The organism is Heminiphilus faecis, from assembly GCF_008728965.1.
GTDB lineage: Bacteria > Bacteroidota > Bacteroidia > Bacteroidales > Muribaculaceae > Muribaculum > Muribaculum faecis.
This window is the reverse complement of sequence record NZ_VSMC01000001.1, coordinates 1-57671: the sequence shown is the minus strand read 5'-3', so window position 1 is coordinate 57671 and position 57671 is coordinate 1. Positions and strand designations below refer to the sequence as shown.

36 protein-coding genes and 1 pseudogene (1 of these 37 running past the window's edge) are annotated in these 57671 nt (G+C 49.5%); 23 read left to right on the top strand and 14 right to left on the bottom strand.

Annotated elements, in window-relative coordinates; translation table 11 throughout:
* Positions 1-2372, top strand: the 3' portion of a protein-coding gene (gene mutS / locus FW767_RS00185; protein WP_121698374.1) for a DNA mismatch repair protein MutS. 250 nt of this gene lie to the left of the window's left edge; only the last 2372 of its 2622 coding nucleotides appear in the window; its start codon lies beyond the left edge, outside the window; the stop codon is at positions 2370-2372.
* A gap of 56 nt (positions 2373-2428) precedes the next feature.
* Here mutS and FW767_RS00180 read toward each other — a convergent pair whose 3' ends face one another.
* A complete protein-coding gene (locus tag FW767_RS00180; RefSeq protein ID WP_121698373.1) occupies positions 2429-6550 on the bottom strand; it encodes a hybrid sensor histidine kinase/response regulator transcription factor in 4122 nt (1373 codons plus the stop codon).
* A gap of 276 nt (positions 6551-6826) precedes the next feature.
* Between FW767_RS00180 and FW767_RS00175 the strand changes: the two genes are divergently transcribed.
* From FW767_RS00175 to FW767_RS00130, 10 genes are all read left to right on the top strand, one after another.
* Positions 6827-8842, top strand: coding sequence for a beta-xylosidase family glycoside hydrolase (locus tag FW767_RS00175; RefSeq protein WP_235897902.1), 2016 nt, complete (start codon positions 6827-6829; stop codon positions 8840-8842).
* Between the two features lie 12 nt (positions 8843-8854).
* Positions 8855-11986, top strand: a complete 3132-nt coding sequence (locus FW767_RS00170) for a glycoside hydrolase family 2 TIM barrel-domain containing protein (protein WP_147438703.1) — start codon at positions 8855-8857, stop codon at positions 11984-11986.
* 13 nt (positions 11987-11999) lie between these two features.
* Positions 12000-14072, top strand: coding sequence for a beta-galactosidase (locus FW767_RS00165; RefSeq protein ID WP_121698370.1), 2073 nt, complete (start codon positions 12000-12002; stop codon positions 14070-14072).
* A 15-nt stretch (positions 14073-14087) separates the two neighbouring features.
* Entirely contained in the window at positions 14088-16850 is a 2763-nt protein-coding gene (locus FW767_RS00160; RefSeq protein ID WP_121698369.1) for a glycoside hydrolase family 2 protein, read from the top strand.
* A gap of 26 nt (positions 16851-16876) precedes the next feature.
* Positions 16877-18490 (top strand): alpha-L-fucosidase, encoded by a 1614-nt coding sequence (locus FW767_RS00155; protein WP_121698368.1) that lies wholly within the window; start codon positions 16877-16879, stop codon positions 18488-18490.
* A gap of 67 nt (positions 18491-18557) precedes the next feature.
* Positions 18558-20018 (top strand): sialate O-acetylesterase, encoded by a 1461-nt coding sequence (locus FW767_RS00150; RefSeq protein ID WP_235897897.1) that lies wholly within the window; start codon positions 18558-18560, stop codon positions 20016-20018.
* Positions 20019-20185: 167 nt separating this feature from the next.
* Positions 20186-23359, top strand: a complete 3174-nt coding sequence (locus FW767_RS00145; protein ID WP_121698366.1) for a SusC/RagA family TonB-linked outer membrane protein — start codon at positions 20186-20188, stop codon at positions 23357-23359.
* A gap of 31 nt (positions 23360-23390) precedes the next feature.
* Positions 23391-25049, top strand: coding sequence for a RagB/SusD family nutrient uptake outer membrane protein (locus FW767_RS00140; RefSeq protein ID WP_121698365.1), 1659 nt, complete (start codon positions 23391-23393; stop codon positions 25047-25049).
* An 11-nt stretch (positions 25050-25060) separates the two neighbouring features.
* Entirely contained in the window at positions 25061-26560 is a 1500-nt protein-coding gene (locus FW767_RS00135; protein ID WP_121698364.1) for a glycan-binding surface protein, read from the top strand.
* 5 nt (positions 26561-26565) lie between these two features.
* Complete coding sequence (locus FW767_RS00130) at positions 26566-28041, top strand: cellulase family glycosylhydrolase (protein WP_121698363.1); 1476 nt, start codon at positions 26566-26568, stop codon at positions 28039-28041.
* Between the two features lie 209 nt (positions 28042-28250).
* Here FW767_RS00130 and FW767_RS00125 read toward each other — a convergent pair.
* Positions 28251-29216 (bottom strand): annotated as a pseudogene (locus FW767_RS00125) (glycoside hydrolase family 43 protein); the annotation flags it as partial.
* A gap of 224 nt (positions 29217-29440) precedes the next feature.
* On the opposite strand from FW767_RS00125, the gene FW767_RS00120 reads away from it, so the two are divergent.
* The 3 genes from FW767_RS00120 to ribF all read left to right on the top strand — a co-directional run bounded on the left by FW767_RS00120 (position 29441) and on the right by ribF (position 35935).
* Positions 29441-31801 carry a beta-galactosidase gene (locus FW767_RS00120; RefSeq protein ID WP_121698361.1) on the top strand — a complete coding sequence of 787 codons (2361 nt, stop codon included), beginning with the start codon at positions 29441-29443 and terminating at the stop codon, positions 31799-31801.
* Positions 31802-31889: 88 nt separating this feature from the next.
* Positions 31890-34970, top strand: coding sequence for a glycoside hydrolase family 2 TIM barrel-domain containing protein (locus FW767_RS00115; RefSeq protein ID WP_121698360.1), 3081 nt, complete (start codon positions 31890-31892; stop codon positions 34968-34970).
* A 47-nt stretch (positions 34971-35017) separates the two neighbouring features.
* Positions 35018-35935 carry a riboflavin biosynthesis protein RibF gene (ribF, locus tag FW767_RS00110; RefSeq protein ID WP_121698359.1) on the top strand — a complete coding sequence of 306 codons (918 nt, stop codon included), beginning with the start codon at positions 35018-35020 and terminating at the stop codon, positions 35933-35935.
* Here the strand turns inward: ribF and crcB are convergent.
* Complete coding sequence (gene crcB / locus FW767_RS00105; protein ID WP_121698358.1) at positions 35932-36294, bottom strand: fluoride efflux transporter CrcB; 363 nt, start codon at positions 36292-36294, stop codon at positions 35932-35934. The genes ribF and crcB overlap by 4 nt on opposite strands.
* Positions 36295-36458: 164 nt before the next feature.
* On the opposite strand from crcB, the gene FW767_RS00100 reads away from it, so the two are divergent.
* The 3 genes from FW767_RS00100 to gadC all read left to right on the top strand — a co-directional run bounded on the left by FW767_RS00100 (position 36459) and on the right by gadC (position 40494).
* Complete coding sequence (locus FW767_RS00100; RefSeq protein WP_121698357.1) at positions 36459-37883, top strand: glutamate decarboxylase; 1425 nt, start codon at positions 36459-36461, stop codon at positions 37881-37883.
* Between the two features lie 75 nt (positions 37884-37958).
* Complete coding sequence (gene glsA / locus FW767_RS00095) at positions 37959-38924, top strand: glutaminase A (RefSeq protein WP_121698356.1); 966 nt, start codon at positions 37959-37961, stop codon at positions 38922-38924.
* 25 nt (positions 38925-38949) lie between these two features.
* A complete protein-coding gene (gadC, locus tag FW767_RS00090; RefSeq protein WP_121698355.1) occupies positions 38950-40494 on the top strand; it encodes a putative glutamine/gamma-aminobutyrate antiporter GadC in 1545 nt (514 codons plus the stop codon).
* Positions 40495-40559: 65 nt separating this feature from the next.
* Here the strand turns inward: gadC and FW767_RS00085 are convergent, their stop codons facing one another.
* Together FW767_RS00085 and FW767_RS00080 are read right to left on the bottom strand one after the other, a co-directional pair.
* The gene (locus FW767_RS00085) at positions 40560-41828 is read right to left on the bottom strand and encodes a tetratricopeptide repeat protein (RefSeq protein WP_121698354.1); all 1269 of its coding nucleotides are present in this window, start codon (positions 41826-41828) and stop codon (positions 40560-40562) included.
* Positions 41829-41850: 22 nt separating this feature from the next.
* On the bottom strand, positions 41851-42645 hold the full coding sequence (locus FW767_RS00080; protein ID WP_121698353.1) for a hypothetical protein: 795 nt from the start codon (positions 42643-42645) through the stop codon (positions 41851-41853).
* A gap of 155 nt (positions 42646-42800) precedes the next feature.
* Here FW767_RS00080 and FW767_RS00075 point away from each other — a divergent pair, with 155 nt between their 5' ends.
* Positions 42801-44912: a glycoside hydrolase family 97 protein gene (locus FW767_RS00075; RefSeq protein WP_121698352.1), complete on the top strand. Its 2112-nt coding sequence runs from the start codon at positions 42801-42803 to the stop codon at positions 44910-44912.
* A 186-nt stretch (positions 44913-45098) separates the two neighbouring features.
* Here FW767_RS00075 and bcp read toward each other — a convergent pair whose 3' ends face one another.
* The 3 genes from bcp to pyrH are packed head-to-tail and all read right to left on the bottom strand — an operon-like array spanning position 45099 to position 46857.
* Complete coding sequence (bcp, locus tag FW767_RS00070) at positions 45099-45554, bottom strand: thioredoxin-dependent thiol peroxidase (protein WP_121698351.1); 456 nt, start codon at positions 45552-45554, stop codon at positions 45099-45101.
* A gap of 10 nt (positions 45555-45564) precedes the next feature.
* Positions 45565-46125 (bottom strand): ribosome recycling factor, encoded by a 561-nt coding sequence (gene frr, locus FW767_RS00065; RefSeq protein WP_121698350.1) that lies wholly within the window; start codon positions 46123-46125, stop codon positions 45565-45567.
* Between the two features lie 21 nt (positions 46126-46146).
* Positions 46147-46857: a UMP kinase gene (gene pyrH, locus FW767_RS00060; protein WP_121698349.1), complete on the bottom strand. Its 711-nt coding sequence runs from the start codon at positions 46855-46857 to the stop codon at positions 46147-46149.
* 74 nt (positions 46858-46931) lie between these two features.
* On the opposite strand from pyrH, the gene FW767_RS00055 reads away from it, so the two are divergent.
* The gene (locus FW767_RS00055; RefSeq protein WP_147438702.1) at positions 46932-47699 is read left to right on the top strand and encodes a tetratricopeptide repeat protein; all 768 of its coding nucleotides are present in this window, start codon (positions 46932-46934) and stop codon (positions 47697-47699) included.
* Positions 47700-47728: 29 nt separating this feature from the next.
* On the opposite strand, the gene FW767_RS00050 is transcribed toward FW767_RS00055, so the two are convergent.
* Complete coding sequence (locus tag FW767_RS00050; protein WP_121698347.1) at positions 47729-49111, bottom strand: alkaline phosphatase; 1383 nt, start codon at positions 49109-49111, stop codon at positions 47729-47731.
* A gap of 20 nt (positions 49112-49131) precedes the next feature.
* Positions 49132-50649, bottom strand: coding sequence for a GH3 auxin-responsive promoter family protein (locus FW767_RS00045; RefSeq protein WP_121698346.1), 1518 nt, complete (start codon positions 50647-50649; stop codon positions 49132-49134).
* 92 nt (positions 50650-50741) lie between these two features.
* Between FW767_RS00045 and FW767_RS00040 the strand changes: the two genes are divergently transcribed.
* Positions 50742-51080 (top strand): hypothetical protein, encoded by a 339-nt coding sequence (locus FW767_RS00040; RefSeq protein ID WP_147438701.1) that lies wholly within the window; start codon positions 50742-50744, stop codon positions 51078-51080.
* On the opposite strand, the gene FW767_RS00035 is transcribed toward FW767_RS00040, so the two are convergent.
* From FW767_RS00035 to panB, 3 genes are all read right to left on the bottom strand, one after another.
* A complete protein-coding gene (locus FW767_RS00035) occupies positions 51077-52219 on the bottom strand; it encodes an N-acetyltransferase (RefSeq protein ID WP_121698344.1) in 1143 nt (380 codons plus the stop codon). The genes FW767_RS00040 and FW767_RS00035 overlap by 4 nt on opposite strands.
* 8 nt (positions 52220-52227) lie before the next feature.
* A complete protein-coding gene (locus FW767_RS00030) occupies positions 52228-53028 on the bottom strand; it encodes a protein kinase domain-containing protein (protein WP_121698343.1) in 801 nt (266 codons plus the stop codon).
* 269 nt (positions 53029-53297) lie between these two features.
* Positions 53298-54116, bottom strand: a complete 819-nt coding sequence (gene panB, locus FW767_RS00025) for a 3-methyl-2-oxobutanoate hydroxymethyltransferase (RefSeq protein WP_121698342.1) — start codon at positions 54114-54116, stop codon at positions 53298-53300.
* A 154-nt stretch (positions 54117-54270) separates the two neighbouring features.
* Here panB and FW767_RS00020 point away from each other — a divergent pair, with 154 nt between their 5' ends.
* From FW767_RS00020 to FW767_RS00010, 3 genes are read left to right on the top strand one after another with little or no spacing between them, the layout of a single operon-like run.
* Entirely contained in the window at positions 54271-54963 is a 693-nt protein-coding gene (locus FW767_RS00020; RefSeq protein WP_205523747.1) for an XRE family transcriptional regulator, read from the top strand.
* 18 nt (positions 54964-54981) lie between these two features.
* Entirely contained in the window at positions 54982-55776 is a 795-nt protein-coding gene (trmB, locus tag FW767_RS00015; RefSeq protein ID WP_121698340.1) for a tRNA (guanosine(46)-N7)-methyltransferase TrmB, read from the top strand.
* Positions 55763-56896, top strand: coding sequence for an Mrp/NBP35 family ATP-binding protein (locus tag FW767_RS00010; protein ID WP_369863177.1), 1134 nt, complete (start codon positions 55763-55765; stop codon positions 56894-56896). Before trmB ends, FW767_RS00010 begins: the two co-directional genes overlap by 14 nt.
* A gap of 72 nt (positions 56897-56968) precedes the next feature.
* On the opposite strand, the gene FW767_RS13260 is transcribed toward FW767_RS00010, so the two are convergent.
* Positions 56969-57466 carry a hypothetical protein gene (locus tag FW767_RS13260; RefSeq protein ID WP_235897893.1) on the bottom strand — a complete coding sequence of 166 codons (498 nt, stop codon included), beginning with the start codon at positions 57464-57466 and terminating at the stop codon, positions 56969-56971.
* Positions 57467-57671 lie beyond the last annotated feature (205 nt).

The following is a 57671-nucleotide window of genomic DNA, read 5'->3' as shown; positions in this document are numbered from 1 at the left end:
GAAAACGTGTGGCCATATGCGAGCAGCTTGAGGATCCGAAGCTGACCAAGAAGCTTGTCAAGCGTGGCATAACAGAACTTGTTACCCCCGGAGTGTCAATCAACGACACAGTGCTTAACCATAAAGAAAATAACTTTGTGGCGGCATTGCATGCTACCAAGGCGGGGGTCGTCGGGGTGGCATTCCTTGATATCTCCACAGGTGAGTTCCTGACGGCCGAGGGTACCGCCGATTATATAGATAAACTGCTTAATAATTTCGCCCCTAAGGAGGTGCTGATCGAGCGCGGGTCACGCAAGTGGCTCGATGCTACGTTCAATACCCGCTATCTTGCTTTTGAACTGGACGACTGGATATTTACCGAGGAGGCTGCACTCGACCGGCTGCTGAAGCACTTCGAGACGCGCAACCTCAAAGGATTCGGTGTCCACGCCATGCATGCCGCTATTGTTGCCTCCGGAGCCATACTCCATTATCTTGACATAACAAAACATACCGAAATAGGGCATATACTGAAGTTGCGCCGCATCGAAGAGAGTAGCTATGTAAGGCTTGACAAGTTCACTGTACGCAATCTGGAACTCGTCGATACAATGGCCGACGAGGGCAGAAGCCTGCTCGGAGTCATTGACCGTACGGTCAGTCCCATGGGCGCCCGATTGCTTCGCAGATGGCTTCTGTTTCCGCTCAAAGATGTCAAGGCCATAAACTCGCGTCTTGATATAGTTGAGTATTTCTTCCGTCATCCTGAAGAGCGCGACCAGATAAAGACTTTTCTTGAGCAGATAGGCGACATGGAGCGCATAATATCCAAAGTTGCCGTAGGACGAGTGACGCCACGTGAAGTAGTGCAGCTGCGCAATGCCCTTACCGCTATCAATCCAATAAAGACGCTATGCTGCAATTCTGACCTTGAGGCGCTGAAAACCATAGGCGAGCAGCTTAATCCGTGCACGCTTATACGCGACCGTATAGACCGCGAGATTGTCGATGACGCTCCCATAGCCATTAACCGCGGTACGGTTATAAAGCACGGGGTCGACGCCGAGCTTGACGAATTGCGCGACATAGCGTATCAGGGCAAAGATTATCTAATGAAGCTTCAGGCACGCGAAGTGGCCGCCACCGGCATCCCGAGCCTGAAGATAGGTTACAATAATGTGTTCGGCTACTATATCGAGGTTACCAACACTCACAAGTCAAAAGTGCCCGGAGAGTGGATACGCAAGCAGACTCTTGTCAATGCGGAGCGTTATATCACTCAGGAACTTAAAGACTATGAAGAGAAAATACTCGGAGCGCAGGAGAAGATAGCCATAATAGAAACCCGGCTGTATAATGACTTGGTGGCGCGGCTCGTAGAATTTATACCCGCCATTCAGCTTGATTCGTCGCTTGTGGCCCATATCGACGTATTGCTGTCGTTTACACGTGTGGCGATGGAGAACCATTACAACCGTCCGGTAGTCGATGACTCGCTTGTAATAGACATAAAGGAGGGGCGCCACCCTGTGATCGAGAAGCAGCTGCCGCCCGGTGAGCCGTACATAACCAACAGTGTGAACCTGAGCAATACGGGCACGCAGATCATGATGATCACCGGTCCGAACATGTCGGGTAAGTCAGCCCTGTTGCGTCAGACCGCCCTTAATGTTATACTTGCGCAGATAGGCAGCTTCGTGGCGGCCGAGAGCGCCCGCATAGGAGTTGTGGACAAGGTGTTTACACGTGTCGGGGCGAGCGACAATATATCGCTCGGCGAGTCCACGTTTATGGTCGAGATGAACGAGGCGGCCTCGATACTCAACAACATGAGCGAACGCAGTCTTATACTGTTTGACGAGCTTGGACGCGGTACTTCCACATACGACGGCATATCCATAGCTTGGGCCATAGTGGAGCATATCCATGAGCACGGCTCAATGCATCCCAAGACTCTCTTTGCCACCCATTACCATGAACTCAACGAGATGGCTGCGAGCTTCCCGAGGGTAGTGAACTATAATGTGTCGGTAAAGGAGATCAACGGCAAGGTCGTGTTTCTACGCAAGCTCGCCAAAGGGGGCAGCGAACACAGTTTCGGTATACATGTCGCTAAGCTCGCCGGCATGCCGCAGACTATAGTAAAGCGTGCCGACCAAGTGTTGAAGCATCTTGAGAGCAATAACCGTCAGGACTCGATAGGTAAGAATATGAGCAATATAGCCGAAGAGCGCGGAGGCGTGCAGTTGTCATTCTTTCAGCTTGACGACCCAGTACTCACGCAGATACGTGACGAAATACTGCATACCGACATCAACAATCTTACGCCTATGGCCGCTCTCAACAAACTCCATGACATAAAGTCGATAATCACCGGCAAAACCGACTGACATTTTTCTGTTTTTTTGCCTGATTCAGAACTTACAGACAGTAGCTTTTTTATCCGCTATATTTTGTTTTGCGGACCTAAGTACTTTTCGCTGTATTTTGCTTGGTACTCTGACGGGAGCATGCCGAACTCGGTCTTGAAGTACTTGCGGAAGAGATTGAGGTTGTTGAAGCCGGTCTGATAGGTGACCTCTGCGATACTCAACTGACTTTCGCGGAGCATTTGGGCCGCGCGTTTCAACCGCAGTATTCTTATAAACTCTATCGGAGTCTTGCCTGTTATTGACAGGAGCTTTTTGTAAAGGTGCACACGGCTCATGCCGAGCTCGCCGCTGAGTTCCTCTACCGACAGGTCGCTCCGGCTCAGATTGTTTTCCACATATTGTATGGCCTTGTTTATCAACTTCTCGTCAAGCGACGTTATGTTGATTTTGCTTGGTGATACATCCATGGGTTTGCTGTGGGAGTCGCGTCGGCGCTGCAGCAGATTTTTAATACGCAGTGTCAGAATATTAAGATTGAACGGCTTCGTTATATAGTCGTCGGCACCGACCTCAAGCCCTTTCTGTTCATGCTCTTTGGCTGCACGCGCCGTCAGCAGAATGACAAGTATGTGTGATGTGCGTATATCGTTTTTCACAAGACGGCAGAGTTCGTTGCCGTCCATTTCGGGCATCATCACATCGCTGACGATAATGTCGGGCTGTAGTTCGGGCAACATTTTCCATGCCTCGGCGCCGTCAGCCGCTTCATATATGTTATAATCATGCTTGAGACAGTCTTTCATGAACATGCGGAAATCATCGTTGTCATCGACAAGAAGGATTGACGGGCGCATGTTATCCCCCCCTAAATTACTGTCATTTAGTTCGTTGTCTTCTTGCCCGCAGTGTATCACAGGTATTTCTACTGTTTCTGTCTGTTCGGCTACGGAACAGTCGCTGTCTGTGGCGCTCACGCGTTCCACCGGTATTCTGACGACAAATACTGATCCTTTGCCTATGTTGTCATGAACTTCTATGGTGCCCTTGTGAAGGGTTACAAATTCTTTTACAAGATTAAGCCCCACGCCGCTGCCGCTTGCTATCCTGCTGTCTTTTCGCGGTACCTGATAGAAGCGTTCAAATATCATGGATTTGTGCTCGTCGCTTATGCCGCATCCGTTGTCGGCTACTTTTATCTCCAGCATCTCCTGTCCGTTTTCGGTTTTAGGCACGATGTCGAGCGATACATCCACGCGTCCTCCCTCGGGTGTGAACTTGAATGCGTTAGACAGCAGATTCATGACTATCTTGTTGATCTTGTCTTCGTCAAAGACCATGTAAAGTTTCTTGACAGGCGAGAAGAATGTAAGATTTATATTGCGTTGCTCGGAGTATCCGGCAAAGTTGTTGCACTGGGTGCGTATAGTCTCCACTATGTCGCCTCCCGCTGCCGAGAGTGTATGCCCGGTCATGTCGCTCTTGCGGAAGTCGAGCAACTGGTTTACCATGTCAAGCAGTCTCATGGCATTGTTGTGGGCTATGGTGAGCTTGTCGCGGAAGTCAGTGTCGTCTATACGTTCCATGACATATTCAAGCGGGGTGAGTATAAGGGTGAGCGGTGTGCGCAGGTCATGGCTTATGTTGGTGAAGAAGCGGAGCTTCATATTGTCGATTTCATGCTTTTGATTGGCCTCCTGCTGTATCTGCAAGAGTTTGTACTTCTGTGCCTCGCTGTGGCGCATGTAGGCTTTTACGAGCAGAATCACTCCTACGAGCATAAGAGCATATATTATGTAGGCTATCCAAGAGCGGTAAAACGGCGGAGCTATCACTATGCGCAGTTCGGCTGCGTTCTCTCCGACAAGTCCGTTGTCATTGACGGGCTTGACTTTCAGCGTATATGTTCCGGGACCGAGGTTGGTGTACGTGAGGTTGTTGTCGGTGGTGTATGTCCAGTCGGTGTCGAAGCCTTCAAGCATGTACATATAGCCGTTCTTTTCGAGTTTGCAATAGTCCATTGACGAAAAGGTGACGCTGAATATGTTTTGGCCGTAATCAAGTTTTATCTCATCGGTGTAATTCAATGCCCGGTCAAGTATGCGGTTGCCTTGATACAGAGAGTCTATTTTAACGCTTTTATTGAACAGTGAAAGGTTGGTGAAGCGTATTTCGGGCATAGGAGTGCTGTATGCGAGATTTATAGGGTCAAATATGCTGACGCCGCTGACTCCTCCCAATACTATTTTTCCGGATGCGGCCTTTATTATGGCTCTCGGATTGCATTGCTGGTTGTCTATTGCGCTGAGGTCGTCATATTTCTTGATTTCATAGTCATATCCGGTCTTGCGTCCGCTGACAATTACATGGTATATGCCGTCGGAAGTTGTGATCCACATGTTTTTGTCATTGTCCTCGACAGCTCCGCATATAATGGAATTGCGCAGATCGCCCTCAATGACGGTAACTTCGTCATGGCTTCGGTCATATATGTTCATGCCCTCTTGGGTCGATATCCACAGCAGGCCGCGGCTGTCCTCCGTGATATGTGTTATGAGCTGGTTGGAAAAGGATTTCTCGCCGCGCCGGTCGCCTATCTGTTTTTCGTATTTACCGGTGACAGGGTAGTATATAAGTATACCGTACGTGGTGGCCATATACAGATTTCCGTCTTTTGCCGCGCATATGGATGCTATCTGTTCATTGTTGAACTGTCCGCCGATGTCGTTGTAGTGTATTGACCGTTCCGACTCCGGATCTATACCCCACAGTCCGGCTCCCCACGTGCCTATCCATAAGTATCCCGACCGGTCCTGAGTCATGCACCATATGGATTTGTTGGCGTACGAATCTTTATTGTCATGATCGAGCCTGTGTGACGAGAATTTTCCGGAATCATACGACAGCAGTCCTCCCTGATAAGTTCCGAGCCATAGTTTGCCGTTGTCGCTTTGAGCTATGCTCAGTATGACGTCGTCGGGAAAAGAATTATAGGGTGCGGCCAAAGGTATAAATGTCTTCTCTTTGGAGGTCTTGTTTACTGTAATCAGGCCGTTTGTCACTCCGAGGTACAGATTGCCGTCTCGGTCTTCGGTTATCGAACTAATGTCGGGTATGAAGTTTTTATGGCTGTTGAACTCCGGAAAGTGATCGGTGTAGAACCTGAACATGTTCTCGTTGTAATATGACACGCCACGCTTGAACGTACCGGCCCATATGCCGCCGTCAGGATCGGCATACAGACATGTGAGATTATTCTGGCTTATGCTTCGTTCGTCGGTTGTACGGTGTTCGATATACCGTATTGTTTTCTGTTTTTTGTCTATTATGTTTATGCCGCCGTGGTCTATGCCTATCCATATGCGTCCGTACCGGTCATTTATTATCGATTTTATATGATTGCCAGTAAGTCTGTAGGTGGAGCTTTCATCGGTGTTGACAGCCTCCCATCTTTTTTCGTGGCTGTAATAAACCCATATGCCTTTATCGGAGTATATCCAGTAATCTCTGTCGCGGTCCGTGAAAATCTTGTATCGCTCATCGGTATCTGCCGGTATTTTAGTCAGATAGTCGTTTTCATAGTCGGCTTTAGCTACTGACAGTCTGTCGATATGGTCGAAAAAACCGTTGGAGTATATGCGCAGTACTCCGTGACGGTCATCGCTCATTGAGGTTAGGATGGCTCCGGACTTGGCTAACGCTGGGCTTGCCGGTGTCAGCGTGAGCTTTTTGTCGGCAAAACTGTATCGGTAAGTGCCTTTTGTGTCGTTGTGAAACCACAGGTCTTTTTTTTCGTCGACATATATCGTCGATATCATGTCGGTGATGCCATATTTATCTTCCAATACGGTCTTCGCATCGATAAATATTTCTTTTTGCGGGTCATAGCAGCTGTATATGTCGGTACGTAGTTTGATCCATAACATACCTGTGGCATCTTCCTGAACGTTTATTATGAATGAGTTGGGCAGGTTGCCGGGCACGGTGTCGCGGGCAAATACTTTAAATGTATATCCGTCGTATCTGTTAAGTCCGTGGGAGGTTGAAAACCACATGAAGCCCTGTGAGTCGCGGGTTATATGGTTGACTTGGTTGTCACTCATGCCGTCGGTCATCGTGATGTGCCTGAACATGATGTTTTCCTCGGCATACCCCGACAACGCGGCAAGGATTAGAAGTATAGAAATGTAATGTTTCATCTGATGACCGGTTTTCGTCGGCAAATATAATTATTTATCGGGGCGATACGAGCGGTGAGAATGTATAAATATATGTGAGTTTCAATCGGTTTAACAAAGGTGTATCTTATTAATAACATAAGTTGAGCGTGTATTTAACTTATGGAGCGTCGATGTATTATATACGATGCCGGTTTATTGCCCGATCTATTTTACCTTTGCAATTACCATAAAAGACACCTCTTAGGCTGGTCAACATCACATGGAATAAGTAACCCCAAAATACCGGATATCAAAATGAACCGAATCGTATCATCTCTGACTGCATTGTGCGTTATAGCCGGCAGCATGACGGTAAACACCGATGCATCTTCCAAAAACACCAAGAAGAGTCCTGACTGGGACTTTAACAATCCGCAGCTCGGCACCGAGTGGAGCTATAAGGCCGGTGACTCTGCGGAAAAGTACTCCCTGACCGAGCGTGGCGGTTTTCTGCGTATGAGAGGCGGCAGCCCCATATCGGAACAGAAAGGCGCTACGGCACTTGTGGGACGTCAGCAGGAACATGCCGATTTTCAGGCTTCAACACGCTTTGAAGTGGCAGAAGGAGCCACTGCCGGCATAACCGCTTATGTAGCTCCTGACGCACACTGCGATCTGTGTGTAGAAGATGGACAGATACATTTTCGCTATAATGCGGGCGGCAAACGGCATGACGAAGTGATTGGCGCAGCTCCCGAGGGATTTGTAGAAGTGAAAGTCAAAGGTACTTCCGATTCTTATGCGTTTTTTTATTCGACCGACGGCTCTGATTTCAAAGAGGCCGGACATGTCGACGCCTCACTTGTGAACGGCGCGTCAAAGAGTCGCGGACCCGTTTATATAGGCCTTTTTGCAGAAAACAATGGATATGCCGATTTTGACTGTTTCAAATACCGTGAAGTCATACCGGAAATATCGCCGAAACTGATTTCAAAAAACGGCAATCCGCTTCTCGACTTCCTTTTTACCGCTGACCCGACCGCTGTCGAGCATGACGGACGGTTGTATGTATATGCTACAAACGACCATCAGCAGTACGAAGGTGTGGGCCGCGACGGTAAAAATACCTATGAGAAGATAAAGACGCTTGCTATGATGTCGACCGACGATATGGTCAACTGGACCTATCACGGACTTATAAATGTCGGCGAAATTGCTCCTTGGATTATGGCGTCATGGGCTCCTTCGATTATTAAACGTCAGGAAAGCGACGGCAAGACTCATTTTTATCTTTATTTCTCCAACAGCGGCTTCGGTACCGGAGTGCTCACCGCTACATCTCCGGTAGGGCCTTGGACAAGCCCGCTTGACAAGAGTCTTGTGGATGCCAATACCCCCGGACTCGGCAAGTGCAAAGTGCCTTTTGACCCGGGTGCGGTCATAGATGCCGACGGCACCGGATGGCTATCTATAGGAGCCGGTAACAGCATAATAATGCGGCTCGGCGCCGACATGACAAGTATAGACAGCGAAATGAAGGAGCTTCCGGCCCCGCATCATTTCGAAGCCAACGAGCTCAATTATATAAACGGTACTTATGTGTATACTTACAATACCGACTGGAAGGACCGCAGCGACTGGACGGCAAGTGCCGATGTGCCCACGATATGCTCTATGAGCTATATGACAAGCAAGACCCCTCTTGATTCCGACAGCTGGAAGTATCATCATCACTATCTGATGAATCCCGGTGACTATGGATTTGACTACTCCAATAATCACACCCATCTAAATAAATATAAAGACCGCTGGTATGTATTTTATCATACCATGTCGCTCCAGAACAGTTTTAATACCGATGGAGGGTTCAGAAGCGTGTGTGTCGACGAAATCAAGGTTGATGAAGATAAGCTTGACATAGCCATGGCCGACCAGACACTCGGAGGTCCTGCACAGCTCAAGCCGCTTGATCCGTTTGCGATACAGCAGGCCGCTACCACGGTAGCCACGAAAGGAGTGAAATATGTACCTGCTTCCGAGCCGGGAAGCATGACTGCCATGCCGGTTGAAAAGGAAGCTCTGATCATGGTGCGTGGCGTGGAGTTCAGCAGGAAGCCGAGCCGGTGTCATGTCATAGCTTCAGGAAAGGGTACTATAGAGGTACGAAAAGGTTCGGCCGACGGTGAGCTGCTCGCTACGGTCAATGTCGATGCGGCCGGAGCCAAGCTCCACAAGGCGAAAGTGGCCGGCACTGTCGGCAGTGATCCCTGCGATTTGTGTTTCGTGCTTAAAGGTGATGGCATGGGTTTTGGCAGTTGGCAGTTCAAATAGCAGTACATAGTCGTGACTTTATCTGAAATGAAGAGGTCCATAGCTTTAATGACAATAGCTGTCTTATGGCAATTTATTGTCGTTGCCGGTAACAATCATCACGACTGGGAGGATGAGAATATAGTAGGTATCAATAAGTTGCCCTATCACGCGACAATGGTCCTTCCGTCATTGCGTGATGCGGATGAACGATGGCTGTCGCTTGACGGAATATGGCATTTTAAATGGTCGCCTGATCCAGACTGCCGACCCGCTGATTTTTATCGCAGCGGATTCGATACATCGGACTGGAGCGAGATAGATGTTCCCGGCCATTGGCAACTTCAAGGTTTCGGTAAGGCCATATACACCAACCAGCCTTATCCTTTTGTATTGAATCCTCCTAAAGTGACCGATGAGCCCCCCGCACACTATTACAGTTATTTACATCGTAATCCGGTGGGCTCTTACCGCAGGAGTTTCGATATTGACAGACTTGCCGCTGACAGACGCTACATACTTCATTTTGACGGAGTGGAATCCGCCATGTATGTATGGATCAACGGACACAATGTAGGCTATAGCCAGAATTCCAACAGTCCTGCCGAGTTTGACATAACCGAATTTCTTGTCAAAGGCGAAAATACGATAGCCGTGGAAGTATATCGCTGGTGCGACGGCAGCTATCTTGAGGATCAGGATATGTGGAGATTGAGTGGAATATTTCGCAGTGTCGGAATATGGACCAGACCTGATGTGCATATCAATGACTACTTTATTCAATCGACGTTGGATGACTCGATGGATAATGGTGATGTGGCACTGACGTTTGATGTCATCAACTTATCGGGTAAGGATGCAGGAGGGGTGGCGGTCGAACTGTCGGTCCGAGGTACCGACCGTAACGGCAATGTCGTTTCTGTTACGGCTGAGAAGCCGTTGGCGGTCCTGAAAAATAAAGAAAACGTACGATATACGGTTAATTGTCCCGTAACCGCTCCGTCATTATGGAGTGCGGAAACTCCCAATCTGTATGATGTCACGATACGGATGAAAAAAAGAGGCGTTTTAGTCGAGACATTCACATATCATACCGGATTTCGTAAAATAAAGATCGACGGTGAAATTTTCAAGATTAACGGCGTTCCGGTTAAGCTGAAAGGAATAAACCGTCATGAGTTTTTACCTCGGAGCGGGCGCACTGTCGACGCATCGTCTATACATAATGACCTCATATTGATGAAGCGTGCAAATATCAATATGATACGTACCAGTCATTATCCCGATGTGCCGTTGTTTTATGAACTATGTGACCGCTACGGATTTTATGTGATGGATGAAGCCAATCATGAAAGCCACGGTCTGGGTCTGGGGAATAAAATACTCGGTGACGCTCCTTCATGGGAGAAGGCTCATGTTGACAGAGCATTGTCGCTTGTCGAGCGTGACAAGAATCATCCGTGCGTGATAATCTGGTCGATGGGTAATGAAGGCGGAAGCGGGGCCAATCTTAAGGCTATGCGCAATGCGGTGTTGTCAATCGACAGTACACGCGTCATATATAGCGACACCGACCGTTCGATATCTGATATATATGACGAAGGCTACTTGTCGCCCAACGATTATAAGGCCTTGGCAGATAGAATATCTGATCGTCCTGTATTTATGCGTGAGTATGCTTATGCTATGGGGAACTCGACCGGTAATCTTAAAGAGTACATGGACGTTTTTTACAGTAATCCGGGCATATTGGGCGGTGCAATATGGGAGTGGTGCGACAAAAGCCTTATAAAAAACATAAACAGCGACAGTGTCGACTATCGTAAAATGCCTGACACCCAACATCCTGCCAATGATGAATTCTGGGCCATAGGCGGGGATTTCGGCGATTTCCCGAATGATGCCAATTACGGCATAGACGGTATTGTCGGTTCTGACCGTGTGCCTCACCCCGGATATTATGAGGTAAGGAAAGTATATCAGAATCTTGAATTTGCCATAGCTGACACGTCGTTAATGACAGTATCGGTAGAGAACCGTTATGATTTTCTGCCGGCTGATGATTTCGACTATGTATGCGAGTGGTATGTTGACGGACATCCTGTGTCACGCGATTACGTCATGTTGAAAGACGGTATACTGCATGCTTCTGAAAAGCCTGACACCGTAGGCGAGAAATGCCTTAACATATCGGCTGTGTTGCGTAAACCAACATTGTGGGCTGATAAGGGATTTGCAGTAGCCATGGAGCAATTTGTATTCGATGAATATGCTGACAGATGCGCTGTTGAAAAATCGCGCGCAGACATGACTGTCAATGAATCCGACAGATTAATAACCGTAGAACGTAAAGATGGTTTTAAACTGTCATTTGACAAAATCAGCGGAGCACTCGTCGGCTGGTACTATATGGACCGGGCTGTCATAGAGGCGCCGCTGGAGCCGTATTTCTGGAAACCGGCCAACGATGTGCAGCGACATAACGGATATAATGAACGGTTCGGAGTATGGAAAGAAGAGATAAAATCACGCCATGTGACAGGCTGCGACGTATGTGTGACCGATAGTTGCGTGCGCGTATCGTTTGATATTGATTTGTCGGCCGTGGGAGCTTCTTACAATCTTCAGTATGATATCGCTGGCTCAGGAGTTGTACGTGTATCAGGCCGGTATAATCCGTATAATCCTGTAGCTCAGTTTATGCCCAAGTATGGCTTCAGAGTCGGCATACCTATAAAATATGATAATATCACATGGTATGGACGAGGTGAATGGGAGAGCTATCCCGACCGTAAAACCGGAGCATTCATAGGCCTGTACCGGAAGACACTCGACTGTTTCGGCCCTGATTATGTCATGGCTCAGGATAATTCAAACCGTACCGACGTCAGGTGGTTCTCGCTCACTGATGCGTCGGGTCAAGGTTTACGTTTTACTTCTGCGACTCCTTTCAATTTCAGGGCGTGGCCGTATGATGAAGATGATATCGAGGCTGTAAAACACAAGTATGAGCTGCCGATACGAAGTTGTATGACGGTCAATATAGACAGATTTATACATGGCGTAGGCGGAAATGACGGCTGGGGAGCCAAGACAGCGCCGGAATATTGTGTTGACGCTACTGAAAATTATTGTTTTGACATTTTAATATCACCTATAGACTAATAAACAAAATTATATGAAGAGAATAGCATTGATCGGTCTCGTTTTGACGATGGCATTAAGCGGTTACGCACAGTATCGCTTTGACAAACCTCTTTACGGTGCGGCCTACTATCACGAGTACATGCCTTACGACAGGCTTGACAAGGACATAGCCATGATGAAAGATGCAGGCATGACGGTGGTGCGCGTCGGCGAGTCGTCGTGGGGATTGTTTGAGCCGCAGGAGGGAAAGTTCCGATTTGAGTGGATGGACACAATACTCGACAAGTTTCATGCCGCCGGCATAGAGGTCATCCTCGGAACGCCTACTTACTCTATTCCGGCATGGCTTGCCCACAAGCATCCCGAGGTGCTCTCTGAAAAGATGAACGGCGAAAAGTCGCATTACGGCATACGTCAGAACATGGATTTCACCAATCCGACCTATCTGTTTTACAGCGAGCGCATAATACGCAAGATGCTTGAACGTTACGCCAAGCATCCGGCTGTCATAGGCTATCAGGTCGACAATGAGCTTGAGGCGCGCGGAGTAAACAACCGCGATTACTTCATCGGTTTCCGCAATTATATGAAAGATAAGTTTGGCGGCGACCTTGACCTGCTTACAAAAGAGTGGGGTATGAACTACTGGGGCATGAACATCAACACATGGGAGGAATTTTATGAACGTGACGGAGTGACGAGCCCTTCGTATAAAAACGAGTGGGAGCGTTATAACCGCAAACGCATAGCCGACTTTCTAAACTGGCAGTGCGACATCGTGAACGAATACAAGCGCCCCGACCAGTTTGTGACCCACTGTTTCATGCCTGCGTTTCATAATGTCGACCAAGTGGAGTCGTTCCGTCAGATGGAATATCCGGCCATCAACGTGTACCACGGTGTTCAGGATGGTCAGGACGGCCAGCTGATAGCCTATGCCGGCGACTATATGAGAACTGTGGCGGGCAACAACTATCTGATCACCGAGACAAACGCTCAGGGTACCGGATGGGACTCAAAGAGCCAGTATCCGCCTTACGACAACCAGCTTCGTCAAAACGTATACTCACATTACGCATCCGGCGCCAATATGGTGGAGTATTGGCACTGGGCCACACTGCACTACGGTCAGGAGACATACTGGCGCGGTGTAATCGGCCACGATCTGCAGCCAAACCGCGTGTACCGCGAGTTCCAACGTACGGCCCGCGAACTCGAGAAGATAGGCTCGGACATAGTCAATCTGAAGAAAAACAACAAAGTAGCCATATTATACAGCCACGACTCGCACCATGCGCTCACGTTTATGCCGTATCATAACGGAGGCGGTTATCCGGTCGATGCCAATTATCCGGTTGACCTTGTGCATAAAGCGTTGTATTTCCAGAATATAGAGACCGATATCGTGCCGTGTGACAGGATGCGTGACTTCAGCAAGTACTCGATGCTTGTCATACCGCCGCTGTATGTGGCCGACGACAGTCTGCTCATGTCTATCGACAAGTTCGTGAAGGACGGAGGCTATGTGGTGATGATGCACAAAAGCGGCTACTGCAACGAGCACTCGGCTGTGCGTTCAGTACCGGCTCCCGGTCCGCTCCGTGATGCCTGCGGCTTCTACTATCAGGAGTATTCCACAATCGGTAATATGAAACTGAAAGACAATGTTTTCGGCCTCGGCGATCGCAACAGTATAAACACATGGTATGAATTTCTTGTGCCGGAGACTGCCAAACCGCTTGCCTACGGCGATCATCCTTTTTTCGGACAGTGGCCTGTCATTACCGAAAACAGTTACGGCAAGGGCAAGCTTTATTACATCGGAGCATATCCGTCGCAGGAGTTGCTTGATAAAATAGTGAGGATGGCAGCTGTCGAAAAGGGTATAATAGCCGATGATGAGCATCGTTTCCCTGTAATCATGCGCTCCGGGGTTAACGGACAGGGTCGCACTCTTGACTATGTGTTCAATTACAGCGGCGCTCCCGTCAATGTGGTCTATGACCGCGGCCGGGCTGTCAATCTGCTTACCGGTGCCGAGATAGCCGAAGGCGACAGTATCGCAGTTGGTCCGTGGGATGTGGCTATACTTCGTCGTAAATAGTGAAACGTTATCTGGATGAATATTAAATTTATATTGCCGGTATTGCTGTTTGTCGCTGCCTTGGGGCTGTCCTCGTCTGCGGAAGCGGCATGTGTTACTGAGCGCTGTTATCTGTCGGGTATGGATAAAGACAGCGAAGTGATGTGGGACTTCATGTGTACGTCGGGCCGCAACAGTGGCCGGTGGACGCGCATAAAGGTGCCTTCATGCTGGGAGACCCAAGGCTTCGGCAATTACTATTATGGATGGGAAGAGCCGTTCGGCTCTGACGAGACCGGCTACTATCGTCATCGTTTCAAGGCCGACGGCTCATGGCGCGGATCGCATGTCGACATCGTGTTTGAAGGCGTGATGACCGACACAGAGGTGCGGCTCAACGGCCGCCTTGTCGGTCCGGTGCATGAAGGTGGTTTTTATCGTTTTCGCTACGATATTTCTGACCGACTGAAATACGAGGCTGAAAATGTGCTTGAGGTCAAGGTCACCAAATGTCCTGCCGACAGCTCCATATACCGTGCCGAGCGGCAGACTGACTTCTGGCTATTCGGAGGCATCTATCGTCCGGTATATCTGGAGATAAAACCTGACATTCATTTTGTTGACATGGCGGTAGACGCACGTGCCGACGGCACATTGCGTGTCAGGCCCTGCCTGTCGGGTGCCGGTTCCGGAGCCGAGGTGTCGGTTTACGTTGAGACCCTTGACGGCAACCGTGTGTCAGCATCTGTGACAGGAAGAGGCGAAGAGGTTATATCCACAGTCGTGGAGGGTGTTGTGCCGTGGAGTCATGAGCGTCCCCAGCTATATCGTGTGGTTGCCGAATTGCATGACAAGGGTGGACTTCGCCACCGGATAACCGATAAGATAGGTTTTCGCACGGTTGAGTATCGTGCCGGTGACGGATTTTATCTAAACGGACGCCGTATTATTTTCAAGGGTGTCAACCGTCATTGTTTCTGGCCTGAGAGTGGCCGTACGCTGTCGCGCGACATATCGCTTGGCGATGCCCGCCTTATAAAAGAGATGAACATGAATGCGGTGAGGATGTCGCATTATCCGCCTGACAAAGAGTTTCTTGAGATATGCGATTCTATAGGACTGTTGGTTATCGACGAGCTGTGTGGCTGGCAGAAGAAGTATGACACGGCTCCTGCCCGGCGGCTTGTCCGCGAGGTAGTGGAGCGCGACCGCAATCATCCGTCGATAGTAATGTGGGCTAACGGCAACGAAGGAGGCTGGAACACCGGGGTCGATGATGATTATCGTATATATGACCTTCAGGAGCGTTTCGTGATGCACCCGTGGGAGCGTTTCCGCGGCACCGACACCAAACATTATCCTGACTATAATTATGTGGTGAATTCCACTATATATGACCGTGACATATATTTTCCTACAGAGTTTATGCACGGCATCTTTGACGGAGGCGCCGCTGCATCGCTGAGCGACTTCTGGGACGTGATGATGAAGCACCGCGCTCCGGCAGGCGGCTTCCTTTGGGCCCTGCTTGACGAGGGACTGGTACGCGCCGACCGCAATGACAGCATAGACTGTCGATTTGACCTTGCCCCTGACGGCATTCTGGGTCCGTACCGCCAGAAGGAGGGCAGCTTCTATGCCGTAAGACAGATATGGTCGCCTGTGCGCGTAACCACACGCACACTTCCTGAAGGCGCTGACGTCACGGTGGCTGTCGAAAACGACTATATGTTCACAGACTTGTCGGAGTGCGGCTTTACATATGAGCTTGCCGACGTGTCACGACAACCCGGTGGCTCCTATACCGCAACTGTGGCCCTGCGCGGCCAAGTGGCCGCCCCGCAGTGTGCTCCCGGAGAGCGCCGCATGCTTCCGTTGGGGCTTCCCGCAGGGTGGGACAGTCACGATATGCTGCGTTTGACGGTTACCTCGCCGCAGGGCGCCGAAGTGTACACTTACAGTTGGCCCATAGGTACCGGCAACCGTCTGCAGAAGCGTCTGCTCGGCTCATTTACAGCACAGCGGCCCGAAATTACTGAAGATGACACCCATGTATGTGTATTTCATGCCGGCAATCGTTATACGTTTGACCGCTCCACCGGGCGGCTTGATTCAGTAGTGACTCCTCGCGGGCACTTCTCGCTAACCGGTGTGCCGAAGATTGCCACGTCAGGCAATGATTGCAGCGGCCTTAACTGCTACCGCGACGGCGACAGCTACTGTGTGGAGCCGCGCTACGATGACGGCCGGTGGATGCGCTGGGTGTTTGCTCCGGGCGAGCCGGTGCGACTTGACTATTCGTTCTCTGTTCACGGCGAGGCTGATTTCATAGGTTTGGGACTTGATTATCCCGAGGACAAGATCATTGATATGGAATGGGTGGGCGAAGGCCCCTACCGCGTATGGAAAAACCGCATGGAAGGTACCGCTTTCGGCTGCCACCGCAAGACTTATAACAACACCGTCACGGGTGAGTCATGGCTCTATCCTGAGTTCAAGGGCTACCATGCCGACTGCCGTGCGGTGACTGTCAATACTACCGAGGGCTCTGTCACATTCATTCCCTCGCGTCCCGGACTCTTCTTCCAGATGCTCCGTCCGCAGGCGCCTCGTCACGACGGCAACGGCTATACGACGGCCGGTTTTCCCGACACATCCTTCGGCTTCATGCACGCCATAGCGCCTGTGGGCACAAAGTTTCAGCATCCCTCTCAGCTCGGTCCTTCGGGCCAGAAGAATATGCAGCTCAACTATGTGCCATATAGCGGCAGCCTGTGGATGATATTACAAAATGACTGAATTAACATAAATTTAATACACTGATTATGAAAACGAGTGCTAAAAAATCGATTCTGCTTGCATCTGCCCTGATGTGCTGTGCAGCCCTATATGCACAACGTGAAAAGGCCGATACCGGTAAGTTCGAGCCTACTTGGGAGTCTTTGTCACAGTACGAGACGCCCGAATGGTTCCGCAATGCGAAATTCGGCATCTGGGCCCACTGGGGGCCGCAGTGCCAGCCCGAGGCCGGTGACTGGTACGGCCGGAGCATGTATGAGGAGGGTGGCCACGCTTACAAGGTGCATCTTGAGAAGTACGGCCATCCGTCGGAGTTCGGCTTCAAGGATGTTATCAACGAGTGGAAGGCCGACAAGTGGGATCCCGAACGCCTTGTGGCTCTATACAAGAGGGTGGGGGCGCAGTATTTCTTCGCCATGGGAAATCATCATGACAATATGGACCTGTGGGACAGCAAGTACCAACGCTGGAACTCTGTCAACATGGGCCCCCGGCGCGACATCCTCGCCGAGTGGGAGAAAGCGGCGCGCCGCAACGGACTGCCGTTTGGTGTAAGCATACATTCATCACATGCATGGACATGGTACGAGACCGCGCAGGGCGCCGACAAAACCGGACCCTACGCAGGCATATCCTATGACGCCCGTGTAGTTACCAAGGAAGACGGTAAAGGCAAATGGTGGGAAGGCTATGACCCGCAGGAGCTTTACGTGCAGCACCACTCACTCAGCGGTCATGCGTGGAGCATATGGGACTGGCCCGAAGGTACTTCTGTGCCCCCGCAGTGGTATTATGACAACTTTTTCAACCGCACCGTCGATATGATTAACCGTTACAATCCCGACCTCGTTTACTTTGATGACAGTGTGCTTCCTTTCTGGCCTGTTGACAATACCGGCCTTGATGTTGTGGCTCACTTCTATAACCGTAATATGAAGCGTCACGACGGACACCTTGAGGCAGTGGTGTTCGGCAAGAAGCTCAACGACGACCACAAGAAAGCTCTTGTATGGGATGTTGAGAAAGGTGTGCCCGGAGAGTGTCAGGACAAGGCATGGCAGACATGTACCTGTCTCGGTAACTGGCATTACGACACATCGTGCTACGTCGACAATTGGTACAAATCGGCATCGACCGTGATTCACATGCTTGTCGACATCGTGAGCAAGAACGGCAACATGCTGCTCAGTGTGCCTATAAAGGGCGACGGCAGCATCGACGACAAGGAAGAGAAGATACTGGAGGATATAGCCGCATGGATGGATGTCAACAAAGAGGGCATATTCGATACCCGTCCTTGGGTAGTATATGGCGAGGGGCCGTCTACCGAGAACTCCGCTCCGCTTGACGGAGCCGGATTCAACGAGGGCAAAAACGCACCTTATACACCGGCCGACATACGTTTTGTCAAGAAGGGAGATGTGCTTTACGCCCATGTGCTTGCATGGCCCGATGACAACAAGGTGCTTATCAAGTCGCTCGCCGCCGGCAGCGGTCTTTATCCTGAAAAGATAAAGAAAGTGGAGCTGCTCGGAGCTGGCAAGGTGAGCCACCGCCGCACCGCCGACGGCCTTACCGTTAACCTTCCCCGTAATAAAAAGCCCAACGACATATCGCTTGTGCTAAAAATAACAAAATAAGACCAATAAGACTAATTAGTCCAATTGGTCTAATGTCTAACGACTAATGACTAACAACTAACAACCAATGACTGACAAAACCAATATTATCCGACGATTTTTAGCGGGCGGCATGGCGGTGGCCATGACCGCGCTCATCTCACATGCGGAGATAGCGTTGCCCGATATAATCAGCAATAACATGGTACTCCAGCAGCAAAGCGACGCCCGCCTGTGGGGTTGGAGCTCTCCCGGCGCCGTCATCACGGTCATTCCGGGATGGGACGGCAGAACATATACCGTAAAAGCCGACAGGAATGGCCGATGGGATGTGGCGGTTGCCACTACCGATGCCGGATATACGCCTCATACTCTGTCGATAAGCGGCGACGGCTCCGATATAAAGCTTGAAAACATACTTATAGGTGAGGTGTGGTTCTGCTCGGGACAATCCAACATGGAGATGCCTCTTAACGGCTTCTGGTGCCAGCCTGTTGAAAACGCAGGACGCGCCATAGCCTATGCCGGCCGCTATCCCGGTGTGCGTGTGGCTACCGTCGAGCGTAAGGGCGAGTATGAACCGCAGACTGCGGCCGCAGGCAAATGGAAGGAGAGCAAGCCCGAAAATGCGGGCGACTTCTCGGCTACGGCCTACTTCTTTGCCCGCTCGCTCAATGACATTCTCGGAGTGCCTGTAGGGGTGATAAACTGCTCGCTCGGCGGTAGCCGTGTCGAGGGTTGGATGCCAAAATGGAAGCTCGACACATATCCCGACTGCGACGTGGCCAAAGAAAAGGCTACTCCTGACTCGGTGCTGCACCTCTGGGAGCGTATAAATATAATGTACAACGCCATGTTGCATCCGATAGCAGGCTATACCGTCAAGGGATTTCTCTGGAATCAGGGCGAGGCTAACGTAGGCGCTCATGCTGACTATCCCCAGCGTCTGGCCGATATGGTAAAGATATGGCGCGACGAGTGGAATCAGGGCGAACTTCCCTTCTATTTCGTGGAGATACCCGCATGGAGCTACGGTAATCCTGACGGATCCATCGCGGCACTTCTACGTGAGTCGCAGCACAAAGCCGCGGCCATGATACCCTCTTCAGGCTGCATAAGCACCACCGATCTAATCTATCCGCATGAAATTAACGACATACACGGTTCAAAAAAGGAGGAGATAGGCGAGCGTCTCGCGTTCATGGCTGCCGCCAAGACCTATGGACTTACCGGTGTGCCATGCGACTATCCGCGCTACAAGTCGGTGGAACTGCAGGGCAAACGTGCGGTCATACATCTTGACAACGTTGTCAACGGACTAACCCCCAATGCCGAACTCGAGGGCTTCGAGGTGGCCGGTGAAGACCGAGTGTTTCACCCCGCCAAGGCCAAGGAACTGTGGTACTGTCATGCCATAGAGGTGACTTCCGATGATGTCGATGACATTAAGGCGGTGCGTTATTGTTTCAAGAACTTCTCCATAGGCGGCATCCATAATCATGTGGGGCTTCCCCTCGTGCCTTTCCGTACCGACAACTGGAACGAGTGACCATGCATTAACAATACGTTATTCTTTTTATAACATTTTTACACCGTGCAATCTGGGTCCGTGTGCGCTTAACCATAACAAATTTTAAGCGCCGTGGACTCCAGAATCTCTAATTTTGCCGGACAACAAAACCAATTCAATAATTTAACCTCAAATCTGTATGAGCAATGAGTAAACTGATTTTGCGAAAAACTCTTGTTCGCATTAGCGAAGCAGTTGTGGCGTTGTGCCTTTTACTGCCTGCACTATCGATGCAGGCTGCGGCCGCGCCCAAGATTTCTGTTTCCGGTACGGTTACGTCACAAGTTGACAATGAACCGCTTATCGGAGTCAGTGTGAGAATTAAGGGCTCTTCTCAGGGAGTGGCTACCGATATTGACGGAAAGTATGCGCTTCAGGCCGAGAAGGGTCAGGTGCTGCAGTTGACCTATATCGGTTATAAGCCTGTGGAAGTTACCATCGACCGCGCCGTCATTGATGTGACGATGCAGGAAGACTTCACCACCCTTGACGATGTGGTGGTAGTAGGTTACGGTACTATGAAACGCAGCGACATTACCGGTTCTGTGGTTTCGGTGGGAGCCGATGAAATCAAGAAGACAGTCGTGACCTCGGTCGATCAGGCCCTTCAGGGTCGTGCAGCCGGTGTGCAGGTTACGCAGAACTCCGGTTCGCCCGGTGGCGGTATATCGGTGGCTATCCGCGGTACCAACTCTCTTAACGGCAATGAGCCGCTGTACGTCATTGACGGTGTGGCTGTTGACGGCAAGTCATCTGACGGCAAGACATCAGCTCTTTCTACCATCAACCCTTCCGACATCGTATCGATGGAGGTCCTCAAGGACGCTTCGGCAACCGCTATCTACGGTAGCCGTGCGTCAAACGGTGTGGTACTTATAACCACCAAACGCGGTCAGGCAGGCAAGACCCGTGTCACTTATGAAGGTTATTATGCCCTTCAGCAGATACCCAAGCGCCTTGAGACCATGAACCTACGCGAATATGCCGTTCTTTATAACGAGCGAGTAGACGTTCTCGGCTGGGGCGAACGTGAGGAATTTGCCGATCCTTCCATACTCGGCGACGGTACCAACTGGCAGAAAGAGATTTTCGGTAACGCCGGCATGTGGAACCATCAGGTTACTGTCAGCGGCGGTAATGAAGCCACCCAGTTCCTTGTAAGCGGCAGCTACACCGATCAGGACGGTATAGCCGTAGGCTCCAATTTCCAGCGCTTCACCGCACGTATAAATGTTGACTCCAAGGTCACCAGCTGGCTTCAGATAGGAGCGCAGTCGTCGCTTTCACGCACCAAGCGTAACAATACGATCGATGACAACAATGTTATCCAGACCGCTCTCCGTCAGCTCCCCGAGGTGCCCGCCAAGAATCCCGACGGCTCTTGGGGCTATCAGGAAGACAACCAGCTCGGTATTTACTATACCAACCCTCTTGCCGACGCTCTTACCCGTACTAACTACAATAAAGGTCTTCAGGCCCTTATAAACGCTTATGCCAATTTCACCATACTTCCGGGCCTTACCGCACGTATCGAGTATGGCGGTACGTTTGATCATGGTAACTGGTATTACTTCCAGCCTGAGATGACTATCGGACAGTTCACACAGACAAGTAGGAGTGAACGTCAGTCTTCTGATAGCCGTTATATCAACTTCAAGCAGTATGTGACCTATATGAAGGACTTTGGCAAGCACAGCATCAACGTAATGGCTGGTCACGAGTCTCAGGAGTCGGAATGGGAAAATCTTTCAGCAGCCCGCACAGGCTATCTGTTCAATAATGTGCCTTCTCTCAGCGTGGGTGACCTGAAGACAGCTTCCAACGGTAGCAGTAGCGGATCATTTGCCATAGAGTCCTACTTCGGACGTGTCAACTATAATTTCGACAACCGTTACCTACTTACAGCCACCATACGTGCCGACGGCTCTTCGGCTTTCGGTTCAGACAACCGCTGGGGTTACTTCCCCTCGGTGGCTCTCGCATGGCGCTTGAAAAACGAGTCTTTCCTTAAAGATGTGCAGTGGCTCGCCGATGCCAAGCTGCGTCTCGGATGGGGTCTTGTCGGTAACCAGAATGCAGGTAACTATGCTTACGGCTCAACAATGGCTTCAGTGGCTACGGCTTGGGGTACCGGTTTTTATCCCGCCAACTTCGCCAATAGCAAGCTAAAATGGGAGGAGACTCATTCTTACAACGTAGGTTTTGACCTTGCCATGTTCAATAATCGTGTCGAATTTATTTTTGACGCTTACCTGAAGAATACCGATAACCTGCTTATGCAGGCCTCTTTGCCTTCTTATATCAGTGGTGTCATAGCTTCACCGTGGGTCAACACCGGCGAGATGCGTAATAAAGGTTTTGAGTTTACTCTCAACACTGTCAACATCTCTAACCGCGATTTCTCTTGGACTTCGGGGCTGACTTTCTCTCTCAACCGCAACAAAGTGCTGAAGCTATATACCGAGAGCAGTGGTATACCGGGTATAATAGGCAGCGATGTGTTTACTTATACCACAGTGGGCAATCCCGTGGCTCAGTTCTATGGCTATCAGGTTATAGGCATGTTTGAGAAAGAAAGCGACTTCTATCGTAAGGACGCCAACGGTGACTTCATTCTTGATGCCAACGGCAACCGTCAGTTTGTGGCAATTCCTGAAGAAAAGGAGATTGCCGAGGGTACCGGCATATGGTATGGCGACTATATTTATGCAGACCTCAACGACGACGGTGTCATAGACGAGAAGGACCGTACCTACATAGGCAATCCCGAACCCAAATTCTCGTTTGGTTTCAACAACACCATCAACTGGAAGGGCTTTGACTTCAACCTATTCCTAACCGCCTCCATAGGCAATGACGGTTACAATTATCTGCGTGCTGATCAGAGTGACCCCGCCAACCGTTGGTCTACGCTTAAATCAGTATGCGACTTTGCCAAACTCGCTCTTATAGATCCGGAAGGTGACCGTACTCTTGACAACATGTATGTCTCCAACCCGGGAGCATCGACCTATCGTATCGACCAAGGATCCAACAACCAGAATGCCCGTACGAGCAGTGTATTTGTCGAGGATGCTTCTTACCTGCGTATCAAGAACCTGTCGGTAGGCTACACTCTGCCGGTTTCGTTCACCCGCAAGTTCAGCATAGAGTCTCTCCGTGTATACTGCAACATACAGAACCTGCATACTTTCACCAAGTACAAGGGTTACGACCCCGAAATCGGTGCTTACAATCAGCAGGTGCTTTTGCGTGGTGTGGACTATGCTCGCTACCCGTCGCAGCGTATGTTTACTTTCGGACTTAACGTAAGCCTATAATCTTTAATGTAACACCAATTGAAATTATAACATGAAACTTTCAAAATATATACTTGGACTGGCAGTGATGCTCGGCACGGCTTCATGCGGTGACGACTTCCTTAACAAGGTGCCCGACGGCAGCTATGTTGAGGATAACTTCTATGCCAATGACGCAGCTATCGCCGCATCAACCGGGCCTCTCTACAACCGTGCATGGTTTGACTATAACTCGCGTGCCATATGGATGCTTGGCAGCATGCGGGCAAATGATGTTTTCTCACTATACAATTCACCACAGTTCGCTCTCTTTACTGTAGACGCTCTGAATAGTGATCTTTCCAATGCTTGGCAGGGACTCTTCTCTGTTGTGACTATGGCCAATGCCTCGATCAACAACATAAACACCAAGTGTCTTCCTGAAGTGACCGAACGAGCCAAAGAAGCCGGCATAGCTGAAGCACGACTTATGAGAGCATGCGCCTATTACTATGCCATACATATCTGGGGACCTGTCATCTTGTTTGAAAACAATCAGGATGTGGTGGACAATCCCGTTCGTCCCCTCAACTATGAGGAGGATGTGTTTGAGTTCATAATCCGCGACCTTGAATATGCGGCAGCAAAGCTTCCGGAGACACCATCTGCTCCCGGACGCGCCACCAGCTGGAGTGCCAAAGCCATGCTGGCCAAGACTTATCTCAGTCGCTCAGGATGGGGTAAGCCGGAGCGTGATCAGGCTGACCTTGACAAGTGTAAGGAAGTGTGCATGGATATCATCCAAAACAGCGGCGCACAGTTGATGGAGGACTATCATGACCTCTTCAAGTATCGTCATAACAATAACATAGAGTCGTTGCTCCAGCTTCAGTGGTATGCATCGGCCGACGGTCCGTGGTATGTTAAAAATACTCTGATTTCTGACCTTTGCGGAGACTCAAAAATGATAGGCGGAGTAGGTTGCTGGAGTGCACTCAATCCGGGTATCGACATGCTGATGCAATATCGTTATAAGGGAAGCAACGGACAGGACAAGTGGGAGGTGATACGCCGCGATGCTACATTTGTCACTCCCGGTGTACATTATGATTATATCTGCATTGCCGAAGGCGGATATACTTATGACGGCACTTCTTCTATATTGAAAAAAGGTGTTCCCGGTGGTCCTAATGATGACAATGACGGATATGTATCGGATATGAACTCGCCGTTGAACACTTACATAGTACGTCTTGCTAACATATATCTTACTTATACCGAAGCTTGTCTTGGAAATAAGGAGTCGATATCGGGTGACGATATCCAGTACTTCAACGCTTTGCGCCGTCGCGCCGGCATTGATGAAGTGGCTTCTGTGACTCTTGATGACCTCATCCGTGAGAACCGTGTCGAGTTCTCTCTTGAGTACCAGAACTGGTACTATCTGATAGACATTTACAAGTGGAAGCCCGAGAAGATGCTTGCATATTTCAACAATCAGTACCGCGGTTACACTTGGGACAAGATTGAGATGGGCGAAAATCAGGAGATAAAATTGGTGGCTACAGAGGATTGGAAGACCTACGAGGATACTCCTATAGGTCCGGCCATTGTGCCTTCTGTAAAAGCTAACGTTACTGCCAACAGCATCTTCCTGCCTTATCCTGAAGCAGACGTTATTCAAAATCCGTTGCTGAAGGCAGAGCCCGAACATTATAATTTTAACGATTAACTCACCGTATCATGAACAGACTTTATATATTGCTGGCAGCTCTGCTCGCCAATATCGCGATGCTGTCGCTCGCATCTTGTTCCGACGATGACAACGGCGGCGGTCAGCCTGTGATCGAGTGTGTGCGCACTACCGATCCGGAGCTTGCCGACTCGACGTTCACCGATGCCACCGTAGGGCAGATGATACTTATACAGGGTGCCAACCTGAGCAATGCTATCCATGTGTACATCAATGATCAGGATGTATACTTCAACAGCAACTACAATACCGATACCCACATTATCGTGACCATACCGAGCGACCTTGTGGTGCGCGGTATGGACGAGAGTGTTCCCCTTGAAATCCGCGTGGAAACGTCACATGGTACGGCCACTTACGCTTTCCATGTGGTAGCTGGCGTGCCATCACTTGAACTTTACAAGGCCGATCTTGCACCAAATGCTGATGGTATACCTGAAATGGTACCCGGACAGGAAGTGAAACTTGTGGGTACGCTACTTCACGAAATCGAGCATATTTACGTGACCGACCTTGATACGGTACCTATGTTTGAAGTGACCGAGTATAAACTTAATGCCGATCGTACCGAGATAACTCTGACCATGCCCGCCAACGAAATACCTGATTACGGTATCTACATGGTTGAGTGCTATGCCGGTAATGCATACTGCGGTTTTTCCAAGTCGCCGATGGAACCGGAAATTCACGACATATCGACCGATATGCCTGTACCGGGTCAGAAAGTCGTAATCTATGGTAAGTATCTGACCAACCTCACATCAATAAATCTTGGTGGCGAAATAGAAATAGCTCTTGATGGTGTGGTAGAAAACGACGCTATGAGTGAACTCGTATTCACTATGCCTGACGAGTTACCGTCAAAGGATGCCAACGGCATTATTTCGGTTTCTACTCTCGGAGGTAAAGCTACATTGCCGTTCTACCGCTATGACTGGATATACGAGGACTTTGACGGAAACGGTACTCAGATGGCTTACGGATGGGGAACCGGTCTTAAAGGTGGTAATCCCGAGTGGGGATGGGAGTCGCTACCCGCAACATGTCCTATTACCAAATCGTCCGGAAACTTTGTCTATTTCGATGGATTTACAGCTTGGTGGGATCATAATCTTACAATAAATTCCAAACAGGCTCCTCAAGGTATCGATCCTTCTACTCCTTTAAGCAAGATTGAATTCCGTTATGCGGTTTACTTACAAGACCAGTATACTGCCGCTTCAACGATGACAACCAAATTAAAGATATTGGGCAAAGAGAAGGGTGGTATTGCTATCGCCGACCGGGCTACCGGTGAGCTGATGCTCGCAGATTGGATGTCTGTAGCTGTGCCGATGACTGAATTCGCTCCTGATGTTACTACTTGGGGTGACCTTTGTGCCGCCGATGCCGGAGGTGACAACTTCACTATTTTCCTTGAATATGACAATGCCGGCGATGATGTGCGCATTGCTTACGATAACTTCCGTTTCTACGTTAAAAAAGACTGACGAATATGAGATATCAACTTACATCAATAAACAGGCTTATGCTTTTCATAAGCCTGTTACTCCCCTCGATCGGACTCGTATCGTGCTCCGACGACGATGACAAATTTGTGCCCGACGGTCCTGTGGAACTCACGGTGACCCGCGACGGCGCGGCAGTGACGGCTCTTGACTTCGGTACCTACGGAGGCAATGTCTTGCTGACACTCGAAACCAATGCTTATTGGGATATAACCGTATCGGACAATGCTGACTGGCTGGTGCTCTCAAACCGCTCCGGCGATCCGACAATGGGTATGCCCGATAAAGAGGATACTCCCCGCTACATCAAGCTTACGGCCAAGCCGCTCGGCAGCGAACCCACCCGCTCATGTACGGTTACATTCCGTGCCGCCGACGAAGTAAAGACAGTCACCGTAACCCAGACGCAACCCGCCAACGCCGACGAGTCAGGTTGGGAAACCGCCTATGTGGCTAACCGCAATATGGGCGTCGGTGTCAACCTCTGGAACACTCTTGATGCTGTAGGAGACTGGTTTGATCCTGACGATATCGAGGCTTGGGAGACATGCTGGGGACAGCCTCTTGCAAAGCAGGAGTGGTTTGACGCCGTTGCGGCATCCGGTTTTAAGGCTGTGCGTGTGCCTGTTTCTTGGGGCGGCCACATGGACGAAAACGACATCGTGAAAGAGCCGTGGATGAACCGTGTCGAAGAAGTGGTAAACTATGCTCTAAATGCCGGACTCTATTGTATACTGAATGTACATCATGACACCGGCGACGGCGGATGGATTCAGGCCGACAAGGATAAATTCGATGATATATCGCCGCGTTTCATCAAGTTGTGGAAGCAGATAGCCGAGCGCTTCAACAAGTATGACCACAAACTGCTTTTCGAGGGCTACAATGAGATGCTTGACTCGCAGAACTCTTGGGTGGAGCCTATGGAAGGAGGCTATGAGGCCATCAACATGTATGCGCAGACGTTTGTCAATACCGTGCGTGCCACAGGAGGTAATAACCTGCACCGCAACCTGATCGTCAACACTTACGGAGCCGGTGGAAGCGCCACCCGTCTTGACAATTTCGTTTTGCCGCAGGATAATATTCCCGGCCATATCATGTTGCAGGTACATAACTATACTCCCGCAGGATTCTCCAACCTCGACGGATCACTTACGGAGGATACTCCTGAAGAGGAATTGCCTCTATGGACCCGCGACTTCGAGAAACTGCTCGGCAGTGAACTCGACCTGCTTATCGAATTCTCCAACACCAATGGAGTACCTGTCGTAATTGGTGAGTGCGGTGCATACGAGCGCATCAAGGAAGAGGAGCGTGCCAAGTTTGCGGAGTTCATTACATGCTATCCCAAAGGCAAAGGCAACATAAGCGTCTTCTTCTGGGGACAGGTCATAGATCGTAACACCTGTGAAGAACTTTATCCCTTGTTCATTGACGGTTTCTTGAAAGGGCTGAACTAACACACAGCTAATACTACTGCAATTTTAGGTTTATGTAACACCCCCGACAGTATGCTACTGCCGGGGGTGCTTTGTACTCTCACTACCATAGGTCGGCATCGGTTGGCAATGGTTGGTAGGGGTGCCGTGGTACTGGGTCGCTACATGTGTTTGCATCCTCCCGTGGTATAGGTATTAGCCGGATGCCGTGTGTTTTAGGGTTGTGGGGAGGATGGCCACTTGGTGGTGAGTCGGCGCAACTCGGTGTCGGTGATAGGAATGACCGTACCGTGGCGCGGATGGAAGTCCATCGACACTTCCGAGTCGATGACCTTGAAATTGCGCAGGTCGTCGGTTTCGGTGAATTGGTAGCGTCCTTTCATATATACGTCATACATTAATATATACTTGTCGGTGCCGATGAGCCTGAAGGTGCCTGCGCCCTCGACCGCGTCAGATGTCTGCTGCTTGTAGTCATCCTGCTCCTCCCATTTTCCTGAGGTCAGTGACGGTGACGTTGCCACTTTTATGCCGTTGCCGTGACCTTCGGTCTTGTAGAACAGGTGGTACATGTTGTCATGGTACACTATATCGCCGTCTATGCATGATTTGCCGTTTTTCGGCAGAAACAGCGGCCGTGGTTCACCTTCTATGTCGGTAAAGTCTGGGTTGGCGTAGGCGTAGTAGATTATATCGGGACCGTCGCCATGCTTCATCGACCAGTATACCATGTATTTTCCCGCCGCACGGTCATATATGGTCTGCGGTGCCCACACGCGCTTTAGGTCGTTCTGGCCGGCGTACTTCTTCTGAATGTTGATTACCGAACTTTCCCAAGTTATAAGGTCATACGACTTCATCAGTACCATGGCGCGGTTTGAGTCCCATCCGTTGGCCGATACCATGTCGGTCACCACCATGTAAAATGTCTTGCCGTCTTCGCATCGGAGTATGTGCGGGTCGCGCACGCCGCCCGTCGACGATATGTCGCGTGAGTCTATCACGGGCTTGCCGTCGTTGAGGGTCCGGTAGTTGTACCCGTCGGTGCTTACCGCGAAGCATATCTGTTCCTGCTCCATGCGGTTGCCGGTGAAATAGGTGAATAGGTAGGCGCTGAAGTCGCTGTCGGTGTTCTGCGCCAATCCCGCCAATGAGGGAAGCATAATGGCCAATGCCGATAAAATTCTTGTTTTCATGACTGCTCAATATGATAATGTGATTTTTTTGCAAAGATAATACAGGCAAATATACTATAATCACGTATAATTATGTCAATTATGAGGTAAATTATGACCAAAATATCGGTTTATACCCTCGGAATATAAGAAAATTGCCTATTTTTGTGAAAGTGCGATGAGTGCATACCCGAGTGTGTACGTAGTATTAACAATCATATCTGACTAAAATCTAAAACCAAGCGATGAGAAAGAGTCTTTTCAGGATTGCCGTGGTACTGACCCTGCTGACAATGGCATGGGGCAACGCTGTCAATGCCGTCGGTACGCGTTTCGAGGCTGGCAACGGCACATTTCTGCTTAACGGCAAGCCATTTGTGGTGAAAGCCGCCGAACTGCACTATCCGCGCATTCCCAAACCTTATTGGGATCAGCGCATAAAGCTGTGCAAGGCCCTCGGCATGAACACGGTGTGTCTGTATGTGTTCTGGAACTCCCACGAACCGAAGCCCGACAGTTTTGACTTCACGGGGCAGAATGACCTGCGTGAGTTTGTTAATCTCTGTCAGGCCAATGACATGAAAGTCATACTCCGTCCCGGCCCCTATGTATGTGCCGAATGGGAGATGGGTGGCCTGCCGTGGTGGTTGTTGAAGAAGAAAGACATAAGGCTGCGTGAGTCTGACCCGTACTTTCTTGAACGCGTCGATAAGTTTCAGAAGGCGGTGGCCGGTCAGGTCGCCGACCTGACCATAGCCGACGGCGGTCCTATAATAATGGTACAGGTCGAGAACGAATACGGCTCTTACGGCATTGACAAGCAATATGTGTCGCAGATTCGCGACATGCTCCGAAAGAATTTCGGCGACAATGTCACTTTATTTCAGTGCGACTGGTCCTCCAACTTCCTCAATAACGGTCTTGACGACCTTATATGGACTATGAATTTCGGTACAGGCGCAAATATCGACCAGCAGTTTGCCCGGTTGAAAGAGGTGCGCCCCGACAGTCCCCTGATGTGCTCTGAGTTCTGGAGCGGATGGTTTGACAAGTGGGGAGCCAACCATGAGACGCGTCAGGCCGAAGATATGATAGCCGGTATCGACGAGATGCTCTCCAAGGGCATTTCGTTCAGCCTTTATATGACTCACGGCGGTACCAACTGGGGCCACTGGGCCGGTGCCAACTCTCCGGGATTCGCCCCCGATGTCACTTCCTATGACTACGACGCCCCTATAAGCGAGTCGGGACAGACCACGCCGAAATACATGGCTCTCCGGGCTACGCTCGCCAAATATATGGATGGCGCGAAGCAGGCCAAGGTGCCCGCACTGATAAAGCCGGTGTCCGTTCCCGCATTTGCCTTCACCGAAGTGGCTCCGCTGTGGGACAATCTGCCGGCGCCGAAGAGCGATGTCGACATAAAGACTATGGAGGAGTATGATCAGGGCTTCGGCAGTATACTCTACCGTACAGTATTGCCTGCTCTCGACGAGCCCGCGCTGCTGACGGTAAGTGATGCTCATGACTTCGCGCAGGTGTTTGTCGACGGTCGCTATATAGGCAGACTCGACCGGCGCAATGGCGATAAAGAGCTTACTTTGCCTGCATGTAGCAGGGGTGCGCGCCTCGATATACTTGTGGAAGCCATGGGCCGCATAAACTTCGGCCGTGCCATCAAGGACTTCAAAGGCATAACCGATAGAGTGACACTAACCGCTGACAAAGACGGGCACAAATGGGTGTGCGACCTGAAAAACTGGCAGGTGTTCAATATCGAGGATGCATACGATACGTATGCTGCCATGAGTTTCCGTCCTTTAGCCGGTGTGGAGAAGTCGGGCGACAGGCTGCCTATGGGTGTCTACCGGGCCACGTTTAATGTCAGGAAGCCCTCTGACACATTCCTGAATTTCGAGACTTGGGGCAAGGGACTTGTGTATGTTAATGGACATCCGATGGGCCGTATATGGGAAATAGGACCGCAGCAGACTCTATACATGCCCGGTTGCTGGCTTAATAAAGGTGAGAACGAGATACTCGTTTTTGACATACTCGGCCCGCGCGAGGCCCGGAGCGAAGGCTTGAAGGAGCCTAAGCTCGACCAGCTTCTCGTGCAAAAGCCGCTTACTCACCGCACCGAGGGGCAAAAACTCGACCTGTCGGGTGAAAAGCCCGTAGTGGCCGGTTCGTTCAAGCCCGGCAACGGATGGCAGGAGGTGAGGTTTGACTCCCCGGCCAAAGGCCGTTATGTGTGTGTTGAGGCTCTCGACGCTGTCGACGGCAAGGATGTGGCCGCTATAGCCGAGATGTATCTGCTTGATGACAAGGGCGAGCGCTTGTCGCGTGAGCCGTGGACTGTTGTGTATGCCGACAGCGAGGATGTGGCCAGAGTCAATCGGTCGGCCGACAAGACATTTGACCTTCAGGAGTCGACTTACTGGTCTACGGAGCCCGGTGTGCCGTTTCCGCATGCTGTGGTCATAGACCTCGGTTCCGACCGCATACTGTCGGGCTTCCGTTATCTGCCGCGTATGGAGGCCGAAGTTCCCGGAGCTATCAGAAATTACCGTATCTACGTGAGCGCATCTCCTTTCAGACTGTAGCGCACTATGATATGAAATTAACATCATATAAAATTTGTTTTTGCTATTGACTTATTAGTATCTTTGTATAATCAACCAATTCAATGTCATGATAAAATTACTGTCGTTTGCCTGTGTTGTTGCCATGAGCACCATATCGGTAGGGGCCAAAACTCCTTATTGGCTCGATCCTGAAGTAAATGAAGTGAATCGCTTGCCGATGCACACGTCCTATTTTGCATATGAGTCAGCTGACAAGCTCGGACAAGGTAAGGTGTCGAGCGATAATTACCGCTCACTTGAGGGCACTTGGAAGTTCAATTGGGTAAAAGACGCCGACATGCGGCCCACAGATTTTTACAAGCCCGCTTTCGATGACTCTTCATGGTCGGTCATCGAGGTGCCCGGCATGTGGGAACTCAACGGGTTCGGCGATCCGATATATGTCAATGTCGGCTATGCTTGGCGCGGACATTTTGCCAACAATCCTCCCGAAGTGCCGTTAAAAGACAATCATGTGGGCACATATCGCCGCGAAATCGAGATTCCCGCCGACTGGAAGGGTAAAGACATAATAGCGCATTTCGGCTCGGCCACTTCCAACATAGAGGTGTGGGTTAACGGCAAGTTTGTAGGTTACGGCGAGGACAGCAAACTCGCACAGGAATTTAACCTTACCCCGTATGTGAAACCCGGCGAAAAGAATCTTATCGCGCTGCAGATGTTTCGTTGGAGCGACGGTACTTATCTGGAGGATCAGGACTTCTTCCGCTTCTCCGGACTTGCCCGCGAAAACTACCTTTATGCGCGCAACCGCAATCGCATCGAGGATATACGGGCCAACGGCGACCTCACATCGGATTATCGCGACGGAGTGCTCACGGTTAGCGTTGATGTCAAAGGTTCGGGCAATCTTGACCTGAAGCTGATGGCTCCCGACGGAAAAGTGGTGGCCGCCTATGAAAAGCCCGGAGTAAAGGGTAAGGTAAATGTAACTCTCGATGTTGAGAATCCGCTTAAATGGACCTCCGAGACTCCCGATCTGTACACGCTTGTGGCTACTTTCTCGAAGAAAGGACAACCTGTTGAGATAATACCCGTCAATGTCGGCTTCCGCAAGATTGAGATAAAGAACTCGCAGCTTCTTGTCAACGGTCAGCCGGTACTTATAAAGGGTGCCGACCGTCATGAACTCGACCCAGATGCCGGTTATGTGGTGTCGACCGAACGTATGCTTCAGGATATAGCCATGATGAAGGCTCTTAATATAAACGCCGTGCGTACGTCGCACTATCCTAACGATCCGCGTTGGTATGACCTCTGTGACCGTTATGGTATATATGTCGTGGCTGAGGCCAATATAGAGTCACACGGTATGGGCTACGGCGACAGGACACTGGCCAAAAATCCGGCATACCGCAAGGCTCATCTTGAACGCAATGACCGAAATGTAAAGGCTAATTACAATCATCCGTCCATAATAGTGTGGTCGCTCGGTAACGAAGCCGGCTACGGACCTAACTTCGAGGAGGCTTATGAGCTTGTAAAAGCTTCCGACCCTACTCGCCCCGTACAGTATGAGCAGGCGGGAAAGACCGGTAAGACCGATATTTTCTGCCCGATGTATTACGGTTATGGCGGTTGTGAGAGCTATTCTACCGATGCTTCCTTTGTCAAGCCGCTGATACAGTGTGAGTATGCCCATGCCATGGGTAACTCCGAAGGCGGTTTTAAGGAATATTGGGATCTTGTCAGGAAGTATCCCAAGTATCAGGGCGGCTTTATCTGGGACTTCGTCGACCAGTCGATAAGGTGGCGTGGCAAGAACGGTCGTGTCATATATGCTTACGGCGGTGACTTTAATCCTACCGATGCTTCCGACGGCAATTTCTGCGACAACGGACTTATATCGCCCGACCGTGTTCCCAATCCACATGCTTACGAGGTACAGCGCGTATATCAGAACATATGGACCTCTCTTGACAAGCCCGGTCGTGTTAAAGTGTATAACGAAAACTTCTTTACTGACTTGAGCAATGTGGCCCTTCAGTGGGAGCTTCTTCACAACGGCGTTGTAGAGCGTCGCGGTGAGGTTGCCGACATTGATGTGGCTCCCCGGCAGAGCGCATCCGTTGACCTTGATTACGGCAAGATATGCAATTGCGGCGAGTGGCTGCTCAATGTGGCTTATGTGAACAAGTCGCGCGACGGTCTTCTTCCTGCCGGTTCTGTCGTGGCACGTCAGCAGCTTACGCTTATCAATGCCCCGTCTCGTCATCATACGGCAAAGGCAGAGGCTCCGGCGGTCGTGATTTCCACCGATACCGTCAAAGGCCCTCATTTCATGATTGCCTTCAATAAAGCCTCCGGCTTTATTTCCGAGTACGTGTTTGACGGTACGCAGCTCCTTAAGGATGGTGCAGAGATTACCCCCAACTTCTGGCGCGCACCTACTGACAACGATTACGGCGCAAATCTTCAGAAAGAGTACCGCGCATGGCTGAACCCCGAGATGAAGCTTGTCGGCTTTACTCAGGAAGAAGTCGGCGGCAAGGCCCTGTTCTCGGCTTCCTATGACATGCCTTCGGTAAAAGCGAAAATGACTGTGACGTATACTATAGACGGTAACGGTGAAGTAAATATCGTGGAGAAGATGACCGCCGACAAGAACGCCAAGGTGTCGGGGCTCTTCCGCTTCGGTATGCAAGTGCCTATGCCCGCTTCGTTTGAGACTGTTGAGTATTACGGACGTGGTCCGGGCGAGAACTACGCTGACCGTCAGCAGGCTTCCGATCTTGGCATATATCGCCAGACCGTGTCGGAGCAGCCTTATCCATACATACGTCCGCAGGAGACCGGTACTCGTACCGACCTTCGTTACTGGACAGTGCTTGATGCTTCGGGTACGGGAGTTAAATTTACCGCGGCCAAGCCGTTCTCCGCATCGGCGTTGCACTACTGCATATCGACTCTTGACGGCGGCAAGGACAAGACCAATACCCACTGGGGGGAACTTGACGCCGATGACGTGACCAATGTATGTGTTGACCTTAGCCAGATAGGACTCGCCTGCGAAAACAGTTGGGGAGCTCGTCCCCGTCCGGAGTATATGCTGCCCTATGGCGACTATACGTTTGACTATACGATAACCCCTGTAAAAAACAATTACGGAGTTAAGGCCGGTCATTGACAGACCGCCGGCTCTATTGTAAAAACATATAATAGCAATTACGCATAATGGCGTTGATTGACAGACCTGATAATACCCACGGCCGTATTGCGGCCGTGGGTATGTTTGATGGAGTGCACGACGGACACAGGAGTCTGTTCGAGACTCTGTCGGCTCACGGACGCCGGCTTGGGCTGAAGCCTGCGGCGGTGACATTTCGCAGTCATCCGCGTACTCTTACTTCCGGCAGCAATATGGCTATGCTGTCTACTCTTGACGAGAAACTCCGGCTTATCGAGGCCGAAGGTGTCGATGTCATATTGCTTGATTTCGACGAAGATTTGCGCATGATGCCGGCTGGAAAATTTATGGCTATGCTTGCCCGCGATTATGGTGTAGAGGCTATGGTGATCGGATTTAATAACCGTTTCGGCCATGACCGTCCCGATTCTATCGAGGCATATGGCGAGCTTGGAAAAAAATGCGGCATAAAGGTCTTTGCCGCCGATGAATTCAAGTGCGGCTCCGTGTCCAAGGTGAGCTCTTCGGCTATACGGAGTCTGCTCGGCGATGGTCGCGTTGAAGAGGCGGCCTGCCTTCTCGGACGTCCGTATGTGATAGAGGGTTCGGTGGTGCATGGCAAGGAACTCGGCAGGAAACTCGGTTTTCCTACTGCAAATATTGAGCCTCTGTGTCACGGCATTCTTGTCCCTGCCAATGGGGTTTATGCCGTTCGTGTAGCTCTTGCCGACGGCAGTGTGTGGCCCGGTATGCTGAACATAGGTCATCGTCCTACCGTGGATGGCGATGACGCGCCGCGGTCAATCGAAGTGCATATAATAGGTTTTGACGGTGATATTTACGGCTCCCTCGTCGCCGTGGAGTTCGTAGCCTTTCTTCGTCATGAACAGGCTTTTACGTCGCTTGAAGCCCTTAAAGGGCAGCTCGCCGCCGATGCCCGGCGTACTGTGGCTGCTGTAGGTTAGCGCATTAGTGCGCGGCCGCACCACACAAGTATCACTCCTATGATGACGCTCGCCAGAGTATACAGGAGCGCCGTTGTCCACTCCTGCTTGCCCCAGAGACTGTAAATTTCGGCCGCGAAAAGCGAAAACGTTGTGAAACCTCCGCAGAAGCCTGTTGTAAGAAGAAGTGTGTGCATAAGATGCAGTCGTTCTACAAGGCCCAAAAACAATCCTATGAGAAAACATCCTGTGATATTTACTAAGAACGTGCCGACAGGGAAGTCGCCCTGCCACCATCGTGCGCACCATTTCCCTACAAGATAGCGGCAACATGTGCCGACAAAGCCGCCGCATCCGGCTATAAGCATCTCCTTTATCATTATTCAATGTTATTTTTCTGTGATTATGATAAATTTAATATAATCAATCAAACTAATTATTATCCAGTATGTTCATAATATGAATGACGGCATGAAAGACATTACGCCTTACTGACCATTATTTATTAAAAACTTATTGAATTACAAACTTAACAATCATTTTTATGTTAGACAAAAATTTCCGAAATGGTGATGCAAAAACCGATACATTCGGCTCAAATGTAATGCTTCAGCCGTCTCCAGTACAGACTATTCCTGACGGGCCTACAAAGCCTGAGATCGCTTATCAGATGGTGAAAGACGAGACTTTTGCACAGACTCAGCCACGTCTTAATCTTGCGACATTTGTGACTACCTATATGGATGAGTACGGCACAAAATTGATGAATGAGGCCATTAATGTAAACTATATCGATGAGACGGAATATCCACGTATAGCATATATGAATGGCAAGTGTATAAATATTGTGGCTAACCTATGGAATACTCCGGAGACCGACACATGGAAGACCGGAGCCGTAGCTATCGGTTCGTCAGAGGCATGTATGCTGGGCGGTATAGCCGCGTGGATACGTTGGCGTGAGCGCCGTAAAGCAGCCGGTAAACCTTATGACAAGCCTAATTTTATAATTTCTACGGGCTATCAGATCGTTTGGGAAAAATTTGCCCAGTTATGGCAGATTGAGATGCGTACAGTGCCATTGTCTCTTGAAAAAACCACTCTTGATCCGGAAGCGGTCATTAAGATGTGTGATGAAAACACAATATGTGTTGTGCCCATACAAGGTGTCACATGGACAGGCCTTAACGATGATGTTGAAGCCCTTGATGCGGCTCTCGACGAATTTAACGCAAAGACTGGGTATGACATACCTATTCATGTCGATGCTGCTACCGGTGGTTTTATATTGCCGTTCCTCGATCCTGACAAAAAGTGGGATTTCCGTCTGAAATGGGTGCTTTCGATAAGTACTTCAGGTCATAAGTTCGGTCTTGTATATCCGGGCCTTGGCTGGGTCGTGTGGAAAGACAAGAAGTATCTTCCTGATGTGATGTCGTTCAGTGTCAATTATCTTGGTGCCGAGATACGCCAAGTAGGGCTTAACTTCTCGCGTCCGGCCGCACAGATACTCGGTCAGTATTACCAGTTTATACGTCTGGGATTCCAAGGCTACAAGGAGGTGCAGTTCAATTCATTGGCCATATGTCAGTATCTTCATGACGAAATTGCCAAAATAGACGCGTTTGTACCTTATTCCAAAGATGTGCCCAACCCGTTGTTTGCTTGGCTGATGAAGCCTGAGTATCAAAAGACAGCAAAGTGGACTCTGTATGATCTTCAGGACAAACTCGCACAGAAGGGCTGGATGGTTCCGGCTTATACAATGCCGGCCGATATCGAAGATATAGTGGTCATGCGAGTGGTATGTAAACAGGGATTCAGCCGTGATATGGCCGACCAGTTGTTGGCAGATATCAATTTCGCTCTCGGCGAACTCAATGCGTTGGAGTACCCGACTACTACCCGTATAGCTATGGAGAAGAACGTACCGTTGCAGACAAAGTCATTTAACCACACAGGACGATAGGTCTGATATTATAGATTATGAATCATCGGTGATTATGGCTTTATTCGCCGTAATCACCGCTTTTTATTTAGAAAGATGGAGAAGACTATAACTATAGACCAGATAGAGCAAGCCGCTCAGGAAGCTTTTGATGAAACAAAATCTTTATCGGGAGGCGTCAATGCGCATTATATACCTTATCTGGCAAATATTGATCCCGGCCTGTTCGGTATTAGTATAACTCTGCTTAACGGTAAGTGTATAAACATAGGGGATACGTCATATCGGTTCGGTATAGAGTCCGTATCAAAAGTGCCTACCGCTATATTGGTCATGCGACAGCAAGGACCCGAGGTGTTGTTGAATAAAATCGGAGCCGATGCTACGGGATTGCCATTTAATTCTATATTTGCCATATTATTGGAAAATGACCATCCTTCCACTCCTTTGGTCAATGCCGGCGCCATATCGGCTTGTTCTATGGTTTTGCCCGCAGGCGACTCTGCCGGTAAATGGAAAGCCATTGTGGATAACATAACCGAGTTGTGCGGCTCAGCTCCCGTATTGATAGAACAACTATATGAAAGCGAGAGTGCGACCAATTTCAACAACAGAGCTATCGCATGGCTGCTTAAGAACTACAATCGCATTTACGATGATGTGAATATGAGCTTAGACCTTTATACACGCCAGTGTTCGCTCGGTATAACGTCGGCCCAGCTTGCCGTCATGGCTGCGACCATAGCCAACAACGGGGTCAACCCTGTATCAGGCAAGGCGGTGTTTGACGAGGCTATAACACCGAAGATCACTTCTCTTATAGCTACCGTAGGATTTTATGAACATACAGGCGACTGGCTGTATACATCAGGTATTCCCGCCAAGAGTGGGGTAGGCGGCGGTGTGATCGGAGTATTGCCGGGAGTGATGGGCATATCGGCTTTTGCCCCGCCTCTTGATGAAGCCGGCAATTCAGTCAAGGCTCAGGCTGTCATGAAGTCTTTTGTAAATAAACTCGGACTTGGCATATTCAACGGCAATCGAGTAAGCGTAAAATATTAATTCACTCACCTCAACTATATTAATTATGGCTAATACAAATGTTAAATCGGCGGTGAAACTGGGTGTATTCACGCTGGTGATAATGAATGTCGTGGCCGTGGTGTCGCTCCGCGGACTTCCGGCAGAGGCTGAATATGGTGTCAGCTCTGCGTTTTACTATCTTTTTGCGGCGTTGGTATTCCTTATTCCGGTATCGCTTGTGGCGGCTGAGCTTGCTGCGATGTTTCCCTACCAGCAGGGAGGTATGTTTCGATGGATAGGGGAGGCATTCGGTCAGAAACTCGGGTTTCTGGGTATATGGCTTCAGTGGGTCGAGAGTACCATATGGTTTCCTACGGTGTTGACTTTCGGTGCCGTGTCGCTTGCATTCATAGGTATGGATCATGTGGCTGATTCTCATCTTGCCTCCAATAAAATCTATACTATTGTTGTGGTTCTTGCTATTTATTGGATAGCGACGCTTATATCCATGAAAGGACTTGGCTGGGTCGGTAAAGTATCCAAGATAGGCGGTATTGTAGGCACGGTAATACCAGCATGCATACTTGTTATTTTGGCTATAATATATTTATGTATGGGTGGTACGCCGCAGATGGATTTTCATGGCGACTTTTTTCCTGATTTTTCAAATTTTGACAATGTGGTGTTGGCCGCTTCTATTTTTCTGTTTTACGCCGGCATGGAGATGTCGGGCATACATGTGAGGGATGTCGCCAATCCTACCGTGAATTATCCTAAGGCAGTATTTGTAGGAGCTATAATCACCGTACTCATATTTGTTCTTGGCACATATGCTCTCGGAGTTATTATTCCGGCCAAAGATATAAATCTTGTACAGAGTCTTCTTGTAGGATTCGACAACTATTTCCAATTCATGCATCTTAATTGGCTGACTCCGGTAATAGCCATAGCATTGGCTTTTGGAGTGCTTGCAGGTGTGCTGACATGGGTGGCAGGTCCGTCCAAGGGTATTTTTGCCGTGGGACAGGCCGGGTATCTGCCTCCTTTCTTTCAGAAGACCAATAAGTCGGGTGTACAAAAGAATATACTTTATGTACAGGGAGGTGCCGTGACGTTTCTTGCCCTTCTGTTTGTGGTCATGCCTTCGGTAGAGAGTTTCTATCAGATTTTGTCGCAATTGACGGTACTGCTCTACCTTATCGCATACCTGCTCATGTTTGCCGCAGCAATCTATCTGCGTTACAGAATGAAAACTACCAAGCGTCCATTCCGTATAGGCAGTAAAGGCAACGGTCTTATGTGGATTGTAGGCGGTGTGGGATTTTTAGGTTCTTTGCTGGCATTTGTGTTAAGCTTCTTCCCGCCCGACCAGATACCGATGGGTTCGACGACAGTATGGTATGCCGTATTGTTCGGAGGAGTATTTATATTTGTGGTTGCTCCCTTTATAATACTTCATTTCCGCAAGCCGTCATGGGTTGATCCGAAGAGCGATTTCGTACCATTTCATTGGCAGACCGATTCCGAGTCGCAGGCTAAGCTTGCTGCCGCTGCCAAGGCTTTTGAAGAAAAGAACGATGTGACAACTGCCGATGCTCCGGCAAAGTGAACGTTTATCCAAACATAAAAAACAGGCTGTGTTTTGCACAGCCTGTTTTTTATACCAGTAAGCAGTCATCGGCGGCTCCAGCGGCCAAAAATTGATTTTTTGAACATAGCTTTGTTGCGGGCTGCCTCCTCGCTTCCGTATTCTATGGCGCGGTCAAAGTATTCTATGCCTCGAGGTATATCGGTGTCGGTGCCGCGTCCGAAGGCGTATGCTACGCCGAGAGCATTGAGTACCTGCGCGTCAAGCGGCTCCCATATTTCATCAACGATATCTTCGATTTCCGACAGGCGTCGATAGGCCATGTCGTCATCCTGAATCGTACCGAGACCGTCCTGATGGAGTATGGCCAGTTCGGCGGCCGGCCGCCATCGCCTCTCTTCATCGTAGCTGTCATATGACTTCCCGAGCCAGTAAACGGCCTTGGCATAGTCGCGAGTGACATTGCCCCGACCTTCAAAATAGAAGTTTCCAAGTTCAAACATGGCTCCCGGTTCTCCGGCTTCAGCTGCTATGTTGTAGTACTCAAACGCCTTGTCGAGATTCTGCGGAGTGCCATAGCCGCGTCCATAGCAGGTGGCAAGGTTGTAGGCAGAGCGCTTGTCGCCGAGGTCATAAGCTCTTCTGTAGTATATTAATGCTTCTTTTTCGCGGTTTTCGTATTCATCTTCGAGATACTTCCCGAAATCGCTGCATACGAGCGGGTCACCGTTGTCGGCAAGCTGTTGGAAATATTCTTCATATGTATCTTCGTCTATGTCGGCCAGTCCGGAGTCGTAGATGGTCCGGTAGTTGCCGAACGCGCATGACAATCCTGCATCAAATGATTTCTCATAGTATTCGGCTGCAATTGGATAAGCGAATTCATTATACTCTTCCTCGTCGTTGTACTTGTCGGCCTCTCCTTTCTCGATGATAAGATAGTCGCCCCAGAACATGGCGTTGCCTATCATGTAAAGGCAGAAGGCGTCGCCTCCTTTGGCTTGGTCAAGAATTTCGCTAAATGCTTCCTTGACTGAACTGAATGGCATGTCGCGCATTACTCCCGGAGTAAGATTGCCATTACGAAGGGCACAGAGTACTCCCGAGGCGCTCCCTCGGCGTACGCTCTCTTTTATTAATTGCGAGGCTCGGTCTTCGTCTACATCAAAGTCGCCTCCGCACCATACGTACTCTTCGCCCATATGACAGCGTCCAAGGTAGCAGAAGGCATCGGCATCGCCTTTGTTGGCCGCTTTTTCAAGCATGGCATAGCCCTGCTGCATCTTTTCTTTATTGAAACTTTTCCATATGAGGTCGATGGCTGTTGCGACCTCGGGACTGTATGTACCGTTCATGATATGGTTAAATTATGTCGTTTTATTGAACACCCTTCAATTCTTTAAAATATGCTTCCACATCAAATTCCTCCCAATCGGGTGTCAGGGTCGGTAATTTGTAATTGTAGTAATCCGAGAACCAGTGGCGCACATGGCCTCCATAACGTGTATGAGTACGGAAGCCGACACGGTCGCCGTCAGAATTGTCGGCTGTAAGTTCTACTTTGTAGTCGTTGACTCCACCCGATACCTCGAGGTAGCCGTATTGTCCGGATGGTGCCTGAAGCATGACACTGCCGGCCATGCCGTTTTCGAGCATCTCTATGGCGGCTATTACGTCATCAAGGTCGAAACGTTCATACTCTTCGCGGTCAACGTATAGCACCTGCGGTTCAAGATAGTCAGAATCGGCAAGTCTGTATTGCATATGCCAGTCATCAATATCCGGAACAATGTCATTCTTAAAAAAGTCAGTGAGTACGGCTATGGCTTTTTCAGGAGAGCATGATCCCTTCTTTACATACCTTACGGAGCCGTTATCGGTAGAGTCGATATATACGGATATTCCCGCTTCCTCGCTGCCATCTTCATATCCCCATACTATGCTGTGGCACTGTCCTGATTTTGTTTCGACCGGTATGCAGCGTGTCAGTACTATGAGTCCGTGGCCAATGTCATGGACAGCATGACGTATGCTTTCGACGGTGACAAGTGATGTACGGGAGCCGTCGGCGCTTGTCGACATGACATATTCAGGTCGTGATGGACTGTTAACGGTCCGGGAGGATGCGTTGTGCGGGTTGAAGATTGATTTGATATTGTTCAGGAGTGACATTTTACTGACGGATCTTCGTATATCGTACAAATATAAATACGTTTAAGGGACTATGCAAAATATGGTTCAATAGTTTTGCGAAAAAAATGTTGTGGTTTCGAAATATAAATGTATCTTTGCGAAACGAAACTTATGCGTTAACTAAAATTTAATATATGAAGAAGGTGCTTAACTTAATTGCGGGGTTATTGGTATTGTATATACCGGTGACGGGGCAGACACTCCTTTCTACTGACGGTAATCTGTCTATGACATTTTCATTGACCGATAACGGTACGCCACGGTATTCGCTTGATTACAAATCAAAGCCGGCAGTCAGGCCGAGTAGTCTCGGCTTTAAACTGAAAAAGGGCGGTGACCTGAAAGACGGCTTTGAGATTGTGTCGGTCGATACGGCTTCGGTCGATACTACATGGCGGCCCGTGTGGGGCGAGGAGGCCGAGATACGCGACAACCACCGTGAAATGCTTGTGAATCTACGTCAGAAGTCTACCAACAGGCTTATGTCGGTACGTTTCCGCCTGTTCGATGACGGTCTCGGTTTCCGTTATGAATTTCCCATGCAGAAGAAGTTAAGTTACTTTGTTATTACCGACGAGCTTACCGAGTTTGCCATGGCCGGCGACCATGAGGCTTATTGGATACCTGCCGATTATGATACTCAGGAGTATGAGTATACGCGTAGCCGCCTGTCGGACATAGCCTCGCTTGCCGACAGTGTGACCGGTCCGACCTACATATGGGTAGACCGTCCGTCAGATAAGGCCGTGCAGACATCATTGCAGATGAAGACCGACGACGGACTGTATATAAACATACATGAGGCTGCTCTGGTCGACTATCCGTGCATGCACCTTGAACTTGACAACACCAACTTGGTGTTCAAGTCATTGCTCACCCCCGACCCTGCGGGCGATATGGCTTATATGCAGACCGATTGCGTGACTCCATGGCGTACGGTGATTGTAAGTGACGATGCCCGCGACATACTTGCCTCGCGCATAACCCTTAACTTAAACGAGCCGTGTAAAATAGAGGATACGTCATGGATAAAGACATGCAAGTATATAGGCATATGGTGGGAGATGATTAACCGGAAAAGCAAATGGAGCTATACAAATGACCTGCCTAATATACACCTTGACAAGGTTGATTATAATAAAGTGAATCCTCACGGACAGCACGGCGCCACTACTGATAAGGTAAAACGTTATATCGATTTTGCCGCCGAACACGGTTTTGACGGTGTTCTGGTAGAGGGCTGGAATACAGGTTGGGAAGATTGGTCCAACAAGATGAAAGACGAGGTTTTTGATTTTGTCACCCCTTATCCCGACTTCAATCTGCCGGAGATACGCGATTATGCCAAGTCAAAGGGAGTTAAGATGATAATGCACCATGAGACATCAAGTTCTGTGCGTAACTACGAGCGCCGTATGGATGAGGCTTACAAGTTTATGAAAGACAACGGCTATGATGCTGTAAAGAGCGGTTATGTCGGCAAAATCATTCCGGCAGGGAGCAATCATTTCAGCCAGTGGCTTGTAAACCACTATCTTTATGCCGTGAAAAAGGCCGCTGACTATAAGATTATGGTTAACGCACATGAAGCGGTGCGTCCTACGGGATTGTGCCGTACATGGCCCAACCTTATCGGCAATGAATCGGCTCGCGGCTCGGAATATCAGGCATTCGGAGGCAGCAAGCCGAGTCATACCACCATCCTGCCTTTTACTCGCCTTATCGGTGGTCCGATGGATTATACTCCCGGTCTGTTTGAAAACAACATATCAAAATATAATCCTAAGAACAAGTCATGGGTCAATACGACGCTCACCAATCAGTTGTCGCTTTATGTGACCATGTCAAGTCCGCTCCAGATGGCGGCAGACCTGCCGGAAACCTATGAGCAATTCATGGATGCATTTCAGTTCATCAAGGATGTGGCTCTCGACTGGGACAAGAGCTACTATCTTGAAGCCGAGCCTATGGAGTATCTGACCGTGGCCCGCAAGGCAAAGGGCGAGGACAAGTGGTTTGTCGGAGGCACAAACGGAGCTGAACGCAGGGTATCTGATGTGTCTTTCGGTTTCCTTCCTGCCGGCAAGTATAAAGCTACGATATATCGCGACGGCAAGGATGCCCATTACCGCACCAATCCTCAATCCTATATAATAGAGGAGAAGATCGTGACGCCTAAATCACGCATAAAGATACCGGAAGCGCCGGGTGGCGGCTACGCCATATCGATAGTTCCCGCAAAATAGCAGCAATGATGATATAGTTTAAGTTAGATAAGTTGGTATAAAAATGTGAAAGGCGGCACTTGTCAGGTGTCGCCTTTCTTATTCTGTCAGCGGCAAAATACGGTTAATACAGATATGGAGAAGCAATCTTTTAACAACCGTTTTTTACAGTGCCACCTTTCTATGTGTTTGATAATTGCCGGCCGATTAACGGGCGAGTAGTTTCAATAACTGTTCGGTCGCGTTTTTAGTATCGACTTTCGTGATTATGTGGGTCACATGATGGTCGGCATCGGTGATGAATGTCGTGCGCACGGTGCCCATGTACTCGCGTCCGGCCATCTTTTTCTTCTGCCACACGCCGAATGCCTGATTGACCGTTGTGTCGGGATCGCTTAGCAGTATGAACGGCAAGGAGTATTTGTCGGCAAACTTCACGTGGCTTGCCACAGAGTCTTTGCTTATGCCTATTATCTCGTAGCCCAATGCTTTAAGCTCGCCGTAGCCGTCGCGTATGGAGCATGCTTCGGCCGTACATCCGGGAGTGTTGTCTTTCGGATAAAAATATATTATCAGCGGCTTGCCGGCAAAATCGGCTGCTTTTATTTCACGTCCCTCCGTATTCAATCCGAGTACTTCGGGTATTTTGTCACCTGTCACCATTGTTGCCGGTTTATACGGTTAGTATCTCTTTTTCCTTTGCGGCAAAGAGCTCGTCGATTTTCTTCAAGTATTTGTCATGAAGTTTCTGGGCTGTGCCTTCCGCATCTTTTTCTACGTCCTCGGGCATGCCCTGCTTTATTGCTTTCTTAAGGCCTTCTATGGCATCGCGACGTGCGTTGCGTACCGATACCTTGGCATTTTCCGCTTCGGCTTTTGACTGTTTTACAAGTTGCTTGCGGCGCTCTTCGGTAAGTGGCGGTATGGATATACGTATGATTTCACCGTTGTTTTCGGGGGTTATGCCGAGTTCAGAGTTTATGATGGCCTTTTCAATTTCCTTGAACATGGCTTTCTCCCAAGGGGTAATGGTGATTGTACGCGCATCGGGCACGCTTACGTTGGCCACGTTGGAGATAGGCACGGCACTACCGTAGTATTCGACACGTATGCCGTCGAGTATTTTCGGATTGGCTTTGCCTGCACGTATGTGAGCGAGTGATTCGTCAAGATACGCTACCGCCATTTCCATTTTTTCTTCGGCGGGGTCGAGATAAGTTTTAACGTCAGTCATAATGGTATGTATTTTGATTTGTTAATAGACAAGAGTACCGATGGATTCTCCGGCAAGGACTTTTTTTAGGTTGCCGGGGGTGTCCATGTCAAATACGATTATCGGCAGACGGTTTTCTTTGCAGAGTGCCGTGGCCGTGAGGTCCATGACTTTAAGTCCGCGTGTATATACTTCGTCATAGGTGATTTCCGAGAATTTGGTGGCTGTCGGGTCTTTCTCCGGATCGGCGGTGTATATGCCGTCGACACGTGTGCCTTTTAGCATAACGTCGGCTTCGACTTCGATGCCTCGCAGAGCAGAACCGGTGTCGGTGGTAAAGAACGGATTGCCGGTGCCGCCTGAAATGATGGCTACCTTGCCCTCTTTCATGGCTTCAATGGCGCGCCACTTGCTGTAATGCTCTCCGATGGGAAACATGTTTATGGCCGTAAACACTTTGGCCGGTTGTCCCGAGGCCTCAAGCGCGGAGCTGAGTGCGAGCGAGTTGATGACAGTGGCCAACATGCCCATCTGGTCGCCTTTAACCCGGTCGAAACCTTTTGACGCTCCGCTCAGGCCGCGAAATATGTTGCCTCCGCCTATGACTATGGCTACCTGAACTCCCGATGCTGCCACATCCTTTATCTGCGCGGCATATTCGTTAAGACGTACTGTGTCGATTCCGTAACCTTGCGCCCCCATGAGCGACTCTCCGCTTAGTTTCAGCAAAATGCGCTTATAATTTGTTCTCATGTCGATACATTATATATTATAATTGTTTATCTTTACAAAGATAATGCAACAGAAGCGAAAAATGCAATTAAGCCATGCGGAAAAAATTATTTAGCGGAGAAAATAAGCGTGTTGTGTATGTTGCCACGGTTTTGGTGACATTGATGTTTTCATTTGTATCGCAAGCCGCCGTGAATTCGCGCGACTATAAAACTGTGGCCGCCAAAGCGGCGAGGTTTTTTAAATACAAAGATTGGGCTAATGCCGCAGCCATGTATGAACTTATGCTTGAGGACAGCGCCAAAGTGGTCGATACATACAGTCATGCGATTGTTGTGGCGGCCATGAGGAAGCTGCCCGATTATGAGATTTCGCTTCTTGAACGTGCTCAGCAACAGCTTATACCTGTCGACTCCATATACTCCGGCGTGAGGCGTGTAAGTTTCGCTATGGGACAGACTTCGCTGTATGAAGAATTCCTCATGCTTGTAAAGGACAGGCAGCCGTGGCTTAAACGCAGTATAGAAAAACAACTGCTCAGCTACTATGTGTTTCGTCGCAATGCGCCCATGATAATCGAGTACAGCAAGATAATGCTTACCGGTGCTCCCGACAATCGGCAGTATCTTGCTTCTTTGGCCGACGGCTATATGTGCGCGGGCGATGAGGCCCAAGGCATAGATGTGTACAGTAAATTGCTGTCACTGTATCCCGACGATTACGATACTCTGCTTATATTGGGTAATTATTATTATATTAAAGGCGAAAAAGAGCCGGCCCTTAGTTATCTCTTACAGGCCGACTCTATAAAGTCAACTCCTTATGTCATGGAGTTGGTCAAAAGTCTTTCATCGCCTGACTGACACTGCCGTCAAGCGCTTGTGCGATGATGTCATCGCGTGGCTTCGTATATCAGCTTGGGTATGTCGGTATTGTTGTTTACGCCGGTGAATTTATCAGCTCCAGCTCCAATGGCAAATACCGGTACGGGATTGGCCGTATGGCTGCTGTTTATGAAAGCGGTGCCCACTTGTTTGTTATATATCTTGAATATTTCTACTACAAATGCATTATATACATTGTATAATGCCTTTTCACTCAGTGCCGTACGCTCGATAAATGTGCGGTTGAATGTATTGTGCAGACTTTCGGTCGTTTTTTCGTCTAAGGGTATTGCTCCCCATAAGCCGAGTTTGTCCGAGAGCATCGACTTCATCTCCTCCCATGTAACAGGTGTGTTATTCTCGAGCAGGTTGCGGCAGTAGTCGGTTAGGAGGTCTTTGCTTATGCGCTGGTTGTCGATAAGGCCGAGGCCGCCTTTGGTCTTGCGTGACAAGGCCATGCCACCTGTATCATGATCGGCCGTGACTACGATAAGAGTCTCGTCAGGATGTTGCAAATAAAAATCGTAGGCTATTTTTATGGCATCCTGAAAGTTTAATATCTCTTTTATCACACCTCCGGGGTCGTTGGCATGTGCGGCATGGTCTATGTTGCCCCCTTCGATCATCATGAAGAAGCGGTCGGGAGAACGACGGCTCACTTGGGCGAGACCGGCGCGGGTGAGTTCAGGCAGGGTCAATGCCCCGGGTATAGAATCGATTGTATAGCCGATGTCATTATTGTTGCCCCATACACCCTCCGGGCTTAGGATTATCAGCCGTTCGGCATCTGTGTTCTCGTATCCGTCTGTGCCGTACAATATTTTTATTCCTGATTTTTTGAGCATTTCGGCCGCTGCGTTGGGGTGTCCTTCACTGTCTTTAAGTCCACGCAATGAGGCTCCGCCCATGAATTCGTAGCCTGACTTTATGGCATCTTCATCAATGCCGGCGTGCATTCCGCGGTCAAGACGATTGGCGTAAAATGCCGCGGGGGTGGCGTCGTCGGGTGCTACCGACGTGAGTATGCCCACTCCCCAGCCTTCATCCTTGAGTGTGCGGGCTATGGACTTGTAGTGGGTGGTTGAGTCGGGTGACATGGCTATCATGTAGTTGTTGGTCTTGAAGCCGGTAGACAGTGCTGTGCCGGCCGCTGCAGAGTCGGTCACTGGCGATGAGGCGGAGTAGGTCCATGCATGTGAGGCTACAGGAAACTGCATCATAAGCAACGGCTCTTCGTTTCCAAGCACCATGCGGTTGTAGTATTGTGTGGCATTGACATGGCCCATGCCCATGCCGTCGCCGATAAAATAGAAAACGTATCGTGCTTTTGCTCCGGCCACGGTAGCTGTCGCAATCAGCAGTGCAAGAAGTATAGATCGGTAGTATTTCATAATAACTGTTGTTAAAAATATTATTTCATATTATTAAGATGTAGTAGCGAGTCTATAACGCGTCGGTCGTTGTTTAGCCGCGGTACTTTGCGTTGCCCGCCGAGTTTTCCTGTTGAGGCGAGCCATTCGTCAAAGACTCCCGGGCGCCCTTTGACTATACTTAGCCGGTCCAAAAACAGATTGCCCGCGCGTTTTGCCTGATAGTCGGAGTTCTCATGGCATAGATGGCGGTCGAGAGTGTCGGCAAAAGCCTCTATGTCGTCAGGCTCCCGGTTGAACTCGATTAGCCATTCATGGCGACCTCTCGACTTGTCGCCGGCATAAACCGGAGCAGCGGTATAGTTGGTTATGGCGCAGTCGAGTTCACGGCATGTCGAGGCTATGGCGGCATCGGCATTGTATACCATCAACTCTTCACCGAATGCATTGATATAGTGCTTGGTGCGTCCCGATATTATTATTTTGAGCGGATTCACCGATACTACTGTCACGGTGTCGCCCAGTGCATAGCGCCACAGCCCGTTGCATGATGTGATGATCATGGCGTAAGTATGCCCTTCTTTCACCTCCCATGCCGGAAGAGCCCGGGGAAACTTGTCGTCGACTTCGTCGGTAGGGATGAATTCGTAGAATATGCCTAAGTCAAGAAGCAGAAGCAGCGACGGGTCGTCGATTTCAGACTGTACGGCGAAGAAACCCTCTGAAGCGTTGTAGGTTTCGATATAACGCATCCGTGAGCGGTCGGTGATGTGTGCATACTGCTCGCGGTAAGGCTTGAACGATATGCCGCCATGGAAAAAGACTTCAAGATGTGGCCATACATCATGTATGGTTGCGGCTCCGGCGGCGGTTATGACTTCTTTAAGCACGGTCAGAAACCATGACGGTACGCCCGATATATTAGTGATGTCGCTGCGCATCGACGCTTTGACAAGTGCAGGAAGTTTCTGCCGCCAGTCTTCCATGAGGGCTATGCGCTTTGACGGAACTCTGACAAGATTGACCAGCGGGCTGATGGCATCGATAAGGTTGGCTGACAGATCGCCTACTTTTACTCCTGCGGGAAGTGTGAGCTCGTTGGCAAAACTGCCTCCGAGTATGAAGCCTTTTCCGTCAAACATGCGGCTGTCCGGATAGAGATTAAGGTAAGTGCTCACTACATCGCTGCCGCCCTGATAGTGGTTGCGGCGCAGCGAGTCGGCGGTGACGGGTATATATTTGCTTTTTCCGTCAGAGGTACCTGACGATTGGGCAAAACGTCGGGTTGTTCCTGGCCACAGTATATTCTTTTCACCTGCTATCATGCGCTCTACCAACGGCCTTATGTCGGCATACCCGCTTACCGGAACATGGCTTCTGTAGTCGTCATAGCAATTTATGTTAACAAAACCGTAGCGCTCTCCGACGAGTGTGTCGCGGGCGTTTTTCAACAGCATGCCGAGCTGCGAGCGTTGTGTGTCCCGAGCATGCATTGTTGTATATGTTATAGCGCCGATCCGCTTCAAAAAATGCGGTCGGACGAGCGAGGTTAAATTCATTGACTGTTTTTAATCGTAATTCAACAAAGTTACACTAAATTTGTTGAAAAATTAAACGCATCTTTAAGATTATAACATTAATTAAAGACAGTATGAAGAAGACCTTTTTATTGGGGATTATGCTTACGGTGCTATCGGTGTGCTTGGTGTCATGCGATGACGAGGACTATGATCCGATAAACGCTCCGTTTCTCGGAAGCTGGATTCAGGATGACGGAAGCAGCCGGTTCATTTTTGATAGCGACGGCTGGGGCACTTACAGTGACTTCAGCGGTTCATACAGTTTTACTTGGGACTGGGATGACTATGAAGTGGAGATATACTTTCAGAACGGCGATGAGTGGGACTATGGCTGGGACATGGAAGGGCCTGCCAACCTGATTCTATATGATGACTATATGGGCGTAGAACTGTACTACACCCGTTTTTAGAGTTTATCGGGTATGTCTTTACGGAAAGCGGTGCGGCGGCGGTGTTGGCGACGTTCAAAAAACTTCCACTGTTGCTGCACGTTTTCGTTTTCGGCAAGTTCGGGATTGCTCTCTGCCCATCGATAGCCGTTTTTAATATATACCGGTATCAGGTCGGTAAATAGCAGTGCGTTCACACCCTTGCTCTGATACTCTGGTTTTACAGCCACGAGCAGAAGGTCTACAGTGTCGTTGGGGCGGTAGAGTGCTTTTAGCAGATGTGTCCAGCCAAACGGAAACAACCGTCCGCGCGACTTCTGCAGCGCCCGCGACAGCGACGGAATGGATATTCCCACTCCCACCAATTTGTCGTCGGCGTCAACTATGACACACACATTTTCAAGTCGCAGAATGGGAAGGTATATGCTTATGTAGTAGTCAATCTGCCTTTTTGTCAGGGGCGAGTAGCCGTACAGACTGTCATATGCCTCGTTGATGAGTTCAAACAGTGCCTGTCCATACTGCTCTTTCAGCTTTTTTGAACTTGTAAACTTTATGGTGCGAAGTCTGTATTTGCGCCTTACTATGTCGCCTACGCGCTGAAGCTGGTTGGGAATTCTGTCGGGAACGGTCATGCGGTATTCCACCCATTCGGCATCACTTCTGAAGCCGAGGCGTTCCATATGGCGCGGATAATATGGGTAGTTGTATATAGTGGCCATAGTGCCGAGTTCGTCAAAGCCATAGGTGAGCATGCCTTCATGGTCCATGTCGCTGAAGCCCATTGGACCTACGATGGAGTTTAGACCCTGCGACTTGCCCCATCGCATCAGTTCGTTGAACAGTGCGTCGACTACTTCGTCATCGTCTATGAAGTCCATGAAGCCGAAGCGCAGATCGTGCGATCCTGTGCGGTCGTTGACGATTGAGTTCACGATGCCGGTTATGCGGCCTACGGGTTTGCCGTCGCGATAAGCCATCCATGACTTTGCCGTGCAGTACTCGAAAGCCGGATTTTTGTCGGGCGACAATGTGTCTATTTCGTCGTATATAAGTGGTGGTACAAAGAAGTCATTGCCTTTATACAGGTCTATGCCAAACTTGACATACTCCTTGAGCTGCGATCGGGTAGAGTCGATTTCTCTTATTTCAACTGACATTGTGATAGCTATTTTACGTTTTCAATCGACGGTCGATTGTCGGCCGATGCCGGATGGCGGGTGTTTAACCAAGCGAGCATTACGATCATCAATGAAAGAAAAACAATCAGTAAGACGTATAGTTGATTGCTTGACCGGTGTTCAAGTGCGAGGTGCAGGTCCTGAACATCGCGGTAACGCTTGTCGGGATCAGGCTCCATGCACTTTTTGGCCACTTTGCGGAGTAGTGTGTTCTTACCCTCCACATGGTCGAGTGCTTCGTTGAGTACGAGGCCGTAGTTATATATGTCTTCCGACATGTCGGCCGGCTCCATGTGTTTCAATTGATCAAAGCCTACGTCTATCAGTTTCAGATTGCCTATATTCTCTGTGAAAATTATAGTTTCAGGACGTATCGGATGATGTACGATGTGATTGGCCTGTATGTAGTCGATTGCATCAAGAAGGTCGTGGCGTAACTTTTGTATTATCTCCGGAGTCACCTTGTTTTCGTTCATCAATTTGCGGAGCGAGTCGCCATATACGTCATCGGTGATGATGCACTTGCCCAGCCCGGGTATCTCCTCGAAGTCGTTGATCATGACGATGTGGGGATGGGCGAGGTTATAACGTACTTCAAACTCTTTTTCAATCATCGCCATAAAGTCGGGGTGGTCGGCATATTCCGGCTTAAGGGTCTTGAGCATCACCCATTTTCCGTATTTTTTTGCCGTATATACGAGATAGTATTCCTCCTCCCACTCGGGAAGAAGCGTTATCTCGGTCCATTTCTCGGCAGAGGGCTGTGGTGCGGCTTCGTTCTTTGTCATCGGTTGAAACGTTGTTTGAATGGCAAAAATACAAAAGTTTTTTATTAAATGTCGGGTATAGGTATCTACTTTTAATTACATAACCCCGATTTTACGAAATTTTATGACGCCCCGTCATAAAATCAGGGAATTCATAAGGCGTATGGACGTGAGTCAGCACGCGGTATTTATGTATCACATAACACGGAGCACAACAATTCTGTAGTGCTCCGTGATGAACTTGCGGTAGTGCCTGAGCAGCGCCTATACCGTAAAAGCGGGTCGAGAAATCAGTATTGTTCTTTCTCGTTGGGAAAATCGCGGGTTTTGACATCATCGATGTAGTGGGCCACGGCGTCGTTGATGACTGTCGACAGGTCGGCGTAACGGCGTAAGAAGCGCGGTGAGAAGCCTTTGTTTATGCCAAGCATATCGTGCATGACGAGTACTTGACCGTCAACGCCTCCTCCGGCGCCAATGCCGATTACGGGTATCGACACCTCGGCTGCTACGCGTGTGGCGAGTTGCGCCGGTATTTTTTCAAGAACGAGAGCGAAGCAGCCTATCTCTTCAAGCAATTTGGCGTCAGCGACGAGTTTCTCGGCTTCGGCCTCCTCTTTGGCGCGCACTGCATAGGTGCCAAACTTGTTGATGGACTGCGGGGTGAGTCCGAGATGCCCCATGACGGGTATGCCGGCACATAAAACGCGTTCGATAGATTCGCGTATTTCAGCTCCTCCTTCCATTTTCACAGCTTCGGCATGGCTTTCTTTCATGATTCTTATTGCCGAAGCAAGTGCTTCCTTACTGTTGCCCTGATAACTGCCGAATGGCAGGTCTACCACCACAAGCGCTCTCTTGACGCCTTTTACCACTGACTTGGCATGATATATCATCTGGTCAAGGGTAATGGGCAGGGTGGTTATGTTGCCTGCCATGACGTTAGAGGCGGAGTCGCCCACGAGTATAACATCCATGCCGGCTTCATCAATGAGTTTTGCCATTGAGAAGTCGTAGGCTGTAAGCATGGCTATCTTTTCGCCGCGGGATTTCATCTCGATAAGGCGATGAGTGGTCACTTTGCGTTGGTCTTCTGTGTAAGTTGACATTTTGTTATTGTTTAAAAGGACGCGCAAAGTTACCTTTTATCTTATTGACAAACAAATATAACTGTTTTTTATTAGGCATGCACAAAATAATAGTATGCCGACTTGCATTATTGCAATTATTGAAGTATTTTTGCAATGTAAAACCACCTCAATTATGGAAACATCACACTCTCAGGATGCAATAATAGGCCGTATAAGGCATATAATGCAGTTGCAGCATCTCTCGCAGTCACAACTTGCGAAAACGATTGGCATAGACGCCTCCAATGTGTCAAAGTACCTTAGCGGGCGACTGCCTGTCAGCGAGGCTCTGCTCAACCGCATAGTCGTGAACCTGAACATATCCAAAGACTGGTTGCGCGACGGTAAGGGATTGCCGTTCGACAAAGTGTCGCGGGCTATGTCCGTGTCGTCGGGAGAGGTAGCGGTGTCGTGTATCAACGAGGGTATTCCGGTTTACGATATAGATGTGGCTGCCGGATGTACCGAGATGACGCGTGCGTTTACAGAGGAGAATGTCATAGGCCGGCTTAATTTCCCCAATCTGAATCCCGAATGGATTGTGGTCAGGGCCAAGGGCGACTCTATGATGCCGAAAATTAACAATGGCGGTTATGTGGCTTTTTTGCCTCAGAGTGATCTGCAGAACATATTGTGGGGGCAGATATATGTCGTGGTTATGGAAAACCGTAGGGTGGTGAAGTATGTGCGGCGTCATCAGGAAGATCCGTCAAAAGTGGTGTTGCGGAGCGAAAACCGCAATTATGATGACATGGACGTGGCTATCAATGACATATGCGCGCTTTATGTGGTGGAACGTATTATTAATATTCAGGATTGTGTCTGAACGATAAAGTAGTTTAACATGGGAAAAAACAAGTTGAAAAAATTTAGCGACATGGAGTCGATGGAGTGTGTCTTTCAGTATCCTTTCAGCGTATTGAAGGAGCAGGGATTCCCTATGAAGGGCCGTTGGCATTCTGATTACTTTCACAATGACAATCCTGTCATACTCGAGCTTGGTTGCGGCAAGGGTGAATATACGGTAGGTCTTGCCTCGCGGTTTCCCGATAAAAACTTTATCGGTATAGACATAAAGGGTGCGCGGATGTGGTCGGGTGCATGTCAGGTACGCGACCGTAAGATGGGAAATGCCGCATTTCTGCGTACGAGCATAGAGCTGTTGCCATACTTTTTCGCTCCCGGGGAGGTAGACGAGATATGGATAACGTTTCCCGACCCGCAGATGAAGAAAGTCAACAAACGCCTGACAGGTACGCGATTTATGCGACTTTACCGAGAGGTCCTTAAGGACGGAGGCCGGGTGCATCTGAAGACCGACAGCCCGTTTCTGTATACTTATACAGGCATTATGGCCCGTCATAATTCGTTGCCGCTTCTTGCCGACACATGCGATCTGTATGGCAATCCGCAGGGCGTCGACGATATTCTCGGCATACGCACTTTTTACGAGCAGCAGTGGCTTGACCGCGGGCTGACCATAAAGTATATATCATGGAATTTGCCGGCGCAGGGTGAACTCTCCGAACCGGAAGTAGAGATAGAACCCGACACATATCGCAGTTTCTCACGCGGGGAGTTGCAATGCCCCGAACTTTGCAACCCGCAGGTGCGTATTAAAAACAATGACAAACAATAAATATAACAATATGGAGCCTATTTATCCGAAACTTATACTTGACGCACTTGCTACGGTGCGTTATCCCGGCAACGGGAAAAATATAGTCGAACTCGGCATGGTTGAGGACGATATACGTATTGACGGCAATACAGTGAGCTTTTCCCTGATATTTGACAAACCTACCGACCCCTTTGTGAAGTCGGTTGTCAAGGCGGCCGAGACCGCCATAACTACTTTCATATCGCCCGAAGTGGATATTAAGGGCCGCATCGCTGCCAAATTCCGCAATAGCGGTCCGGCTCCTAAACCTGAAAACCCGCTTCCCGGTGTGAAAAATATTATCGGCGTGTCGTCGGGCAAGGGTGGTGTAGGCAAGTCGACTGTGGCAAGTAACCTTGCCGTGGCTCTCGCGAGGCTAGGTTATAAGGTCGGGTTGCTCGACGCAGATATTTTCGGCCCCTCTGTGCCCAAGATGTTTGGTGTAGAGGACGAGCCTCTTTATATGGAGAAAGTGGGGGGGCAGGATTATATCGTGCCCATTGAACGCTACGGTGTGAAGCTGTTGTCGATAGGCCTTCTTATGGAGCGTGACGCGCCGGCGTTATGGCGCGGAGCCATGGCGTCACGTGCGCTTAATCAGCTTATTACGCAGGGTATGTGGGGCGATCTTGATTATTTCCTTATAGACATGCCTCCCGGCACGAGCGATATACATCTTACTTTGGTGCAGACTCTTGCCATTACCGGAGTTATAATTATAAGTACGCCGCAGGAAGTGGCCTTGGCCGATGCACGTAAAGGCATAGGCATGTTTACTGATGATAAGGTAAATGTGCCCGTACTTGGTATTGTGGAGAATATGGCGTGGTTTACTCCGGCTGCTCATCCTGACGAGCGCTATTATATTTTTGGCCGGGACGGTGCTGTGGAACTTGCCCGCCGGCTGAAGGTAAAGCTGCTCGCCCAGATACCCATAGTCGGTTCTATATGTGAAGGCGGCGACAGCGGGGAGCCTATCGCGCTCAGGGAGTCGATAACCGGCGAAGCGTTTATGACTCTCGGTCGTGCCGTTGTCGAGGCTGTAGACGAACGCAATGACTCTCTGCCCGCCACTTCAAAGGTCGAGACTCACTCATAAACTGCATAATGAACAAAGCATGGACACCCTCGGATGTCCATGCTTCATTGTAAGTAAAACGGATTGTTGTTATTATTTCCCAAGAGCCTCTTTTACCTTGTCGGCGGCATTTTGGGCTGCCTCTGCGGCTTTGGCCTTGGTATTGTCTACCGCCTTGGCGGCAGCATCCTTGACGTCAGAAGCCTTATCACTCACAGCATCTTTTACATCAGATGCTTTAGCGGCTATGGAGTCGCCGGCAACTTCTGCGGCATCCTTGACATTATCGACAACAGAGTCGGTAGCATTCTTGATCTTGTCCATAACTGGTGTGGCCGACGGATCCTTTGCGGCTATAACCGGAGCTACTTCCTGCAGATAAACCTGTGCTGCGCTGTCCTTGCCTTCCTTGATTAATTTTTCAGCATAGGCCTGAGCCTGTTGTACGTAAACTTTCATGCTGTCCGGATTGGTACAGCTTTCGATTTTTGCCTTAAGATCGGCACCTTCATCCTTGGCTTTTTCAGTTGTTGAGCACGCAGCCATGACGATAGTAGCGACAACCGCTACAGAGAGAAATAACTTCTTCATAAGTTTAAAAAAATAAAAATACCATTTACGACTATAACACATAAACTTGAAAATGTTTCATCTCATAGTGAAAAAATAGGCAGGTTGGACATTTGGGGTGATGGATTGTATATCAAAAGTGCTAAGTGGACATTTTGGGTGATAACCGAGCAGTAGTCAATCTGTGTTGGGCGTTCTAATAGTGCCTTTTGAGATATTCATCTAT

Excerpts from the sequence above, each read along its gene's own strand:
- FW767_RS00180 (WP_121698373.1), bottom strand. The coding sequence starts at position 6,550 with ATGAAACATTACATTTCTATACTTCTAATCCTTGCCGCGTTGTCGGGG.
- FW767_RS00175 (WP_235897902.1), top strand. The coding sequence starts at position 6,827 with ATGAACCGAATCGTATCATCTCTGACTGCATTGTGCGTTATAGCCGGC.
- FW767_RS00165 (WP_121698370.1), top strand. The coding sequence starts at position 12,000 with ATGAAGAGAATAGCATTGATCGGTCTCGTTTTGACGATGGCATTAAGC.
- FW767_RS00160 (WP_121698369.1), top strand. The coding sequence starts at position 14,088 with ATGAATATTAAATTTATATTGCCGGTATTGCTGTTTGTCGCTGCCTTG.
- FW767_RS00155 (WP_121698368.1), top strand. The coding sequence starts at position 16,877 with ATGAAAACGAGTGCTAAAAAATCGATTCTGCTTGCATCTGCCCTGATG.
- FW767_RS00150 (WP_235897897.1), top strand. The coding sequence starts at position 18,558 with ATGACTGACAAAACCAATATTATCCGACGATTTTTAGCGGGCGGCATG.
- FW767_RS00145 (WP_121698366.1), top strand. The coding sequence starts at position 20,186 with ATGAGTAAACTGATTTTGCGAAAAACTCTTGTTCGCATTAGCGAAGCA.
- FW767_RS00140 (WP_121698365.1), top strand. The coding sequence starts at position 23,391 with ATGAAACTTTCAAAATATATACTTGGACTGGCAGTGATGCTCGGCACG.
- FW767_RS00135 (WP_121698364.1), top strand. The coding sequence starts at position 25,061 with ATGAACAGACTTTATATATTGCTGGCAGCTCTGCTCGCCAATATCGCG.
- FW767_RS00130 (WP_121698363.1), top strand. The coding sequence starts at position 26,566 with ATGAGATATCAACTTACATCAATAAACAGGCTTATGCTTTTCATAAGC.
- FW767_RS00120 (WP_121698361.1), top strand. The coding sequence starts at position 29,441 with ATGAGAAAGAGTCTTTTCAGGATTGCCGTGGTACTGACCCTGCTGACA.
- FW767_RS00115 (WP_121698360.1), top strand. The coding sequence starts at position 31,890 with ATGATAAAATTACTGTCGTTTGCCTGTGTTGTTGCCATGAGCACCATA.
- ribF (WP_121698359.1), top strand. The coding sequence starts at position 35,018 with ATGGCGTTGATTGACAGACCTGATAATACCCACGGCCGTATTGCGGCC.
- crcB (WP_121698358.1), bottom strand. The coding sequence starts at position 36,294 with ATGATAAAGGAGATGCTTATAGCCGGATGCGGCGGCTTTGTCGGCACA.
- FW767_RS00100 (WP_121698357.1), top strand. The coding sequence starts at position 36,459 with ATGTTAGACAAAAATTTCCGAAATGGTGATGCAAAAACCGATACATTC.
- glsA (WP_121698356.1), top strand. The coding sequence starts at position 37,959 with ATGGAGAAGACTATAACTATAGACCAGATAGAGCAAGCCGCTCAGGAA.
- gadC (WP_121698355.1), top strand. The coding sequence starts at position 38,950 with ATGGCTAATACAAATGTTAAATCGGCGGTGAAACTGGGTGTATTCACG.
- FW767_RS00085 (WP_121698354.1), bottom strand. The coding sequence starts at position 41,828 with ATGAACGGTACATACAGTCCCGAGGTCGCAACAGCCATCGACCTCATA.
- FW767_RS00080 (WP_121698353.1), bottom strand. The coding sequence starts at position 42,645 with ATGTCACTCCTGAACAATATCAAATCAATCTTCAACCCGCACAACGCA.
- FW767_RS00075 (WP_121698352.1), top strand. The coding sequence starts at position 42,801 with ATGAAGAAGGTGCTTAACTTAATTGCGGGGTTATTGGTATTGTATATA.
- bcp (WP_121698351.1), bottom strand. The coding sequence starts at position 45,554 with ATGGTGACAGGTGACAAAATACCCGAAGTACTCGGATTGAATACGGAG.
- frr (WP_121698350.1), bottom strand. The coding sequence starts at position 46,125 with ATGACTGACGTTAAAACTTATCTCGACCCCGCCGAAGAAAAAATGGAA.
- pyrH (WP_121698349.1), bottom strand. The coding sequence starts at position 46,857 with ATGAGAACAAATTATAAGCGCATTTTGCTGAAACTAAGCGGAGAGTCG.
- FW767_RS00055 (WP_147438702.1), top strand. The coding sequence starts at position 46,932 with ATGCGGAAAAAATTATTTAGCGGAGAAAATAAGCGTGTTGTGTATGTT.
- FW767_RS00050 (WP_121698347.1), bottom strand. The coding sequence starts at position 49,111 with ATGAAATACTACCGATCTATACTTCTTGCACTGCTGATTGCGACAGCT.
- FW767_RS00045 (WP_121698346.1), bottom strand. The coding sequence starts at position 50,649 with ATGAATTTAACCTCGCTCGTCCGACCGCATTTTTTGAAGCGGATCGGC.
- FW767_RS00040 (WP_147438701.1), top strand. The coding sequence starts at position 50,742 with ATGAAGAAGACCTTTTTATTGGGGATTATGCTTACGGTGCTATCGGTG.
- FW767_RS00035 (WP_121698344.1), bottom strand. The coding sequence starts at position 52,219 with ATGTCAGTTGAAATAAGAGAAATCGACTCTACCCGATCGCAGCTCAAG.
- FW767_RS00030 (WP_121698343.1), bottom strand. The coding sequence starts at position 53,028 with ATGACAAAGAACGAAGCCGCACCACAGCCCTCTGCCGAGAAATGGACC.
- panB (WP_121698342.1), bottom strand. The coding sequence starts at position 54,116 with ATGTCAACTTACACAGAAGACCAACGCAAAGTGACCACTCATCGCCTT.
- FW767_RS00020 (WP_205523747.1), top strand. The coding sequence starts at position 54,271 with ATGGAAACATCACACTCTCAGGATGCAATAATAGGCCGTATAAGGCAT.
- trmB (WP_121698340.1), top strand. The coding sequence starts at position 54,982 with ATGGGAAAAAACAAGTTGAAAAAATTTAGCGACATGGAGTCGATGGAG.
- FW767_RS00010 (WP_369863177.1), top strand. The coding sequence starts at position 55,763 with ATGACAAACAATAAATATAACAATATGGAGCCTATTTATCCGAAACTT.
- FW767_RS13260 (WP_235897893.1), bottom strand. The coding sequence starts at position 57,466 with ATGAAGAAGTTATTTCTCTCTGTAGCGGTTGTCGCTACTATCGTCATG.